General features: G+C 55.9%; 42 protein-coding genes and 1 tRNA gene. 7 read left to right on the top strand and 36 right to left on the bottom strand.

The window, feature by feature from the left end; genetic code table 11:
- From rnr to PEH01S_RS24830, 10 genes are all read right to left on the bottom strand, one after another.
- Positions 1 to 2,313: ribonuclease R (rnr, locus tag PEH01S_RS24875; protein ID WP_174807170.1), on the bottom strand; the 2,313-nt coding region annotated here is incomplete at its 3' end.
- A gap of 29 nt (positions 2,314 to 2,342) precedes the next feature.
- Positions 2,343 to 3,146 (bottom strand): alpha/beta hydrolase, encoded by an 804-nt coding sequence (locus PEH01S_RS24870; RefSeq protein ID WP_025845136.1) that lies wholly within the window; start codon positions 3,144 to 3,146, stop codon positions 2,343 to 2,345.
- A gap of 121 nt (positions 3,147 to 3,267) precedes the next feature.
- Positions 3,268 to 3,507, bottom strand: a complete 240-nt coding sequence (gene secG, locus PEH01S_RS24865; protein WP_025845137.1) for a preprotein translocase subunit SecG — start codon at positions 3,505 to 3,507, stop codon at positions 3,268 to 3,270.
- 120 nt (positions 3,508 to 3,627) lie between these two features.
- Complete coding sequence (locus PEH01S_RS24860; RefSeq protein WP_127488655.1) at positions 3,628 to 4,338, bottom strand: M50 family metallopeptidase; 711 nt, start codon at positions 4,336 to 4,338, stop codon at positions 3,628 to 3,630.
- Between the two features lie 112 nt (positions 4,339 to 4,450).
- A complete protein-coding gene (gene eno / locus PEH01S_RS24855; protein ID WP_025845140.1) occupies positions 4,451 to 5,743 on the bottom strand; it encodes a phosphopyruvate hydratase in 1,293 nt (430 codons plus the stop codon).
- A 45-nt stretch (positions 5,744 to 5,788) separates the two neighbouring features.
- Positions 5,789 to 7,333 (bottom strand): 2,3-bisphosphoglycerate-independent phosphoglycerate mutase, encoded by a 1,545-nt coding sequence (gpmI, locus tag PEH01S_RS24850; protein ID WP_127488653.1) that lies wholly within the window; start codon positions 7,331 to 7,333, stop codon positions 5,789 to 5,791.
- Between the two features lies 1 nt (position 7,334).
- Positions 7,335 to 8,087 carry a triose-phosphate isomerase gene (gene tpiA / locus PEH01S_RS24845; RefSeq protein ID WP_025845144.1) on the bottom strand — a complete coding sequence of 251 codons (753 nt, stop codon included), beginning with the start codon at positions 8,085 to 8,087 and terminating at the stop codon, positions 7,335 to 7,337.
- Between the two features lie 13 nt (positions 8,088 to 8,100).
- The gene (locus PEH01S_RS24840; RefSeq protein WP_127488651.1) at positions 8,101 to 9,282 is read right to left on the bottom strand and encodes a phosphoglycerate kinase; all 1,182 of its coding nucleotides are present in this window, start codon (positions 9,280 to 9,282) and stop codon (positions 8,101 to 8,103) included.
- A gap of 266 nt (positions 9,283 to 9,548) precedes the next feature.
- Positions 9,549 to 10,553, bottom strand: a complete 1,005-nt coding sequence (gap, locus tag PEH01S_RS24835) for a type I glyceraldehyde-3-phosphate dehydrogenase (RefSeq protein ID WP_025845147.1) — start codon at positions 10,551 to 10,553, stop codon at positions 9,549 to 9,551.
- Positions 10,554 to 10,652: 99 nt separating this feature from the next.
- Positions 10,653 to 11,681 (bottom strand): sugar-binding transcriptional regulator, encoded by a 1,029-nt coding sequence (locus PEH01S_RS24830; RefSeq protein WP_025845149.1) that lies wholly within the window; start codon positions 11,679 to 11,681, stop codon positions 10,653 to 10,655.
- 310 nt (positions 11,682 to 11,991) lie between these two features.
- On the opposite strand from PEH01S_RS24830, the gene PEH01S_RS24825 reads away from it, so the two are divergent.
- Together PEH01S_RS24825 and clpP are read left to right on the top strand one after the other, a co-directional pair.
- Positions 11,992 to 12,066: transfer RNA gene (locus PEH01S_RS24825), tRNA-Arg, on the top strand.
- A gap of 121 nt (positions 12,067 to 12,187) precedes the next feature.
- Positions 12,188 to 12,769, top strand: a complete 582-nt coding sequence (gene clpP, locus PEH01S_RS24820) for an ATP-dependent Clp endopeptidase proteolytic subunit ClpP (protein WP_025845150.1) — start codon at positions 12,188 to 12,190, stop codon at positions 12,767 to 12,769.
- Between the two features lie 171 nt (positions 12,770 to 12,940).
- Here clpP and PEH01S_RS24815 read toward each other — a convergent pair whose 3' ends face one another.
- From PEH01S_RS24815 to PEH01S_RS24695, 26 genes are all read right to left on the bottom strand, one after another.
- Complete coding sequence (locus PEH01S_RS24815) at positions 12,941 to 14,806, bottom strand: stalk domain-containing protein (protein WP_025845151.1); 1,866 nt, start codon at positions 14,804 to 14,806, stop codon at positions 12,941 to 12,943.
- Between the two features lie 187 nt (positions 14,807 to 14,993).
- Positions 14,994 to 15,263 (bottom strand): HPr family phosphocarrier protein, encoded by a 270-nt coding sequence (locus PEH01S_RS24810; protein ID WP_010500412.1) that lies wholly within the window; start codon positions 15,261 to 15,263, stop codon positions 14,994 to 14,996.
- A gap of 260 nt (positions 15,264 to 15,523) precedes the next feature.
- Complete coding sequence (gene whiA, locus PEH01S_RS24805) at positions 15,524 to 16,453, bottom strand: DNA-binding protein WhiA (RefSeq protein ID WP_127488648.1); 930 nt, start codon at positions 16,451 to 16,453, stop codon at positions 15,524 to 15,526.
- Between the two features lie 5 nt (positions 16,454 to 16,458).
- The gene (locus tag PEH01S_RS24800; protein WP_025845159.1) at positions 16,459 to 17,448 is read right to left on the bottom strand and encodes a gluconeogenesis factor YvcK family protein; all 990 of its coding nucleotides are present in this window, start codon (positions 17,446 to 17,448) and stop codon (positions 16,459 to 16,461) included.
- On the bottom strand, positions 17,445 to 18,344 hold the full coding sequence (gene rapZ / locus PEH01S_RS24795) for an RNase adapter RapZ (RefSeq protein ID WP_025845160.1): 900 nt from the start codon (positions 18,342 to 18,344) through the stop codon (positions 17,445 to 17,447). Before rapZ ends, PEH01S_RS24800 begins: the two co-directional genes overlap by 4 nt.
- A 288-nt stretch (positions 18,345 to 18,632) precedes the next feature.
- Positions 18,633 to 19,583 carry an ROK family glucokinase gene (locus PEH01S_RS24790; RefSeq protein ID WP_127488646.1) on the bottom strand — a complete coding sequence of 317 codons (951 nt, stop codon included), beginning with the start codon at positions 19,581 to 19,583 and terminating at the stop codon, positions 18,633 to 18,635.
- Between the two features lie 343 nt (positions 19,584 to 19,926).
- Positions 19,927 to 20,874, bottom strand: a complete 948-nt coding sequence (gene trxB, locus PEH01S_RS24785) for a thioredoxin-disulfide reductase (RefSeq protein ID WP_025845164.1) — start codon at positions 20,872 to 20,874, stop codon at positions 19,927 to 19,929.
- 36 nt (positions 20,875 to 20,910) lie between these two features.
- On the bottom strand, positions 20,911 to 22,659 hold the full coding sequence (locus PEH01S_RS24780; RefSeq protein WP_025845165.1) for a tetratricopeptide repeat protein: 1,749 nt from the start codon (positions 22,657 to 22,659) through the stop codon (positions 20,911 to 20,913).
- A 163-nt stretch (positions 22,660 to 22,822) separates the two neighbouring features.
- A complete protein-coding gene (locus PEH01S_RS24775) occupies positions 22,823 to 23,773 on the bottom strand; it encodes a ribose-phosphate diphosphokinase (protein ID WP_025845166.1) in 951 nt (316 codons plus the stop codon).
- Between the two features lie 110 nt (positions 23,774 to 23,883).
- On the bottom strand, positions 23,884 to 24,711 hold the full coding sequence (gene hisJ, locus PEH01S_RS24770) for a histidinol-phosphatase HisJ (RefSeq protein WP_025845168.1): 828 nt from the start codon (positions 24,709 to 24,711) through the stop codon (positions 23,884 to 23,886).
- 69 nt (positions 24,712 to 24,780) lie between these two features.
- Positions 24,781 to 25,470, bottom strand: coding sequence for a bifunctional phosphoribosyl-AMP cyclohydrolase/phosphoribosyl-ATP diphosphatase HisIE (gene hisIE, locus PEH01S_RS24765; protein ID WP_025845170.1), 690 nt, complete (start codon positions 25,468 to 25,470; stop codon positions 24,781 to 24,783).
- Positions 25,467 to 26,225 (bottom strand): imidazole glycerol phosphate synthase subunit HisF, encoded by a 759-nt coding sequence (gene hisF, locus PEH01S_RS24760; RefSeq protein ID WP_025845171.1) that lies wholly within the window; start codon positions 26,223 to 26,225, stop codon positions 25,467 to 25,469. The genes hisIE and hisF overlap by 4 nt, the downstream gene beginning before the upstream one ends.
- 21 nt (positions 26,226 to 26,246) lie before the next feature.
- Positions 26,247 to 26,975 carry a 1-(5-phosphoribosyl)-5-[(5-phosphoribosylamino)methylideneamino]imidazole-4-carboxamide isomerase gene (gene hisA / locus PEH01S_RS24755; protein ID WP_127488644.1) on the bottom strand — a complete coding sequence of 243 codons (729 nt, stop codon included), beginning with the start codon at positions 26,973 to 26,975 and terminating at the stop codon, positions 26,247 to 26,249.
- Between the two features lie 93 nt (positions 26,976 to 27,068).
- The gene (gene hisH / locus PEH01S_RS24750; RefSeq protein ID WP_025845174.1) at positions 27,069 to 27,677 is read right to left on the bottom strand and encodes an imidazole glycerol phosphate synthase subunit HisH; all 609 of its coding nucleotides are present in this window, start codon (positions 27,675 to 27,677) and stop codon (positions 27,069 to 27,071) included.
- A gap of 3 nt (positions 27,678 to 27,680) precedes the next feature.
- On the bottom strand, positions 27,681 to 28,292 hold the full coding sequence (hisB, locus tag PEH01S_RS24745) for an imidazoleglycerol-phosphate dehydratase HisB (protein ID WP_127488642.1): 612 nt from the start codon (positions 28,290 to 28,292) through the stop codon (positions 27,681 to 27,683).
- Positions 28,285 to 29,574, bottom strand: coding sequence for a histidinol dehydrogenase (hisD, locus tag PEH01S_RS24740; RefSeq protein ID WP_025845178.1), 1,290 nt, complete (start codon positions 29,572 to 29,574; stop codon positions 28,285 to 28,287). Before hisD ends, hisB begins: the two co-directional genes overlap by 8 nt.
- Positions 29,575 to 29,647: 73 nt before the next feature.
- Complete coding sequence (gene hisG / locus PEH01S_RS24735; protein ID WP_025845180.1) at positions 29,648 to 30,289, bottom strand: ATP phosphoribosyltransferase; 642 nt, start codon at positions 30,287 to 30,289, stop codon at positions 29,648 to 29,650.
- A gap of 13 nt (positions 30,290 to 30,302) precedes the next feature.
- A complete protein-coding gene (locus PEH01S_RS24730; protein ID WP_127488640.1) occupies positions 30,303 to 31,508 on the bottom strand; it encodes an ATP phosphoribosyltransferase regulatory subunit in 1,206 nt (401 codons plus the stop codon).
- Between the two features lie 273 nt (positions 31,509 to 31,781).
- A complete protein-coding gene (locus tag PEH01S_RS35560; protein WP_301292632.1) occupies positions 31,782 to 31,901 on the bottom strand; it encodes a putative holin-like toxin in 120 nt (39 codons plus the stop codon).
- Between the two features lie 127 nt (positions 31,902 to 32,028).
- Positions 32,029 to 32,535, bottom strand: coding sequence for an acyltransferase (locus PEH01S_RS24725; RefSeq protein WP_025845184.1), 507 nt, complete (start codon positions 32,533 to 32,535; stop codon positions 32,029 to 32,031).
- A 3-nt stretch (positions 32,536 to 32,538) separates the two neighbouring features.
- Positions 32,539 to 33,186 carry a pyrophosphatase PpaX gene (gene ppaX, locus PEH01S_RS24720; protein WP_127488638.1) on the bottom strand — a complete coding sequence of 216 codons (648 nt, stop codon included), beginning with the start codon at positions 33,184 to 33,186 and terminating at the stop codon, positions 32,539 to 32,541.
- A 4-nt stretch (positions 33,187 to 33,190) separates the two neighbouring features.
- A complete protein-coding gene (gene lgt, locus PEH01S_RS24715; protein WP_127488636.1) occupies positions 33,191 to 34,186 on the bottom strand; it encodes a prolipoprotein diacylglyceryl transferase in 996 nt (331 codons plus the stop codon).
- Between the two features lie 53 nt (positions 34,187 to 34,239).
- A complete protein-coding gene (gene hprK / locus PEH01S_RS24710) occupies positions 34,240 to 35,178 on the bottom strand; it encodes an HPr(Ser) kinase/phosphatase (RefSeq protein ID WP_025845189.1) in 939 nt (312 codons plus the stop codon).
- Between the two features lie 58 nt (positions 35,179 to 35,236).
- Positions 35,237 to 36,133 (bottom strand): LysR family transcriptional regulator, encoded by an 897-nt coding sequence (locus tag PEH01S_RS24705; protein WP_025845191.1) that lies wholly within the window; start codon positions 36,131 to 36,133, stop codon positions 35,237 to 35,239.
- A 160-nt stretch (positions 36,134 to 36,293) separates the two neighbouring features.
- Positions 36,294 to 37,418: an ABC transporter ATP-binding protein gene (locus tag PEH01S_RS24700; RefSeq protein WP_025845193.1), complete on the bottom strand. Its 1,125-nt coding sequence runs from the start codon at positions 37,416 to 37,418 to the stop codon at positions 36,294 to 36,296.
- 92 nt (positions 37,419 to 37,510) lie between these two features.
- Entirely contained in the window at positions 37,511 to 38,626 is a 1,116-nt protein-coding gene (locus tag PEH01S_RS24695) for a PucR family transcriptional regulator (protein WP_127488634.1), read from the bottom strand.
- Between the two features lie 185 nt (positions 38,627 to 38,811).
- Here PEH01S_RS24695 and PEH01S_RS24690 point away from each other — a divergent pair, with 185 nt between their 5' ends.
- The 5 genes from PEH01S_RS24690 to PEH01S_RS24670 all read left to right on the top strand — a co-directional run bounded on the left by PEH01S_RS24690 (position 38,812) and on the right by PEH01S_RS24670 (position 43,068).
- Positions 38,812 to 40,095: a nickel-dependent lactate racemase family protein gene (locus tag PEH01S_RS24690; RefSeq protein WP_246063058.1), complete on the top strand. Its 1,284-nt coding sequence runs from the start codon at positions 38,812 to 38,814 to the stop codon at positions 40,093 to 40,095.
- Positions 40,096 to 40,116: 21 nt separating this feature from the next.
- Positions 40,117 to 40,509 carry a hypothetical protein gene (locus tag PEH01S_RS24685; RefSeq protein ID WP_025845199.1) on the top strand — a complete coding sequence of 131 codons (393 nt, stop codon included), beginning with the start codon at positions 40,117 to 40,119 and terminating at the stop codon, positions 40,507 to 40,509.
- 4 nt (positions 40,510 to 40,513) lie between these two features.
- Complete coding sequence (locus PEH01S_RS24680; protein ID WP_127488632.1) at positions 40,514 to 41,122, top strand: gluconate 2-dehydrogenase subunit 3 family protein; 609 nt, start codon at positions 40,514 to 40,516, stop codon at positions 41,120 to 41,122.
- The gene (locus tag PEH01S_RS24675; RefSeq protein ID WP_127488630.1) at positions 41,112 to 42,686 is read left to right on the top strand and encodes a GMC family oxidoreductase; all 1,575 of its coding nucleotides are present in this window, start codon (positions 41,112 to 41,114) and stop codon (positions 42,684 to 42,686) included. Before PEH01S_RS24680 ends, PEH01S_RS24675 begins: the two co-directional genes overlap by 11 nt.
- Before the next feature lie 73 nt (positions 42,687 to 42,759).
- Positions 42,760 to 43,068 (top strand): MTH1187 family thiamine-binding protein, encoded by a 309-nt coding sequence (locus PEH01S_RS24670; protein ID WP_127488628.1) that lies wholly within the window; start codon positions 42,760 to 42,762, stop codon positions 43,066 to 43,068.
- Positions 43,069 to 43,128: the final 60 nt, after the last annotated feature.

Genomic DNA, 43,128 nt, shown 5'->3' with positions numbered 1-43,128 from the left:
GCGCGTTTTCGCGGCTGCCGGGCCCTTCCCGCGCCCGTTGCCGCCTGCGCCGCGCTTCCCGGCGCGTTCGCTCCGTCCGGCGCGCGCTCCGCCTGCGGCGGCTTTCCCTGCCCGACCCGCGCGTTTGGTCTTGCGTACGGCGTTCAGCGCGTCGACCAAGCTCATTTTCTGCGGTCGCGGCTTCATATCGACCATCTCGAAATCGATGGTATGCTCCTCCATGTTCACCCGCGAGACGCGCACCTTCACTTCATCGCCGAGGCGATAAATTTTGGACGTGCGCTCGCCGATAAGCGCGTGCTGAGCGTCGTGGAAGTGGTAGTAATCGTCCGTCAGATCGGATAGACGGATGAGTCCTTCCACAGTATTCTCCAGCTCTACGAACATCCCGAAGCTCGTCACGCTGCTGATGATGCCGTCGAACTCCTCGCCGACTTTGTCGAGCATGAACTCGGCCTTCTTCAGCGCCTCGGTCTCCCGCTCCGCATCGACGGCCACCCGCTCCCGCTCGGACGATTGCTTGGCAATATCGTCCATCCGCGAGGCCAAGTACTCGTGCCGCGCTTCGCTGAGCGTACCGCTCTCCAGCACCTCGCGAATGACGCGGTGAATGACGAGGTCGGGGTAACGGCGGATCGGCGACGTGAAGTGGGAGTAAAATTCCGCAGCCAGACCGTAATGGCCCAAACTCTGCGAATCGTACTTCGCCTGCTTCATCGAACGCAGCATCACCGTGCTGATAACCGTTTCTTCCTTCGTCCCCTTGATTTCCTCCAGCAGCGTCTGCAGCGCCCGGGGATGCACCGAATTGCCCTTGCCCCGGACAACATAACCGAAGTTCGTAATGAACTCCATAAAATGCTGCAGCTTTTCCGCGTCCGGGTCCTCGTGAATCCGGTACAGGAACGGCACTTTAAGCCAATGAAAATGCTCCGCCACCGTCTCGTTCGCCGCCAGCATGAACTCCTCGATGATCATCTCGGCGATCGTCCGGTCCCGCTTCACGATATCCGTCGGCTTGCCGTCCGCATCGACCAAAATTTTCGATTCCTGAAAATCGAAATCGATCGCACCGCGGCGCATCCGCTTCGAACGCATCTTCATCGCCAGTTCTTCCATCAGACGGAAGTCGTCCATCAGGTACGCATATTTCTCCAGCAGCTCCGGTTCCGGCGCTTCCTCGGTCAGCAGCTTGCGGACATTCGTGTACGTCATCCGCTCGCTCGTCTTGATCACACTTGTAAAAATATCGTGGCGCACCACATTCGCATCTGCGTCGAATTCCATCTCGCACGACATCGTAAGCCGATCCACCTGCGGATTCAGCGAGCAAATCCCGTTGGACAGCCGGTGCGGCAGCATCGGAATGACCCGGTCCACCAAATACACGCTGCACCCGCGGTTGTACGCTTCCTTGTCGAGCGGCGAGCCCTCGCGCACATAATAGCTGACGTCGGCGATATGCACGCCGAGCACATAATTGCCGTTCGGCAGCCGCTCCACGTTGACGGCATCGTCCAAGTCTTTGGCATCTTCCCCGTCGATGGTGACGATACGCTTACCGCGCAGATCGCGGCGGCCCTTCAGATCCTCTTCCGAGATCGCTTCCGGCACAGCCGACGCTTCTTCCATCACCTCATCCGGGAACGCTTCGGGCAGCTGGTGCTTTCGGATAATTGAGAGAATATCGACCCCGGGATCGTTTTTATGCCCCAGAATCTCCACCACTTCGCCTTGCGCCGCCGCGCGCCCTTCCGGGTACGATACGATTTTTACGACGACCTTGTGCCCGTCCATGGCGCCGCCGAACGATTCCTTCGGAATAAAAATATCCCGCACCACCCGCTTATCGTCCGGAATGACAAACGCATACTCCTCATGGGACTGGAAGAGACCGACGATCTGCGTATTGCCCCGGCTGACCACCCGGACCACTTCGCCCTCCATCCGGCCGCCGGACGGGCTCTTGGAAGTGATCCGCACGAGCACGATATCTCCGTTCATCGCCGTCGCCATATCGTTGGCATGGATGTACACGTCCGGATGATCCCGGTCGTCGGGAATGAGGAAGCCGAAGCCTTTGGCATGCGCCTGCAGCTTGCCGCGCAGCAGATTCATTCTCTCGGGCACCCCGTACCGTTCGTTGCGCGTACGAAGAATAAGTCCTTCATTTTCGAGTTCATTGAGCAGCTTAAGGAATGCTTTGAACTCCTCTGCGCTCTCCAGCACAAAGTGCTGCTCCAGCTCATGATACGTCATCGGCTTGTAGGCCGTCTCTTTCATAAAATCTAGTAAAGCTTCACGCGTTATCAATGTTCTCACCTGCCTTTTCTTTCTATAACCTATGTCTGAAGTTCCATGACCGCCTGTTTCCATGTCCCGACCTGGTCAAGCGTCGCCAAAAAACGGGATATATCTTCGTATACCCGTTCCCGCCACTCGTCAAGCAGCAGGCCATGGGAGGAATGGGGGTAATACTCGATTTGGCGGACGAGCGAGGAGACATGCCGGTAAATGTACTCTGCGCTTTTCGGAAGAACCATCCCGTCTTTCTCTCCCTGCCCGACAAATAACGGCGCCGATACTTGGCCCAAGCCCGCTTTGACAAGCTTCATCAGCTTCCGAAGATCGACCACGCACCGGACCGGCGTCTTATCATATGTACAGGCTTCCTCCGTCAGATGCGCAACCGCCGTCGGTCTCCGTTCAACGTATTTGATAAAATACTGCAGCAATAGGGCCAGCGATGTTTTCCGGCTGGACAGAAACATCGGTGCCGCCAGCGAAACCACGCCGTCAAGCCTTCGCTTCATCGCCAGCTCCAAAGCGAGCAGCCCTCCCATGGAATGACCGATCGCCACAATTTTGCCCCCATGAACCCGGCCGGCGGCCATTGTATCATAGCAGTGCAGCACATGGCCGGACCAATCGTCGAGGCCGGTTCTAATCATATCCTCCGGCGTCGTTCCATGCCCCGGCAGCAGAACCGCATTAACAGTATAGCCCAGATCGTTCAAATAATAGCCGAGCCGCCGAAGCTCCGACGGGGACCCCGTGAAGCCGTGTATGAGCAGCAGCTGCGTCGAGGCCAGCTCTCCAGCTCCTTCCAGCCGAAAAGGCTCCGTTGTTCTATATACGCGATTCAAGCGCCCCGCCTCCGTCTCACACCGTTCAGGATAGTCAAGGCCGCCTCTTCCTTCCTGCAGCATGTGAAAAGCTACAAAAAAACAGCAGGAGTAATATTCCCCTGCTGTCGCCTTTTTATGTTTACGCGCCTTTTACAAAGTACGCCACAATCAAAGATAAGACGAAGAATACAACCGCGAGACCCATAGTCAAACGGGACAAAAACAGCTCCAGCCCCCGCGCCTTCTTCTTTCCGAACAGATGCTCCGCCCCTCCGGAGATGGCACCGGACAAACCTGCGCTTTTTCCCGGCTGCAGCAATACGGCCGCAATCAAGCCAAGCGAAGCGATGACCAGGATGATCTTCAATGCTAATTCCATGATTCCACCTCCTGCAAAAATAAACGGACTTGTCCGAAAATAGACAGCATGCTTAGTATACCACAAAAAATACGCACTGACAAATCCTGTTGGATCGTCCATGCGTATTTTACAAAATCTTTACTCATCGAACGGCTGCCGGTAGGCGGGCCGAGGAGAACGTGACGCTTTGCGTCCGGTGAGAAACCATTTCAGCGCCCGCACCGCGCACCATAGGGAAAACAGCGTCAACAGCATGGCCCATCCGATGGCCGGAATCGGAGTCACCAGACTGAGGTTCGTCGCATCGCCGGCCTTCGCCGGATCGTTCCAGGCATACAGGATCAACGAGAACGGTCCGAAAACCGACTCTTCCAGCGTCAGGAACGCCAGCAGCAGGTAATACAGATCGCTGAGCCAGCGCGGCATAAACGCCAGCATCATCGTATTTAAGATAATGAAGCCCAACAGCCAGAAAATTCCGAACTCGTTGCGCACGAACAAGACAAGTGCCACGATGGCGATCGCTGTCATCACCTGCAATCCAAGCCGCTGCTTACCGCTGGCACGCATCCGGAACAGGAAGAACGCGAACAAGGAGGCCGTCGTATACCCTGCCAGCGCAATCGGTAGGAGACTCCACCGGCTCGTTACCTGCGAATACGTCACGCCGCTATGGTTCGCGAACAGCTCGATGTACATCACTTTGCCGGAAAGCGCCAACGTCACGATGGCATGGCCGAACTCGTGAATCATCGTATCAAGATTGCGAAAATAATCACTGAAGGGGATCAAATGCGTAAGAAAGGCCGATAAAATCAAGAAAAATACGGTCTTTAACAAATTACTCATGTGATCCCCTCCGGGTGAGTGTCAGTCGTCGTTGTAGGATTGACGTTCGTCAAAAACAATACCGCCTGACGGTTATTTTATTATGAAAACCGTGTACTTTACAACTGCAAACTTATTTGAAGTTTTTCAGGTTGTAAAATGCGGATTTGCCTGCGTATTGAGCGACGCTTGCCAGTTGGTCCTCGATGCGGAGCAATTGGTTGTACTTCGCCACGCGGTCGGTACGGGAAGGCGCACCGGTTTTGATTTGGCCAGCGTTCGTAGCCACTGCGATGTCGGCAATCGTGCTGTCTTCGCTCTCGCCGGAACGGTGGGAGATCACCGCCGTATAGCCGGCGCGTTTTGCCATTTCGATGGCGTCGAACGTCTCGGTCAACGTACCGATTTGGTTTACTTTAACCAGAATCGAGTTGCCGATGTCTTGCTGGATACCTTGGGACAAACGGTTCGTGTTCGTTACGAACAGGTCGTCGCCGACGAGCTGTACTTTGCCGCCAAGCTTCTCGGTAAGCAGCTTCCAGCCTTCCCAATCGTCTTCGGAGCAGCCGTCTTCGATCGTGATGATCGGGTATTTGTCTACCCAGGAAGCGAGGAAGTCCACGAATTCAGCGGAAGTGAACGACTTGCCTTCGCCTTCAAGATGGTATTTGCCGTCTTTGAAGAACTCGGTGGAGGCCACGTCCATGCCCAGGAATACGTCGACGCCCGGCTTGTAGCCTGCGCGCTCGATCGCCGTGATGATCGTTTGAATCGCCGCTTCGTTGGAGCTCAGGTTCGGCGCAAAGCCGCCCTCGTCGCCTACCGCGGTGTTGAGGCCTTGCTCTTTCAAAACGTTTTTCAAGCTGTGGAAAATTTCCGCGCCGGTACGCAGCGCTTCTTTGAAGGTCGGAGCGCCAACCGGCAATACCATAAACTCCTGCACGTCCACGTTGTTGTCCGCGTGTGCGCCGCCGTTGATGATGTTCATCATCGGAACCGGAAGCGTTTTGGAGTTGAATCCGCCGAGGTAAACGTACAGCGGAACATCCAAAGCTTCAGCCGCTGCGCGAGCTACGGCCATGGAAACAGCGAGAATCGCGTTCGCGCCAAGCTTCGCTTTGTTCGGTGTGCCGTCCAGCTCGATCATGCGCTTGTCGATGCCGACTTGATCAAGGGCGTTCATGCCGATGATTTCCGGCGCGATCACGTCGTTCACGTTCTCAACGGCTTTCAGTACGCCTTTGCCGAGGTAACGGCCTTTGTCGCCGTCGCGAAGCTCTACGGCTTCATAAGCGCCTGTCGATGCGCCGGACGGAACGATCGCGCGGCCGCGCGCTCCGGATTCCAGATACACTTCCACTTCTACGGTCGGGTTACCGCGGGAATCAAGCACTTCACGGGCGTATACATTGGAGATTACAGTCATTGCTAGAACACTCCTTCTCGTTTTTTAATCCATTTTGCAAAAGGGTTAACCGCGTGCTGCAACGATCGATTTACCGGTCATTTCTGCCGGCTGCGTCAAGCCCAGAAGCTCGAGCATCGTCGGGGCGATATCCGCCAAAATGCCATCGTTTCTTAGTGTAACACGACTGTCGGTCACAATGAAAGGGACCGGATTCGTCGTATGTGCGGTGTTGCGCGAGCCGTCCGGATTCGTCACAATATCGGCGTTGCCGTGGTCGGCCGTAATCAGTGCGACCCCGCCCTTCGCCAGAATGGCGTCGACGACTTTGCCGAGGCACTCGTCCGTCGCTTCGATGGCTTTGATCGTCGGCTCCAGCAAACCGGAGTGTCCGACCATGTCGGGGTTGGCAAAGTTCAGGATGATCACGTCCTGACGCTCGGCCTCGATCTCCTTCACCGCCGCTTCCGCCACCTCGTAAGCGCTCATCTCCGGCTTCAGGTCATACGTCGCTACCTTCGGCGAGTTGATGAGGATACGCGTTTCGCCCGGGAGCTCGACGTCGCGGCCGCCGCTGAAGAAGAACGTGACGTGCGGATACTTTTCCGTCTCCGCAATGCGAAGCTGCTTCAGATTATTCTGAACCAGCACCTCGCCGAGCGTATTGTCCAGATTCTTCGGTTTATACGCAACGTAGCCGCCCACGGTTTCGCTGAAGAGGGTCAGGCAGACGTAGTGCAGATCTTTAGGCCACTTGTCCCCACGATCGAAGCCGCGGAAGTCGCTGTTGGTGAACACCTGCGACAGCTGGATGGCCCGGTCCGGCCGGAAGTTGAAAAAGATGACCGCATCGCCGGACTCTACCAAGCCGACAGGCGTTCCGTCCTTCTTCACGATCACCGTCGGCATGACAAACTCGTCGAATACGGAACGGACGTACGATTCCTTGATGGCGTTCATCGGGTCCTCAAAGGACGGTCCATCTCCGTATACCATCGCGCGGTACGACTTCTCCGTACGCTCCCAGCGCTTGTCGCGGTCCATGGCGTAATACCGCCCTTGCACCGTTGCGATATGTCCGACGCCAAGCTCCGCAATTTTGTTTTGCAGCTGCTCCATATAGCTCACGGCGCTGTCCGGCGCCACATCGCGGCCGTCCAGGAACGCATGAATGTATACTTCGTGGAAATTTTCCTTTTTGCACGTTTCCAGAAGGGCGAACAGGTGTGCGATATGGCTATGTACGCCGCCGTCGGACAGCAGTCCGTACAAGTGGAGCTTTTTGCCGTTCTCGCGGGCATGCCGGATCGCTCCCAGAATCGTTTCGTTCTCGAAAAACTCGCCTTCGCGAATCGATTTGGAAATCCGCGTCAAGTCCTGATACACGATCCGTCCGGCGCCGATGTTGAGATGGCCCACTTCCGAGTTGCCCATCTGTCCTTCCGGCAACCCGACCGCTTCGCCGCAAGCGGTCAGTGTCGTATGCGGAAACTGGCTCCAATACCGGTCGTAATTCGGCTTTTTCGCCTGTGCTACCGCATTGCCCTGCGTTTCGCCGCGAAGGCCGAAGCCGTCCAGAATGATCAGTGCTACCGGTTTCGGTCTGGCCATGTTACTCGGCCCCCTTGATCAAATCGATGTAGGATGCCGGCTCCAGACTCGCTCCGCCTACCAGCGCGCCGTCGATGTCCGGCTGCTGCATGTACTCGGCGATATTGCTTGGCTTCACGCTGCCGCCGTATTGAATCCGCACCGCCGCTGCCGTCTCGGCTCCATACAAGCCGGCCACCAGCTCGCGGATGTAGCCGATCACGTCCTGCGCGTCCGCTGCCGTCGACGATTTGCCCGTGCCGATCGCCCAGATCGGCTCATAAGCAATGACGACTTTCGCCGCCTGTTCCGCGCTCAAGCCGGCAAACGCCGCTTCGGTCTGCACTTTGCATACGCTTTTCGTTTGGCCCGCTTCCCGCTCTTCCAGCTTCTCGCCGACGCATACGATCGGAGTCAAGCCGTGCTTGAACGCCGCATGCACTTTTTTGTTTACCGTTTCGTCCGTTTCCGCAAAATAAGCCCGGCGCTCGGAGTGCCCGATAATCACGTACTCTACGCCGAGATCTTTCAGCATCACGCCGCTGATCTCGCCCGTATACGCGCCGCTGTCTTCAAAATGCAGGTTTTGAGCGCCAACCTTCAGCGTCGTCCCCTTTACCGCTTCTACCAAGGCAGGAAGGTTCGTAAACGGCGCGCAAATAACGCTCTCAACGCCCGCTGCTTCCGCCTTGCCCTTCACCTCGCTGACGAAGGCCAGCGATTCTCCTACCGTTTTGAACATTTTCCAGTTGCCTGCAATGATCGGTTTGCGCATATGCCCCCGCCTCCTATTTATCGTTCAAAGCCACGACGCCTGGAAGCGCCTTGCCTTCCATAAATTCAAGAGAAGCTCCGCCGCCGGTGGAGATGTGATCCATTTTGTCGCCAAGATGGAATTTCTCCACGGCTGCCGCCGAGTCGCCGCCGCCGATAACCGTATAGCCGGCCGTCGCCGCGCAAGCTTCCGCTACCGCTTTCGTTCCGTCTTCGAACGGCTTCAATTCGAATACGCCCATCGGTCCGTTCCAGACGACCAGCTTGGATTCCGCAATCGTTTTGGCAAACAGCTCGCGGGTTTTCGGTCCGATATCGAAGCCTTCCCAGTCCGCAGGAATTTGATCGACGTCTACGACTTTCGTATTCGCCGAAGCGCTGAAATCGTCGCCGACAACAACGTCAACCGGCAGCAGGAAATTCACGCCTTTTGCCTTCGCTTTGCGCTCGAATTCCTGCACCAGCTCCAGACGGTCGTTGTCCACGAGGGATTTACCGATCTCGTAGCCTTTCGCTTTGAAGAAGGTGTAGGACAGCCCGCCGCCGATGATGATATTGTCCGCAATCTCGATTAGCTTCTCGATGACGGCGATCTTGTCTTTGACCTTCGCTCCGCCGACAATCGCGGTGAACGGACGGTCGGGGTTGTTGAGCGCTTTGCCGAGAACGTCGAGTTCTTTTTCCATCAGCAATCCGGATACGGCTGGCAGATGGTGCGCGATGCCTTCCGTGGAAGCATGAGCCCGGTGCGCGGCGCCGAACGCGTCGTTCACGTACAGATCGGCCAGCTCGGCAAAAGCCTTTGCCAGCTCCGGATCGTTCTTCTCTTCGCCCGCGTAGAAGCGCACGTTCTCAAGCAGCAGCACGTCGCCGTCGGTCAGCTTGGCAATCTGCGCTTTGACCGCGTCGCCAATCGCTTCGTCCGCCTTCGCAACCGGCTTGCCGAGCAGCTCGGACAAGCGTGCCGCAGCCGGAGTCAGCCGCATCTCTTCGACGACTTGTCCTTTCGGACGGCCCAAATGGCTGGCCAGAATGACTTTCGCTCCGCGATCCGTCAAGTACTTGATCGTCGGCAGCGTTTCGCGAATCCGCGTATCGTCGGTAATCTTCCCGTTCTCCAGCGGCACGTTGAAATCGACCCGGACAAATACGCGTTTACCGCTAACTTCTACGTCACGAACGCTTTTCTTATTCATCTTCCATGCCTCCCAGCGGTTTTTGTCTCTTCCTACCCACACACAAAAAATTGTGGGGACGGTCCTTCGGGCTTAGAAAAATATCTCGCGCGGCAGCAGATGGGATGTGCCGTAGAGCGTCAGCGCGGCTCCTTTGAACTCTCGTTTCCTCAACTACCCTTTAAATCAAGAAACGAGAGTTCAACAGAGCCCGGAGGTACATCCCATTTGCCCCGTCATAGCGAGATCTTTTTCAAATGCTTCAGAACATCACCACAATTTTACCATTACAGACCTTTTTTCGCGATAAAGCTTGCCAAATCGATGACACGGTTGGAATAGCCCCACTCGTTGTCGTACCAGGATACCACTTTCACCATGTTGTCGCCGACAACCATCGTGGACAGCGCGTCGATCGTGGAGGAAGCCGGGTCGCCGTTGTAGTCGCTGGATACGAGCGGCTCTTCGGAGTAGTTCAGGATGCCTTTCAGCGGGCCGTTAGCCGCTTCTTTCAGAGCGCCGTTCACTTCGTCAACCGTTACGTTTTTGCTCAGCTCAACAACGAGGTCCGTAACCGATACGTTCGGCGTAGGCACGCGCATAGCCATACCGTTCAGCTTGCCTTTCAGCTCCGGCAGTACGAGGGAAACAGCTTTCGCAGCGCCCGTCGTCGAAGGAATGATGTTTTCAGCGGCTGCACGTGCGCGGCGCAGGTCTTTATGCGGCAGGTCGAGCACTTGCTGGTCGTTCGTGTAGGAGTGAACCGTCGTCATCATGCCTTTCACGATACCGAATTTGTCGTTAATAACTTTGGCGAAAGGAGCCAAGCAGTTCGTCGTGCAGGATGCGTTGGAGATGATCGTATGTTGAGCCGGATCGTATTTATCTTCGTTAACGCCCATAACGATGGTGATATCTTCGTTCGTTGCAGGTGCGGAGATGATAACTTTTTTCGCTCCGCCTTTCAAGTGAAGCTCGGCTTTCTCTTTTGCGGTAAAGATCCCTGTGGATTCAACGACGATTTCAACGCCGTTTGCGGCCCAAGGAAGGTTTTCCGGATTGCGCTCGGCGAACACTTTAATCGTTTTGCCGTTCACGATGAGCGCGCCTTCGGTAGCTTCCACCGTAGCGTTCAGACGACCGTGAGTCGTGTCGTACTTGAGCAGGTGAGCCAACGTTTTTACATCTGTCAAGTCGTTGATAGCAACGATCTCCACCTCAGGATTGCCAAGTGCTGCGCGGAATACGTTACGACCGATACGTCCAAAACCGTTAATACCAACTTTTACCATGTTGAAAGCCTCCTAGAAATGATTTGATGTCCGCTGCTCCCGGCAAGGTTTCGTAGAATTACGACCGCGGCAGCGATATGTCAAGACAGGCAGAGCCCGTCAAGATAGCAAGCGATTGACAACTTCCAAGGCAGCCGCCTCATCGGTCACCAACACGTCCTCGTGACCGTGCTTCAGTACCGAAGCGATCGACTCGCCCTTGCTTTTGCCTCCGGCAATTCCGATCACATGGTCCATGCTGTGAATGTCTTCGATGCGCAGCCCGATGGTCGGCATTTTGTGCAAAATGTTTCCGTCCCGGTCAAAATAGTACCCGAACGCTTCCGCAAGCGCGCCGTCGCGCCGCAGGCTTTCGGTCGTTTCCGGGTCCACCTTGCGCCGTCTGGCCATGACCATAGCTTCTCCGATGCCGTGAACCACAATCCGCGCGCCGCGGATGAAGGCGATGATCTCGGCAATGTGGCTGTCCTGCATCAGCGATTGATAGGCTTCCTCGCCGAGATGGTCCGGCACGTGCAGCAGCCGGTAGCGGCCTCCCGCCTTCTTCGCCATCGTCGAGGCGATCGTGTTCGCTTGAAGCTCGACGCTTTCCCCGAGTCCGCCGCGGGCCGGTACAAACCAGCAGCCCTTCATCGGAGTCGCCGGCGTCAAATGATAGGCCACTTCAGCCATCGTGGAGCCGCCGGTTACGGCAACGGTCTCGTTCTCGCCGACCAGCTTCCGCAAGACGGAGGCGCCGGCACGGCCAAGCTCTTTCTTCGTATGCGGGGAGACGTCCGAATCGCCGGGGACGATGATCACCTGCTTCAAGCCGAAGTGCGAGCGTATGCGTTCTTCCAGCTCCGTCAGACCGAACAAGTCTTTGACAAGCGGTTCGAGCCGCTCCAGCAGTTCCCTGCCCGCGCCGCTGATCCGCATGCCGGAAGCTTCGACTTCGATCAAGCCCTGCTCCTTCAGGAAATCCACTTCCGCGCGGAGCACCCGCTCCGTCGCTCCCACCGACAGCGCCAGCGTCCGCCGGCCCACCAAGCCGGATACCATGATGTGATGCAGAATCGTATATCGCTTTTTCATGGTGTCGACCAGGTCGGGCAAAAGCTGCTTTTGAATGTCGAGGATTTCTCTCATGGATTCACACCCGCTTAAGATTGCAGCTTTGTTGGACGTTTTTTGTCCCGGTGCTGCATTTTGAGTCCCACATACTCTAAAAAAAGTACTAAGCTGTTTCACTTAGTGTCCTTATTATAACCTATTCTTTCCTTCGCATCAAGTCTCTTCGCCACCATTCGACATGCCGCCGGCTGTCCGCAGCCGCTATTCCTGCGGCAACTGTACATGGAAAATTTTTTTATCGCCAGGAGGTTGCTTTTCTTTCGCTTATGGCTTATAATAATTTTTGCTGTCAGTTATTGAAGCACAGCAAACTTAACTTTCATATGCGCCCGTGGTCCAATGGATATGACGTAGGCCTCCGGAGCCTGAGATCAAGGTTCGATTCCTTGCGGGCGCGCCATTTACACACAATCAGTTTGAGCAAAACTGGTTTTTTTATTTCCTTGGTTTGACCTTTCTTGACCTTTGTTTGTTTTTCGTTTATGATGGTTATAGTTTGAATATAAAGGAGGCTGCAGCCGATGAGTTTCATTCCAATGGTTGTCGAACCGGATGCAAGAGGAGAACGCGCTTATGACATCTATTCGCGTCTGCTCAAGGACCGGATTATTTTTCTCGGAAGTCCGATCAACGATGTTGTAGCCAATTCGATTATCGCACAAATGCTGTTCCTGGCCGCAACCGATCCGGATAAAGACATCAGCTTGTATATCAACAGCCCTGGCGGCTCCATTACGTCGGGGATGGCGATCTATGACACGATGCAGTTCATCAAGCCGGACGTGTCCACGATCTGCGTCGGCATGGCGGCATCGATGGGCGCCTTCCTGCTGGCCGCGGGAGCCAAAGGCAAGCGCTTCGCGCTGCCGAACAGCGAGGTTATGATTCACCAGCCGCTCGGAGGAGCCGAAGGCCAAGCCAGCGATATCGAGATCCGTGCGAAGCGCATCCTGAGAATGCGCGACAAGCTGAACACGATTCTCGCCGAGCGTACGGGCCAGTCGTTCGAGCGCATCGAGAAAGATACCGACCGCGACAACTTCATGTCCGCAGAGGACGCGAAAAACTACGGCTTGATCGATAAAGTTATCGAACGCGTATAACCTGATCAGGTCAGCATGAAAAGCCCGGCCATTTCACGGCGCATCTTGTATGCCTCCGTGCGAATGGCCGGGCTTTTTTGCATACAACGACTCCGCGGCCTCCATATGAAAAAAGGCCCTGCTCTGAGACCGCATTGCGGCGGCTCAAGAGCAAGGCCTTGTTTTGTATCTTTATTCGGCGCGGTCGTCCAGAGGATAGAAGATCAGTTCGATCGGCAGCGCCGAGCCGGCCGGCGGACTGAATTCAATATCGAGCGAATCTTCTTTGCCCGTCGTTTTGGCCAAAATCTGCATTCCGTCAAATGCGGTCATCACGCCGGATTCAGGCGCCAGACGGATATCGCCGTTAATTTTGAACGGCCCTTTGTACACGCCGCCTTTAGGCAAAATCATGACAGCCATCTTCCGAGGCTTGTCGGCATGAATCTTATAAATGACGCCATAATTGCCTTCGTTCTTTACTTCCATTTTGCGCATCGGATCGTATCCCGGCTGGAACGGATCGGTAATGCCGTCGCCAATCAAGAGTCGGGAAGGCTGCGTAAAAGATGAAGCATCAATGTTCCACGTCAACTCGGAAACCGGGAATGACCCTCTTACATGCCCCTCAAACGGAAGCAGCGGCAAAGTCAGTGAATTTTGGGAAATTTCGCGGTCGGCCACGAACGAGAACTGCACTTTTCCGTCCGTCTCGACATCGTAGAACAAGTTAACGCCCTGATCCGGATAGAAGTCCGGCATTTGCTTGTAAATGAACGTTTGGTGGGCCGGAATCGTAATCGTCTCGTTGATCTGGTCGTTCATCAGGAAATCGACCGTCGCTTCGCTGCCGATCAAATTGGCATACACCGAAGGCCACACTTCGCCTTTGTTCGTCGTTTTGATCGTAACCGGCTTGTCCGTCAAGTTTTTGGCGAGAATCGCCATGCTGACCTTTTCCTTCGTCCCGTTGATGTGATCGGCATATAAACGGCCTTTGCCTTCCACTTCATCCTGGTACAAAATGCCACGCTCCGTGAACGTCTCCGGGCTGTCGCTGACGAGCAGCTTGCGCGAACGATCCTCGCTCACCGTCTTCGGCAGCTGTGGCAGCTCCCAGAACGTGCCCCAGAGCATGCTCCAATCGGTCTTGATAAAGGAGCCGACCGGTTTCATAAAGATCGGATATTCAATCGCACTCAGATAAGTATCGTTGCCGATGACCAGATTGCGGGTATAGGTCTCGCTCTTATTGCCGTGAATATCCCAAACGGTCAGCGTAATCGGATACGTGCCCGGGGTGAAAAAGGCTTCTTGCTTCCCGGTCCACTCATACCGCGCAATGCCTTCCGCATCCGGGTCATAGCTCAGATCGACGTATTTGACCGGTTCCCCGATCTTGTAGCTCGGCTGGGCGAACGTAAATTTCGCTACCGGATTCGAGTTGCCCCGATTCGGATCGAAAATACCCGCAGGCGCCTTCACATGCAGCACTTCCACGCGGCGCAGCTCGTTGTTGTACGTATACTTCGCTCCCATGTAATCGGCCAGCCAAGTCAGTTTAATCATTAAGCGGCCATTCACAATCGCGGCTACGTCGTCGAACTTCATCCAGTAGCCGTTAATCCACACCGACTTGTTATCGATGTCGATCATAATGTTGTGGCTTGGTGTTACCATTTCAATTTGACGCGTCTTGTCGTTCCATTCGACCTTCATCCCGAACGCATCGCCCAAAAACTTGGCTGGCACGAACGTCTTGTCCTTCAGAATCGTCGCAGGCGCATCCAGCTTCACCTGCTTGCCGTTCAAGAAGGCCTCGGGCTTATCGATATACAGCAGCACATAGGTCGTTCCGGACGACATCGGCGCTTCTTTCTCTTGGACGGACGACATCGGCGTCTCTTTCCCTGGGGCAGACGTCGGCGGCGCTTCTTTCCCTGGGGCGGGCGACATCGGCGCTTCTTTCTCTGCGGCGGATGCCAGCGGCGCAATGCCAAACGACAGCAGCATGGCCATAACCAGCAGAACGACCCATTCTTTCTTCAACGGCTTCATTCCCTCTACTCCTCTTTCTGCGCTTCTAATGGTGCCCGATACAGAAAAAACCTTTTCCGGTTCAAAGACACGTCAATTTAGACGCATCAGCCCAAAAAAGGTTGCGCTTTATTTACGGAGATCATATGTGACAAAATAAGGAACGCCGCAAAGAAAAAAGCTTCCGGAACGGAAGCCTTGTGGCGGTTTATTGGTTTTCCAGCTCTTCCTTGCTGACCAATGTGACTAAAGCGTTTACAGCCTGTTCGGCGTCCGAACCTTCTGCACTTATGTGAACTTCGGTTCCTGTGCTGATGGCCAAACTCATGATGCCCATAATACTTTTGGCGTTGACCTTCTTCTCGTCCTTCTCCACAAAAATCTCCGAAGAAAACTTATTCGCTTCCTGCACGAAAAGCGCTGCCGGTCTGGCGTGAAGGCCTGTTTTCAACTTGACGACTACTGGGCGTCTCGACATGCAACCAATACCCCCTACAATACTTTGAATTCCTAAAAATAAGGAAGGGCATAACGCCCTCAGCGTAAACGAATACATCGTCCTGAAGAACATGGACAAACGGGTTACCAACGATTCCGGCATTGAAGCGCAATCTGGAGGCTAGTCTATCCGAAACCGATTTAAAAAAAGCGATTTTTCAAACATTATATCATTTTTCGGCAGTTTGCACTAGAATTATTGCAAATTTACACAAAAAATCTATAATTGGCCGATTCTACTCACGATTTCCGCAGCTTTTCAGCCAATTCATCGATCTTGCGCAGCCGGTGGTTTACCCCGGATTTGCTTACTTTGCCTTTCAGCAGATCACCGACTTCTTTGAGGTTCATATCCGGGTGTTTGAGCCGAATCTCCGCCACTTCCCGCAGCTTGTCGGGCAAGTTATCGAGCCCCACTTCCTTTTGCAGCAGCCGGATGTTGTCGATCTGCCGGACGGCGGCGCCGATCGTCTTGTTCAGATTGGCGGTTTCGCAGTTGACGAGGCGGTTTACGGAATTGCGCATATCCTTCATAATCCGGACGTCCTCGAACCGGAGAAGCGCTTGGTGAGCGCCGATCAGATTTAGAAACTCGATGATCCTCTCGCCTTCTTTGATGTAGAGGACGAAGCCCTTTTTCCGCTCGATGCATCTGGCGTTCAGATCGAACTCGTTGGCCAGCCGCACCAGAGCCTGGCAGTGCTCCTCGTACATCGAATAAATCTCCAGATGGTACGAGGACCCCTCCGGGTTGTTCACGGAACCGCCTGCAAGGAAAGCTCCGCGCAAATAAGCGCGCTTGCAGCAGCTGCGTTTAATAATTTCCGGCTCGATGCCCGGGGTGAACAAAAAACCTTCGGAGACGATATGCAGCTCCGACAACAGGCCCTGCACTTGATTCGGCACGCGCACGATATACACGTTGTTTTTTTTGAGCCGCATTTTTTTGCGGACAAGCAGCTCGGTATGCACCTTGAACGACTTTTTGAGCAGCGAGTAAATGCGTCTGGCAATCGCGGCGTTTTCCGTCGAAATATCAAGGACGATCTTCTGGCTGGTCAACTGCACAGCCCCGTTCATGCGGATGAGGGCGGACAGCTCCGCTTTCTCACAGCAGCGCTCCGACTCCATCATGGTCAGCTCTTTTTTCGTCTGGGCGGCGAAGGACATGGGAATCACCTCTTCTTGAACATCCAGCTCTCCACCAGTTGATAAATGTGTTGACTCAGCTTCTCGGCGTCATGACGCAGATAGGTCCGGAACAGAACAAGCTGGTCGGCAATGACCTTATAGCCCTGCCTGGTCACTTCGTCCAAATCGAGCGGAACGATCTTGGCCCCCTGCTCGGCATATTTGCTCTGCACCTGCTCCGGGATGTCCCCGTTGTTCACGATCACGTAATCGAAGAGCTCGCTGCCGACATGGTCGCGCACCGCTTTGAGATGGTCGCTGACCTTATAATCGTCGGTTTCACCCGGCTGCGTCATCACGTTGCAAATAAAAATTTTGAGCGCATTCGACTCAACGATCGTTTTCGCAATTTCCGGCACCAGCAGATTGGGCAAAATGCTCGTATACAAGCTTCCCGGACCGACCAGAATCGCGTCGGCCTCCCGCAGCGCCTCCAGCGCCTCCGGAAGCGCCCGGACGTCCTTCGGCTCGATGGACAGCCGGCGTATAACGCCTCTTGCCTTCGGGATATTGGACTCTCCCTCGACAATCGAGCCGTCCTCCATCAGCGCCCGCAGCACGATCGAGTGATCGGAAGCCGGGAGAACGCGCCCCCGCACGGCCAGCACCCGGCTCAGCTCGCGCACGCCGGTGACGAAATCGCCGGTAATGTCGCACATGGCTGCCAACATTAGGTTACCCAAACTATGGCCTGCCAATCCGTTGCCTTTATCAAAACGGTAATCGAGCAGCTGCCCGAGCAGCGGCTCCACGTCCGCCAGCGCAGACAAGACGTTGCGGATGTCGCCCGGCGGAATCATTTCCAACTCCGACCGCAAGATGCCCGAGCTCCCCCCGTCATCGGCTACCGTAACGACCGCCGTAATTTCTACGGGCTTCTGCTTAAGCCCTCGTAGCATCACCGACAGCCCGGTCCCCCCGCCGATCACGACGATGCGCGGAATGTACGTTTCCCTCTCCCGGTCAAACGTCATTTCTTCACCTCAACCCGGTCGCGCTCGGAATCGCGGTGGCTGACCCGAACGATTTCCGTTTCGCTATTGCCCATCATTTTACCGAGATATTCGGCAATCGCCACCGAACGGTGCTTCCCGCCCGTACAGCCGATACCGATAACGATTTGACTTTTGCCTTCTTTCTTGTATTGGGGAACGAGAAAGTGGAGCATGTCGAGCAGCTTCGCGAGAAACTCCTGCGTTTCGGTCCATTTCATGACATAATCGTACACATCCGGGTCCTGCCCGGTGTTGGGGCGAAGATGGTCCACATAATGCGGATTCGGCAAAAAGCGGACGTCAAAAATAAGATCGGCGTCGATCGGAATCCCGTACTTGAAACCGAACGAAATGACGTTGATCGAAATGCCGCTGTTTTCGAGGCTGGTGAACCGGGATATGATTTTTTCCTTCAGCTGCGCCGGCTTCAGGTTGGATGTATCGATCACCTGCGTTGCGTGGCCTTTGAGCTCCTCCAGCAGCTTGCGCTCCTGCTGAATCCCTTCGAGCGGGGCGCCCGTCGGGGCCAGCGGGTGCTTGCGCCGGCTTTCTTTATACCGCTGCACCAGCGTCGAATCCGTCGCGTCAAGGAACAGAATCTCGTGCGTCAGCGTATAGTTCTCGCTCAAGTAGCGCAGCGATTCGGACAGCGAAGTGAAAAACTCTCTCCCCCGCAGGTCGATAACCAGCGCAACTTTGCCGATCCGGCCTTTGGACTGCTCAATCAGCTCGGCAAATTTGGGAATCAACACCGGAGGAAGGTTATCCACGCAAAAAAAGCCCAAGTCTTCCAAGCTCTGCACCGCAATCGTCTTGCCGGCTCCGGACATGCCCGTAATGATAACCAGCTTTCCGAGGGTTTGCATTTCTTCCATGGCTGCTCCTCCTGAGGACGCTCCGTTCGGGTCTCTTCGCTGTCGCAGCAGGAAAGTACCTCCGGGTCCTGTTCAAATCGTGTTCCTGGAATAATAATAAAATGGTCGGAACACGATTTAAAAGGGACCACGTAAACTCTCCGGTATCTTTCCTGCTGCTTACGCAGACCCGACCTTCGCTATAAATATATCTGTTGGCGCTTTGGAATTGGTGGCGCCGTTTGTTTTATACGTGAAAATCCGGCCCGGGTTTCCGGGCACAAGCCATGCAGGTCCGTCAGCCTGCCTCTAGCTGTGCAGGTTGAGGCCCGCTGCGCCGACGACGCCGGCATCGTTGCCGAGAACGGCAGGAACGATGTCTACGCCTTCCTTGGCCGTTTCTTGGGCGTGCTCGTTGTAGTACTTGCGGATCGCATCAAACAGGATGTCGCCTGCCTTGGATACGCCGCCACCCACGATAAAACGCTGCGGGTTCAGAACGACGGAAATCGCCGCCATCGATTTGCCGAGATACAGCGCGGCGCGGTTAATGATCCGCAGCGCCGTTTCGTCGCCCGTTTTGGCCGCGTCAAACACATCTTTCGCCATAATATTCTCGACAAGCGCCAAGGACGTATGCTCGCCCCGTTCTACGGCTTCTTTGGCCATCCGAATAATGCCTGTCGCCGACGATACGGTCTCCAGACAGCCTTTCTTGCCGCAGCCGCATTCAATCGCTTCCAGGTCCGGTACAACAACCATGTGTCCGAGTTCCCCGGCCATGCCGTTGTAGCCCTGATAAATACGGGCGTGGATAATGACACCGCCGCCTACTCCGGTGCCCAGCGTATAGCAGACGACATTCGGAATGCCGGCGCCGGCCCCGCTCCAGGCTTCCCCGAGCGCAGCGACGTTGGCGTCGTTATCGATTTTGACCGTCTTGCCAAGCTTCTCTTCCAGAATCTTCTTGACCGGTACGTTGCGCCAGCCCAGGTTGGGCGACAGCTTGATGAAGCCTTCGGGAATATCCATGAACCCGGCGATTCCCGCACCGATGCCGGCGACCTGCTCCCACTCGTATGGGGATTCGTCAACCAGCTTACGCACATACTGCGCGATATTTTCCAGCACTACCTCTGCGCCATGTTCGGTACCGGTCGGGCCTTCGTACGTTTGCAGCAGCTTGCCCTGCCCGTCGCACAATCCGACTTTAATCGCGGTTCCTCCCAGATCGACTCCTACATAAACACGTTCTCCCATACCTGTCGAATCACCTCGTACCCTATCCGTTATCTATAAGCTCCTGTTCCAACTATAAGCCAACCTACCTAGAAGGTCAAGATTAGCCCAGGGGAAGCTCGCAGCTCTTCCGGGAGTGTGTCGAGAAAGTGTCAACCGGCTGTAAAGCCTGCAAAGCTGGGGCCGCTTCCGATTCGCCGCCCGCACGGGACCCTCGCCTTCCCTAGCTTTTTGCGCTCCCGTAATGACCGCTTTCCTACCGCTTACTCCCGGACTAACGCCCTCGCGAAGCTTAATACGGAAGGTAATTTTTGTAAGCATGAAAAAGGCGCAGAACACACGGTTCCACGCCCGAATGGCGTTGTTACAGGGACTTGCTCCAGTCATGCACCATATGCCCTTCCAGAAACTTCTCGCAGTCAAGCGCCGCCATACAGCCGCTGCCGGCCGCCGTAATCGCCTGGCGGTATTTGCTGTCCTGCACGTCGCCGCAGGCAAAGACGCCCTCGACGTTGGTCAGGGACGTCCCCGGCTTCACCTGGATGTACCCGACTTCGTCCGTGACGATTTGCCCGCCGAGGAAATCCGTGTTCGGCTTGTGGCCGATGGCCACAAAGATACCGTCGGTTTCGAGAATTTCCTCTTCGCCGGTCTCGTTGTTTTTCACCTTCAAACCGGTCACGCCCTTTTCGCCGGAAATCACTTCCAGAGGCGTACGGTTCAGGCTCCATGTAATTTTCTCGTTTTGGCGTGCGCGATCCTGCATGATTTTCGAAGCACGCAGCTCGTCTCTGCGATGTACCAGGCGCACTTCCGTCGCAAAACGGGTCAGGAAGTTCGCTTCCTCCATCGCCGAGTCGCCGCCCCCCACGACAATGATCTTCTTGCCGCGGAAAAAGAAGCCGTCGCACGTTGCGCAAGTGCTGACGCCGCGGCCGATGCTTTCCTTCTCGTTCTTAATGCCGAGCAGCTTCGCCGAAGCGCCGGTCGAGATGATGAGCGATTCGGCTTCGATATCGCCAAGGCCTTCCACATTCAGCTTGAACGGCCGCTTGGACAGATCGACCTTGTTCACCCAGCCGGTTTTGAACTCGGCGCCGAAACGCTCCGCTTGCTTCCGCATGTTGTCCATAAGCTCCGGACCCATAATCCCTTCGGGGAACCCGGGGAAGTTCTCGACTTCGGTGGTCGTCGTCAATTGTCCGCCCGGCTCCGGTCCTTCGATGACGAGCGGGTTCAGATTGGCGCGGGCCAAATAAATGGCCGCCGTCAGTCCCGCCGGGCCGGTTCCGATTACGATCGATTTGTACATAGAGGTTCCTCCTATCGTATCTGCTTAATCTCTATATTAAGATTGAGACTCCATGCCGGTCAATTTTTTGAAAATGGCGTCCATTTTCTCTTTTAAACCGCAAGCTTCGTCGATCCGCTTCGCATTCTTGCTCACCGTCGCCACCGACACCCCGTAACGCTGCGCCGCCTCGTGATAAGTAATCGGACGCCGATGCATCTTGGCCGTCAAATATTCAAGCGCGGCCGCCCAGCCTTCGACCTTGGTCATCTTGGGCACGTTCGGAAACACCCGCGATAAATATTCTACCCAAAGCGTCTGCAAATCGTACTGCTGCACCATATCGTAACGCCGGGCCATATGCCGCAGCGCCGTTTCCATAATGGCCTGCCACTTGCTCTCCCATACGGGAAGCCCCGGGGAGAATGGCGAAGGCGCGACCGTCGTCCGCTTGCCGTTCAGCACAGCCGTCAGCGGCTCCTTGATCCCGATGCTGCGCAGCACAAAGATGGCCACCTGCTTCAAGTAATCGTCCTCGTCCGGCAGCATAATAAATTCCGTGAGCGCATCCTTCACTTCGTCGTCCGCAATCAGACCGAACGCTTGGATCACCTGCAGCTTCGTGTCCCCGTCTCCATGACGCAGCGCCCAGAAGAACGACGACCTGACAAGCGGATCGCGCTTCATATGCTCCGGCAGTCCGCCCTCGGCGCGCTCCAGCCCGCGAAATTGTTCCTCAAACGGCAGGTGGTAATGATAGCTGACCGGAGGCTTTCTCGTTTCCTCCCGGTGCTTATCCAGCAAATTCAGATAGAATTTCGGAATCTCCGAGCCCGGATCGAATTTCTCCGCCTGCTTCCACTGCCGCTGGGCTTCATCGTACCGTCCCGTATTGTAAGCAGCTACGGCGGTGTAATGGAACAAACAAGGATCGAGACCTGCTTCGCCCGTTTTCAACAACCTCTTGAATAGGCGGAACGCTTTCTCATGCTCGTTTAAGATCCCCATCGTCGTGGCCAGCTTAAAGACGTGGTCCTGATGGAACGGGTACGTTTTGCGCAGCACTTCGAGCAATTCCGCCAAGCTCTCCCGGTCGCCGAAATGCTGATAAAAGATTGCCAGGTTGCAGAGCGCATGCAAATTGCCGGGCTCCATCTCCAGCACCTGCCGGATCATGTCGACCGACTTGTCGAAATGCCCCATATAATAGTAGGCCAAGGCCAAATTGTTGCGCGCGGCCATAAAATCGCTATGCTTGCTGATGATATTTTCCAAGAGACGAACCGCTTCGGAGAACTTTCCTTCCTCCAGCATCGAGCGCGCCCGGTCGTGATCGAACAAGCCTTCCCGGCTCTTGATCGTCGACAGCTTCGCAGGACGGTCCAGCTCGTAGCTGAGCAGTTCCATCATTTCCTCGGACTCCTCCAGAAACTGTCCGGTCGGATCGTTCTCAAGGTAATGAATAATCGCTTTTTCCGCCGATTCGTAGTTTTCCATGTTGGCAAAATTGTTCGCCATATAGAAGTAGCATTCCGTCATCGTCGGATCGATCCGGTCCAGCACGTGCTGCAAAATGCGGTTGGATTCCTCGTAATTTCCCATCTCGGACAGCAGCCCGGCCAAGTTGCAGTGATTTACCGGGTTTTCCGGCTCGTACTCGGCCGCACGACGAAAATATTTCAATGCCTTATCATAATGATAACGGTCCAAGGACTGAACGGCTTTTTCGAAAAAGAACGTGGCATCCATTTTCATCGGTACGACATTGGTGCTGGGTTTCGGCAGCACACGTTTTTTCTTCTCCATAATTCAGGCACCTCCGTGACCCGTCCGGAATTACATGAGAAACCCGCCTGTGCATTTCAGAGCTTCATTTCTACATTGCCGGAGTAATAATGATTCCTAAGTATAACACAATCCGGCCCAAAACCGTAAGGTTTCGACAGCCGGAGTCGTGTGGTAAAAATTATTATACGCCGCCGTATTTGAACAGCGAGCTGAGCGAGCCGCCGGACATGATGATGTTGATCGCGTCCGAAAGCAGATGGGCAACGGAGAGCACCCGGAATCGGTTCGGATGGCTGTCCGGAATGGCGATGGAGTCCGTGATGACGACTTCCTTAATGTTCGGATGATCCAGTCGCTGCAAGGCCGGGCCGGAGAATACCGGGTGCGTCGCACAGACATAAGCGTCGTGGGCCCCGCGTTCCTTCAGGCCTTCCACGACGTTGACGATGGTCGAGCCGGTATCGATCAGATCCTCGATGATGATCGGCGTGCGGCCGGCTACGTCCCCGATGACATGCGTAATGACCGCTTCGTTGTGAGCCGGTCTTTTCTTGATCATCATTGCAAACGGCGCATCGAGAATGTTCGCCATCTTCTCGGCTGTCGTCGCGCGTCCCGCGTCCGGGGAGACGATGATCGGGTTTTGGATATTAAGCTTTTTAATGTAATCGCTGACTAAATCCAGCGCCGTCAAATGATCCACAGGGATGTTGAAGAAGCCTTGAATCGCCGGGGCATGCAGATCGATCGTGATGACACGGTCCGCTCCCGCTGCCGTCAGCAGGTCCGCCACCAGCTTGGCCGAGATCGGTTCCCGAGGCGCGGCTTTACGCTCTTGGCGGGAATAACCATAGTAAGGGACGACAAGATTGATCGTTCTCGCCGAAGCCCGTTTGGCGGCATCCATCATCACGAGAAGCTCCATGAAATTCTCGTTGATCGGATGAGAGAACGTTTGCACCAGAAACACGTCGCAGTTCCGGATGCTTTCTTCGTAGAGACAATAAATTTCCCCGCTCTTGAATCGGGAAAGCTTGATTTTGCCGAGCGGCACTTTAAGCTCTTCGCATATGCGCTCCGCCAGTTTCGGGTTGGACGAACCCGAGAAAATCTTCATTTTGTCGCTGTACATGGTTACCTCCGCTTTTGCTTATGTTACAATGGGTCATTCGACGATGGATGGACCTTCAAAAAGGCTCCGGTTGGCCGGTTTACACAATATTTAAAATGCCCACGTCCCCATTATACATGAAATGAAGCGAATCCAATAGGCACCATGGCGCGTTTCCTGCTTTTAAATGTGGCTAATTCGTTAAATCCTGCCTGCCGCAGCAGATCGGTTGCCTGATCAAGGTACTGTGCGAGCCGGTCCGGCTGGTGCGCGTCCGATCCGAGCGTTACAGGAATTCCCAGCTCGCGGGCGTACTCCAGCATGCGTCGGCTTGGGAACATTTCCCCTGCAGGCATACGCAAGCCCGATGCATTCAGCTCGATGGCCATGCCTGCCTCCCGGACGGCTTCCAGCGCCTGACGCTCCAAGTGCTCCACGCTCTGCTCCGGCTTGAACCCGAACCGCTTGATCACGTCGATATGCCCGATGTAGTCGTAGAAGCCGGTCTGGCACGCTTTGCAGACGGCGTCGTAATATTGAACGTAGACCTCGTAGGCGTCCCGCTCCTTCCAGCCGTCCGTCTGCCGGTGATCCGTAATGTCCCATTCGCCTAGAAAATGAACGGACCCGATCACATAATCCCACGGATAGGCTTTGAGGATCCGCTCGATCTCCGCTTCGTACCCTTCGATATAATCGCCTTCGAGTCCGACCCGGATGTCGATCCGATCTTTGTATTTATGCTGCAAGCGCAGCGCTTCTTCCACATAATTCGGCAGTTCGTCCATCGGCATGGCCATGCCCGGATAATAGGAAGCCGGGTCTACATGCAGCAAGGGCATGTGATCGGAAAGCCCCAGTTGGTCCAGTCCGATCTCAATGCCCTTCAGTACATATTCCTCCAGCTCTCCCGACGCATGTCCGCACCGCACATGGTGCGTATGATAATCGATGCGCATTCGAGTGAATTCCCCTTTTCGGCGGAGGAGAGCGGCATGGCGAGTCGCCTGCCCCTCCCTTCGTCGCCGTTATTTTTTGTTATTGTGCCGGCGGTCCAATTCGCGCATAACCTCGTCGAGAGGCAGCTTTGCTTCGCGGAGCAGCACCATTAAGTGGAAAATAAGGTCGCTCGCTTCGTACCGCAGCTCGTCGTTGTCGCGGTTTTTCGCCGCGATAATCACCTCGGCCGTTTCCTCGCCGACTTTTTTCAATATTTTATCGATGCCTTTTTCAAACAAATACGTCGTATACGCGCCTTCCGGCCGTTCCGCGTCGCGCTGCGCGATCACCGACTCCAGCCGGCCGAGCATGGCAAAACGGTCGTTAGACGGCGGCTCTGCCGCGGCTTCCCCGCCGTCCGCCAAAGCCCCAAGCTTCACTTCGTTGTAGAAGCAGCTGTAGCGTCCGGTATGACAAGCCGGTCCCGCTTGGTCCACCAGCACGAGCAGCGTGTCGCCGTCGCAATCGTATTTCAAAGCTTTGACCTTCTGCACGTGGCCGGATGTCGCGCCCTTGTGCCACAGCTCGCCGCGCGAACGGCTCCAAAACCACGTTTCGCCCGATTCCAGCGTCAGCTTCAGCGACTCCTGATTCATGTAGGCCATCATCAGCACGTCCTTGCTTGCCGCATCCTGCACGATGGCCGGCACAAGGCCATTCGCGTCCCATTTGATGGCCGCCGTGATCTCCTCTAAGGTTCCTGCCGTTTGCCCGCTCACCGGACCTCCACTCCTTTATGCCTGAGGTCGTCCTTAACCTCTTCGATGGTCATTTCTTTATAGTGAAAAATGGTGGCGGCCAGCCCCGCGTCCGCCTTGCCCTCCGCAAACACGTCGTAGAAGTGCTCCTTCTTGCCCGCTCCGCCGGAGGCGATAACCGGAATCGATACGAGCTCCGAAACCGCCCGCGTGAGCCGCAGGTCAAATCCGTCCTTCGTGCCGTCCGCATCCATGCTCGTCAGCAAAATTTCGCCGGCGCCGAGCTCTTCGATCCGCTTGGCCCATTCCAGCGCCCGGATGCCCGTGCCGTTGCGTCCGCCGTGGGTGAATACTTCCCATTCGTTCCACTCCGGATTGTACCGGGCGTCGATCGCCACGACGATACATTGCGAGCCGAAGCGCCGCGCTCCGTCGGACACGAGCTGAGGAATGCGCACCGCGGCCGTGTTGATGCCGATTTTGTCCGCGCCCGCCCGCAGCAGCCGTTTCATGTCGTCCACGCTCGAGATTCCGCCGCCGACCGTGAACGGGATCGTGATTTGGCCGGCCGTCTGCTGCACGACGTTGACCATCGTCGCCCGTCCCTCGTGGGATGCGGAGATGTCCAGGAACACCAGTTCGTCGGCTCCTTCCCGGTCGTAGATCGATGCGAGCTCGACCGGATCTCCGGCATCGCGCAAATTGACAAAATTGACTCCCTTGACGACCCGCCCGTCCTTCACGTCAAGACAAGGGATGATCCGTTTGGCCAGCATATGCCGTCCTCCTTTCTGTCGTTATACCCGTCCGTGCGCTTCCTCCAGCTTGATGCTGCCGGTATAGAGCGCTTTGCCGACGATCGCGCCGCCTACGCCGTCCGCCGCATGCTGCGCCAGCCGCTCCAGATCCTCGTAACGGCTTACGCCGCCGGAAGCGATCACGGACTGCCCCGATACCTTCGCCAAATGGACGATCGCTTCCACGTTCGGACCGCCCATCATGCCGTCGCGCGAAATGTCGGTGAAAATAAACGTTTTCGCGCCTTCCTTCGCCAGCTCTGCGGCAAGCTCATCCGCTTTGACCGCAGACGTTTCGAGCCAGCCGCGGGTCGCCACATACCCGTCTCGGGCGTCGATGCCGATAGCGACTTTGTCCCCGTGCTTTTGGAGCACCCGGTTGACGAAATCGCGGTTTTCGATGGCCGCCGTGCCGAGAATAATACGCGACACGCCGAGCGACAAAATATGATCCACGTCCGCTTCGGTGCGCAAGCCGCCCCCGAGCTGTACCGGAACGTTAACGGCCTTGGCGATATCGCCGACCAGCTTGTCGTTAACCGGATAGCCCGCCTTCGCTCCGTCCAGATCGACGAGATGAATCCATTTGGCTCCTTGCGCTTCCCAAGCTTTGGCGACCTCCAGCGGATTTTCGTTATATACGGTTTCCTGATTGTAATCGCCTTGGATCAATCGCACGCACTTGCCCCCGCGAATGTCGATGGCGGGATAAATGATGAATGAAGACATGAAAACGTTCCTCCAACCTTGGAAATATGAATCGCACCGACCCGTTTAGATGCCCGGCAAACCGGAACCAAGCGCACGGCTGGCGAAGCCTGTCTACTTACGCGTACACAACGCAAGAAAATTGCCGAGCAGCTTCATGCCGACGCTGCCGCTTTTCTCGGGGTGAAACTGCATCCCGAATACGTTATTGCGGCCAACAATGGCCGTTACCTGCTGATAATAATCCGTCACCGCCAGCAGATCGCCCGGCTGCTCCGGCTTCACATGAAACGAGTGTACGAAGTACACATGCCCCTCTTCTACCGTTTCAAACAACGGGCTTGCCTGTCGGAATTCCAGTTTGTTCCATCCCATATGAGGCACCTTATAATCGCCTTGGAAACGGACGACGTCTCCGGGCAGCAGGTTCAGCCCCTCATGCAGGCCATGCTCCTCGCTGCGGGCAAACAAAAGCTGCATGCCCAAGCAGATGCCAAGCAGCGGCTTGCCGCTTGCCGCAAAACGCTGCACGGCCGCATCCAGCTTCGATTCGCGCAGGTGATCCATCGCATCGCCGAACGCCCCGACACCGGGAAGAATAGCTCCTTCCGCCTGAAGCAGCTCCTGCTCGTCCGAAACGATCACGCCGCGGTAACCGAGCCGCTCCACCGCCGAAGCGACGCTGTGCAGATTGCCCATGCCGTAATCGATGATGGCGATCATGGATTACAGGACCCCTTTCGTCGACGGCACGCCCTGTACGCGGGGATCGATGCTCGTCGCTTCGTCGAGCGCCCGTCCGAGCGCCTTGAATACCGCTTCGACCATATGGTGCGTGTTATGCCCGTAGTGCACGATCACATGCAGCGTAATCCGCGCTTCCAGCGCAAACTTCCACAAAAACTCGTGCACCAGCTCCGTCGTAAAGCTGCCGACCGTCGCCGACGGATATTGGGCCCGGTACTCCAAATGCGGCCGGTTGCTGATATCGATCGCCACCTGCGCCAGCGCTTCGTCCATCGGGATGAATACGTTGGCGTAGCGCTTGATTCCCTTCTTGTCGCCAAGCGCCTCGCGCAGCGTCTGTCCGAGGCAAATGCCGATATCCTCGACCGTATGGTGATCGTCGATCTCGACGTCGCCTTTGGCGTCCACCTTCAAATCGAACTGTCCATGCTTCGTGAACAGATCGAGCATATGATTCAAGAACGGCACATCCGTTTCGATCTCGGATACGCCGGTACCGTCTACGTTGAATGCGAGCCGGATGTCCGTCTCGTTCGTTTTGCGCGCGATTTCGGCCTGGCGCCCGGCCCCCTGTTGGTTTTGCTCAGCCACGCTGGTCCCCTTCTTTCCTCAAGCGAATTTCGATTGCCCGCGCATGCGCGTCCAGCCCTTCGTGACGGGCCAGCGTTATAATCTTCTCCCCATCGCGCAGCAGCGCTTCCTTGCTGTAATAAATGACGCTCGACTTTTTCAGAAAATCGTCTACGTTCAGCGGCGACGAGAACCGTGCCGTGCCGTTCGTCGGCAGCACGTGGTTCGGTCCCGCAAAATAGTCTCCCACCGGCTCCGAGCTGTAAGGCCCGAGGAAAATCGCCCCGGCATTCTCGATCCGGCTCAAATAATCGAACGGGTCGCGCACGATGATTTCCAGATGCTCCGGCGCCAGCCGGTTCACGACGCGGACGCCTTCCGCGAGGCTGTCCACGGTCAGAATCGCGCCGTAATCGCGAATCGATTGCTCGGCAATACCGCGCCGCGGCAGCTCGCTCAGCTGACGGTCCACCTCCAGGCGGACCGCTTCGGCCAGCTCCTGCGACGGCGTGACGAGAATGGCCGAGGCCATCTCGTCGTGCTCGGCCTGCGACAGCAGGTCCGCCGCTACATAAGCGGCGTCCGCCGTCTCGTCCGCCAAGACGACGATCTCGCTCGGCCCGGCGATGCTGTCGATGTCCACGGCGCCGAACACGCTGCGCTTCGCCAGCGCGACGTAGATGTTGCCGGGGCCGACGATTTTGTCCGCCGCCGGAATCGACTCCGTCCCGTACGCCAGCGCAGCTACCGCCTGCGCGCCGCCGACGCGGTAGATTTCGCGCACGCCCGCTTCCGCAGCCGCGACAAGGATGTGCGGGTTGATGCCTTCCACCCCGGCCGTGGCCGGAGGCGTCACCATCACGATTTCGGGCACGCCCGCGACCTGCGCCGGGATCGCATTCATCAGCACCGACGACGGATACGCCGCCTTGCCGCCGGGCACATACAGCCCGACCCGGCGCAGCGGGCGGATCACTTGGCCGAGAATACTGCCGTCGGCTTGCAGATCCATCCAAGAGTTGCGCATTTGCTTCTCATGAAAGCGGCGCACGTTCGCGGCCGCTTCACGCAGCGCCGCCAGGAAGCTCTCGTCCACCTGCGCATAGGCGGCTTCAATCTCCTCCTGCGCCACGCGCAGCTCCTCTATCTTGACGCCGTCAAACTGCTGTGCGAACTTGCGCAGCGCGGCATCCCCGTCCCGGCGCACCTCTTCGATGATGCGCTGTACGCGCTCGTTTTGCTCGGGCGTGCCATATTCGACCTCCCGCTGCAGCGAAAATTCCGATGCGGGCATTACTCTCATGGCCGCAGCCTCCTTTGATCTATGCGAATTCTGTTCTCTCTCCGGCAATGTAACCGGCCTATAAAGGCTATGCCTATGCCTTTGCCGTCACAGCGGCAATGACCGGCTGCAGCCGGTCGCAGAGCGCCTGGATGGCGTCGTTCTTCATCCGGTAGCTGACGCGGTTGGCAATGAGCCGGCTTGTAATCGCAAAAATCTGCTCATGCTCCGCGAGCCCGTTTTCCCGGATCGTGCTGCCCGTCTCCACCATATCGACGATCCGGTCCGCCAGACCGATCAGCGGGGCCAGCTCGATCGAGCCGTTGAGCTTGATGACCTCCACCTGCTGCCCCTGCTCCCGAAAATATTGCGAAGCCACGTTCGGATATTTTGTCGCCACCCGCGGGTTCAACACCGGCTGCCAATCCGGCAGCCCGATGACGGACATGCGGCAGCGCGCAATCCCGAGATCCAGCAGCTCGTATACGTCCCGGTTCTCCTCCATCAGCACGTCTTTGCCGACGACGCCGATATCCGCCACGCCGTATTCGACGTAGGTCGGCACATCGACCGGCTTCGCCATAATGAATTCCATCCGCGCCTCCGGAACGGCGATAATCAGCTTGCGCGAATCGTCCGTCTCCTCGGGGATGGCGAGCCCCGCTTCGCGGAACAGCTTGGAAGCCTGTTTATAAATACGCCCTTTGGGCATTGCCACCTTCAATAAATCCTGCATGCGCTGCCCCTCCTTACTCCGTAAACGATATAATGTCGCAATAGCGGGAGCCGTGCACGTGCAGCACGCCGTCTGCTTGCCGAACCGCATGCAGCCCTTGTTGTCCGTCCGCCAGAAGACGCGTCTCCGCGATAAAGCCTTCCCGGGAGCGGTACTCCCTTGCCTTAGCCAGCGCGGCCGCCCGATGGGGCTCCGTGTAAACGATCAGTACGCGCTGCGGGGCGTCTTCCGTTTTGCTTTTGCCGATTACTTCCAGTATCCGGTTTGTTTTCAAAGCGAAGCCCGTCGCCGGCGCCGGACGCCCGAACTGCGCCAGCAGGTTGTCGTACCGTCCTCCGCTGCATACGGGAAAGCCCAAGTCCGCGGCGTAGCCTTCGAACGTCATCCCCGTATAATACGAGAAATCGCCGATCATCGTCAGATCGATCAGCACATGCTCGCTGACGCCGTACGCTTCCAGCACGTCCCAGATTTCGCACAGATGCGCAATCGCATGCTGGGCGACGGGGTCCTTCGTTACCTGCCGCGCCTGACGGCAAATTTCCTGGCCGCCGCGCAGCCGGAGAATACCTTCCAGCTCCTGCTGCACTTCCCGAGGAAGGCCTAGAGACTTGATCGTCTCCCGGTAGCCGACGTGATCGCGGCTAAGCAGGCACGCTTTCAGCGCGGTCTGTGCGTCTTGACGCTGCCGGAGCGTCTCCTGGAACAAGCCGTTGAGAAAGCCCACGTGGCCGAGGGCGATCTTGAACTCCTGCACACCGGCCGCTTGCAAGCAAGCGATCGCCAAGGCAATCACCTCGGCATCGGCTTCACTGGAAGCATCGCCTATGAGCTCCACGCCCGTCTGAAAAAACTCCGCATCCCGGCCCGCCTCGGCTTCGAACGCCCGAAACACGTTCGCTTGATACGAGAGCCGCAGCGGAAACGGATGCTCCTTGAGCAGCGAGGACGCGACCCGGGCGATCGGGGCCGTCATATCGGAACGCATCACAAGCGTCGTGCCGTTCCGGTCCAGCAGCTTGAACAGCTTTTTATCCTCCGTCGAGCTGGCCACCCCAACGGTATCGTAATACTCCAGAGTAGGAGTAATAATTTCTCTATAGCCCCAGCGCTCCATGCATTGCATGACTTTATATTCGATGCTGCGGAGCTTGGCCGCCGCTTCGGGGAGGTAATCTTTTACGCCTGTCGGCTTTTCAAACACCTTCGGTTTGGACACCGTCTTCACCCTGCTATCTCTAATTTTGCTTTAGTGCGCTACCATACTACCAAAATAAAGAATGTAATCGTAAGTTTATCACGGGAACGCTTGATTCGTCAATGATCCGATTGCATGGAGCCTGTTGCGCGAATAAAGACAAGAGCATATAATAACAATACAAGGGAGCAACGGCTGCCACCGTGCTCCCGAGGTACAATAACCGCTTCAAAGGCGGTCGGCTGAATAAGGAATGATCGTGAAATAGACCGTATTCCCTGTGTGATGGGCGGTCTATTTCTTTTTGTTTTGGATAAGGGCGACGATGATGTTAACTACCAGCGTGAGCAGCGCAACAAGCAGCATCCCGAAGCCGATCATTAAAGTCAGCGTGTCCTTAACCTCCACAGGCATCACCTCCCTTCCGGGAGATTAGCCGACCGCCCTTGCAAGCCTTTTTATTGTACAAGCCGTATTATAGAACATAATGTTAACTTTTGCAAAATATTAAATTCGCTATTTGTAAAAAAAACCTGCCGACTCATCGTTCCGGCTCCGCCCTGCGCACATCCTCCCGGATCACCCGAAGCGGATTCCCCGCCACAAAGCTGTACGGCGCCACATCCTTATGCACGACCGAGCCCGCGCCCACGACCGCATGATCGCCAATCGTCACTCCGGGCAAAATCGTCGTATTCGCTCCGATCATCACATGGGAGCCGATCTTCACCCGCCCGAGCCGATATTCCTTGATCAAATACTCATGCGTCAGAATCGTTGAATTGTAGCCGATGATCGTATTGTCTCCAACCTCGATCTTCTCCGGAAAAAACACATCCACCATCACCATCAACGCAAAGGAGGCATGCTCCCCTACCTTCATCCCGAGCACATGGCGGTAAATCCACCGTTTCAGCGGCAAGGAGGGGGCATACCTGGAAATCTGGATAAAAATGAAATTACGGACCGCCTTGAAACGGCTGATCGTCTTATATACCTGCCACAGCGAGTTCGGTCCTTCCACCGGATATTTGTCCGTGTTTCTCAAGCGCTATTTCCCCTCGATCCCGACAATCGGCACAATATCGCGCATATCCTGTATAATATGGGTCGGCTTGTACTGCTTCAAATATTCGGTCCCTTTCAGCGACCATGCGACCGCCACCGACGGAATGCCCGCATTGTGCGCCGCTTCGATATCATAGTGGCTGTCGCCGACCATCAGCGTGGACGAGAGGTCGCCGCCGAGCTCCCGGACCGCTTTGTGAATCCCTTCCGGGTCCGGCTTCGCTTTCCCGACGTCGTCCACCGTTACGATCGTGCCGAAGTAGTCGTACAGTCCCGTCAGCTTCAGCCCCATTTCCGTCGTCTGCCGGATTTTGCTTGTCACCACGCCCAGCTTGACGCCGGCGGCATGGAGCTTCGCCAGCGTCTCGCGCACATGGGGAAATTCCCGCACCAGCTCGTCATGATGGGCAATATTAAACGTCCGGTACTTTTGCACCAAATCATCCACCTGCTCCCGCCCGGAGAAGAACATCATCTGCTCAATCAAAGGCCGTCCCATGTTCGGAACAATATGCTCCCGGGTGACCGGCTCCGCGGTGATTCCCTCGAACGTATGCAAGAACGACTGAATAATCAGCTCGTTCGTATCGACAATCGTTCCGTCCAGATCAAATAACACAGTTTGTATCATGCTGCTACTCCTTTGCCTTTACGTCTGCTTCCTTACCGCTTTCCGGCCGATTGCCTGCATCCGCGGCGTCAGCCGTTCCCTCCGCCGCTTGTCCGATCCGTACAATCGGATCGCTGTATCGCTCCGAAGCTGCCCCCGTCCGGCGGCGAACGATGATCAGCGCAATCGCGGCCAGCACGATCAGCACCGCCAGAAGCTGCGAAATCCGCACATTCCCTCCGTAGGTCATAAACCCAGGCTCAAAGCCAAGGGCTCTCATCGGTGCCCACATGCCGTTCATCAGCGCAGCCAGCCAGCCTGGCCCCGTAAAATCGAGACTGTCCGTCCGCAGACCCTCTACGAAAAACCGCCCGATCGAATACCAGATGAAATAACTGAAAAAGAGCTCCCCCGCCCGCAAAAACGAACGCCGCCGCAGCACGAACAGCAGGAGGAGTCCTACGACGTTCCAAAGCGACTCGTATAAAAACGTCGGATGATAATACTGACCTTCAATCAGCATTTGATTGACGATCCAATCCGGCAGATGCAGGTTGTTCCTGAGGAACGATTCCGCCACCGGCCCGCCGTGCGCTTCCTGATTGATGAAGTTGCCCCAACGCCCGATCGCTTGTCCAATGATTAAGCCCGGCGCGCAAATATCGGCAATACGCCAGAACGAATAGCCTTTCCGCCGCACGTAAATAACCGCCGCGATAATGGCGCCGATCAGCGCCCCGTAAATGGCAATACCGCCTTCCCAAACGGCAAAAACTTTCCATAGATTATCCTGATAATCTTCCCATTTGAAAGCGACATAGTAAATTCTTGCGCCAACGATCGCCGATGGTACCCCAATCAACACCAAATCCATGAAGAAGTCCGGGGATATGCGGAACCTTTTCCCTTCTCGAATCGCGAGCAGCAAACCGACCAACGCTGCCGTCCCTAAGATGATGCCGTACCAACGGACGCTCAACGGACCGATGGAAAAAGCAATCGGATTAATCGCGAGAAACATGCTTGTGACTCCTTCCTTACGTCAAAAGTTGTCCGCCCTCATGCGGGCTTCCCTTACAAATCGTCCATGTCCTCGGCCAGCGACTCGGTCAGCTTATTCGTAAACTGCAGGGCAGCGTTATAGCCCATCCGTTTCAAACGGTAATTCATCGCCGCAACCTCAATAATAACCGCCAGGTTTCGTCCCGGCCGCACCGGAATCGTCACGAGCGGTATATTCGTATCGATAATCTGGGTCGTTTCCTCGTCCAGGCCGAGCCGGTCGTATTGTTTATCCTGCTGCCATGTCTCCAGTTTGACGACCACCGATATTTTCTTCTCCGTCCGCACCGCACCGGCGCCGAACAGCGTCATGACGTTAATAATCCCGATGCCGCGGATTTCAAGCAGGTGCCGGATTAATTCGGGCGCATTGCCGATCAGCTGATGGTCGGCCGTTTGACGGATTTCCACCGCATCGTCCGCGATCAGCCGGTGTCCCCGCTTCACCAGCTCCAAAGCCGTTTCGCTTTTGCCGATCCCGCTGGAACCGGAAATCAGCATGCCGATACCGTATACGTCGACCAGCACCCCATGAATCGTCGTCGTAGGGGCGAGCCGGTTTTCCAGAAAGTTCGTTAAGCGGCTGGCCAAAATCGTCGTCGCCATCGCCGTCCGAACGACCGTGATCTGATGCTCGTTAGCCGCGGCAAGCAATTCGATCGGCGCGTCCATACCGCGACTGATAATAATGCAGGGTGTCTCCTCTGGCGCGCACAGCCGGTGCATCCGGTCCATCCGCTCCTCCGACGACAACCCATCGAAGAACGTCAGCTCCGTTTTGCCGAGAATTTGGACCCGGTCCGTCGGATGGAATTCGTAATAACCGGCCATCTCGAGTCCGGGACGGTACAAATCCGCCGTGACGATCGGACGCTTCAGTCCCTCTTCGCCGCAAATAATTTCCAGATGGAACTCTCTCACCAAATCCGATACTTTCACTTTTTTCGGCATCGTGATCTTTCTCCTTTTTATCCCAATATCCTCATCCTAAAGGAATCAGCCGCATAAATCAACCGGAAGCGGCCGTGCGAAGCCCTCTCACCTGCTGGACGAAACGGTCCAGCGCAAGCGTTCCCGCCCGCTCCTCGCCTTGAATCAGCGACAACAAACGGGTGAGCCGCTGGCCGCGAATCCGCAGCTCCTTCAGTTCCTCCGTCGCAAGCATCCGTCCTACGGTCCAACGCGATAGTACGGCAATACCCAGTCCGGCTGCAACCGTCTCCTTGACGCCTTGCGTACTGCTCAGCACGTAAGCCCGCTGCACCCGCAGTCCCCACTCGCGGATCAGCCGGTCGCTGTAGGCCCGGGTACCGGAGCCGACCTCGCGGAAGATCCAAACTTGGTCCTGCAAAGCCTCCGGCGTCACTTCCCTGTACGCCGCAAGCGGATGGCCTGCCGGAACGGCTACGATCATCTCGTCCTCCATGAACGTCTCCGAGCGGATCCCCGACCGCTGCAGCTCCCCTTCGACCAGCCCGACCTCCAGCTCGTGCGCTTGCACAAGCCGCTCGATTTCATCCGTATTGCCGACGGTGACCTGTACCTCCACCCCCGGATATAGACGTGCATAGCTGGCCAGCAGCTTGGGCAGAAGAAACTCTCCGATCGTGAAGCTCGCTCCTACGCTCAAACTGCCGGAGACAACCTGGTTCAGTCGGTCGATCTCATGCTTCGCCGTTTCGTATTGCAGCAGTATCGCCTTCGCTTGACGATACAGGATTTCCCCGGCCTCCGTCAGCTTCACCCGTTTGGACGAACGATGAAGCAGCTTCGTCCCGAATTCGTTCTCCAAGCTGCGGATATGCATGCTGACCCCCGGCTGAGACAAATGCAGCAGCTCCGCCGCTCGCGAAAAATGCTGCAGCTCCGCCACCGTCACAAACACTTTCAATTGCTCGATGCTCATGAATCTCCCCGCTCCCTAGTTCTTCGTACAGCCGCGCTGTCCGGACGAACCCTTCATTCGTAGAGGCTACGCCTAGCATATCGCGATTTCCCTTCCAATACCACCCGCAGCAAAAAAGGCCAGCCCGTCAGGACTGACCTTTTATTCCGTACGATACGCATTAAGCGTTCAGCAAAATGGAATTCGTCGTATCTTTATCGAAGAAGTGAACTTTGTTCATGTCCACAGCAAGCTTCACATTGGAGCCTTCCTTGGCGTTCGAGCGGCCGTCTACACGAACGACGACCATTTGGCTGCCGAGTCCGCTGAGGTGCAAGAGCATTTCATGACCGAGGTTCTCCGCCACTTCCACGTGTGCGTTGACGATGGTGTTCGGAGAAGCTTCCATAAAGATCGCTTCTTCGTGGAAATCTTCCGGACGCACGCCCAGCACGACTTCCTTGCCGGCGTAGCCTTTTTCGCGGAGGATTTTGGCTTTGCCTTCCGGTACTTCGACATTAAAGCCCGATGCTTTAAAGTACAAGCTGCCGCCTTGCTCAGCGAATCCGCCGTGAATGAAGTTCATGGACGGGGAACCGATAAAACCGGCTACGAACATGTTCACCGGATAGTTGTAGATGTCCTCCGGAGATGCCGCTTGTTGGATAATGCCTTTATCCATAACGACGATCCGGTCGCCCATCGTCATCGCTTCCGTCTGGTCATGCGTTACGTAGATGGTTGTCGTTTCAAGACGTTTCACGAGCTTCGTGATTTCGGCGCGCATTTGGACGCGCAGCTTCGCGTCCAAGTTGGACAGCGGTTCGTCCATCAGGAACACTTGCGGCTCGCGGACGATCGCCCGGCCCAAGGCCACGCGCTGACGCTGACCGCCGGAGAGCGCCTTCGGCTTACGGTCGAGCAAGTGTTCGATATCGAGAATTTTGGCCGCTTCGCGCACGCGGGCGTCGATGTCGGCTTTTTTGAATTTGCGCAGCTTCAAACCGAATGCCATGTTTTGATATACGTTCATATGGGGATACAAAGCGTAGGATTGGAATACCATCGCAATATCGCGGTCTTTCGGAGCGACGTCGTTCACGAGACGGTCGCCGATATACAGTTCGCCTTCCGTGATTTCCTCCAAGCCGGCGATCATCCGCAGCGTCGTGGATTTACCGCAACCGGAAGCGCCTACCAGAACCAAAAATTCCTTGTCCTGAATATCGAGATGGAAGTCTTTCACCGTTGCTTCTTCTGCGCCCGGATATTTTTTGACGACATGGTTCAAACGTACACCTGCCATGATTGATTCCCCCTACGAATTGGTATCGTGTTATTGCTTAAATCATACCGTAACAAGGCGTATCATGACTATGCACAATCTTCACAAAAAAATTACTTTCTTTTCGTTACTTTGTACAATAGCATGGCAATCTTCACAAGCACGGCGTTGTTGAACGTCCGCACGTCCAATCCCGTCTCCTGCTTGAATTTGTCCAAGCGGTAGAGCAGCGTATTCCGGTGAATATACAGCTTTTTGGCTGTCTCGCTGACATTGCAGTCCAGCTGGAAAAACTGTTCGAGCGTCGTCATCGTCTCCGCATCGAACGCCACATCGAGCCGCTTCAGCACTTGCTCCAGAAAGCTCGCCTTCTCCGCTTCCGGCACCAAATGCACCAGCCTTTCCAGCTGAAGCTCCCATGGCATATGCATATTGCTGCCCACATGATACGTGCGCCCCAGCAACATCGTCTCCCTGAGCTGAAGCACCGCGGCATATAGCGATTTCGCCGGCAGGATCGGGTAGTGGATGGCCAGATGGCATTCGCCTACCCATTCGTTCTCAAGCATTTCGTGCAAGCCATGGCCGATGGCCGCGAGCCGGTCTTCCAGCGTTTCGCCGTCCGAGTCTTCCTTATCGTCGCCGGTGTCCATCGACAATATTTTCTCCGAGCCGAGAATGAGCCATTCTTTATCCGTCAGAGGAATCAAGGTCATGTCCGCATCGAAGAACGATTCCAGCAGCTTCTTCAGCTCCCGGTCATGCGCCCGCCGCGAGGTTGTGTAGTCCCCATACAACAACAGCGGAATTTTCTTGGAGTACAGCGACAGCTGCGACACAAGAGCATCGGGCATCTCGGCCTGCGTCAAGCCGAGCTCCTGCTGCGTGCGAAGCCAATCGCGCACCATCCCCGCTTTGCGCTCCTCCTCGTTGGCGAGCGCCGGAGGCTTTTTATCCTGCGTTTTGCGGCTTTCCAGCGTAAGCTCCACAAGACGCCGTTCCACAGGCGATACGGCATCAGCCTGGATGGCCAGAAGCAGCGCATCCTGCCCTTCTTTTTGCGCCAAAAAAAGAAGCCTGCCTTCTCTAATCAAGCTTCCGTCCCCGGACCCCGGCTCCGCCTCATGCTTCTTCACTTCGCGCCGCCACGCTTCCCAGGCCCATCTGGTGGTTTGGACCGGAGTATTCAATATGGCTTCAAGCTGCTCCTTGACTTGTTCCCAATCCATCTCCTCGCTCCCAACCCCTTATGTCTGTAATAAATAACTGATTACCATCTATTGTAACACAACCTGGCCCAGGAACAGCAAGAAAAGGAACTGCCTTAGGACGTAAATCATTAACCAGGTTTAGCTGCGGATAAGAACACAAGATACGGTCATACTAAATGTAAATTTTTCATCTTTATCCATTGTTGATCTCCAAGAAAAAGGAGGCCTGTGCCATTCCCGAGCTGCATTATGGCTGCACCACCGTCTCGCTGAACCTGCCTTCGGGCAGGGCCTACGATACATTGACGTACGGGCTCGAAGCTTTAGAGACGTCTCCCGAGTTATCTCAAAACCGGATTCGCGAAGCATTGGCGGCGCCGATCGGAGCAAAGAGGCTCCGCGAGCTTGCCAAGGGCAGAAGCCGGGCCGTCATTCTGATCAGCGACGGTACCCGTCTGTGTCCTACCAGGCTGCTTTTGCCTCCGCTACTGGAAGAGCTTCACGCGGCTGGCCTGGGTGACGATCAAATCGATATTGTCGTAGCCCTCGGCGCCCATCGCAAGCACACGCCCGACGAATTGAAACGGCTGGTCGGCGCCGAAGTCTACGCGAGAATTCGCGTGCATAATCATTCGGCCGCATCGGAGGATTGCGTGTATATGGGGACGACCTCGCTCGGCACCCCGGTCGAAATCAACCGTATGGTCGCCGACACGCCGCTGCGCATAGCGACGGGCAATATCGAGCCTCATGCTATGGTAGGTATTTCCGGAGGCGTCAAAGCGCTCGTCCCCGGGGTCGCTTCCAAGCGAACCATTGAATGCCATCATGCGTTGTCGTTAACCTACAAGGCCGTGCCCGGCATCCCATATAATCCGTTGCACCTCGATTTAGAGGAAGCCGAGCGGTTCGTCCCTATTCAGTTCCTGCTCAATGTGATCGTCGACCACGATCGTCAGGTGCTGAAAGCCGTAGCCGGACATATCGCGGAAGCCCATCGGAAAGGAACCGAGTTTGCCGCCGGCTGGTTTACCCGGCAGGTAACTGAACTGTACGATGTCGTCGTCGTTTCGGCTGGAGGAGCTCCGAAAGATTTGCAGATGTATCAAGCTTTAAAAGCGCTCCGCAATGCCGCGGCCTTCGTAAAGCCGGGAGGCTCCCTGCTTCTTGTGGCGGAGTGTCCCGAAGGAATGGGAAACGGCTTGTTTCAGCATTGGATCGAGACCATGGGCGACCGCCGAAAAATGACGGACAAGCTTCGGGAGCGGTTCGTCCTCGGCGCCCACAAAATTTTGCATGTGGAAGAAGTGCTGCACCGCGCCAGGGTGTTTGTCCGTTCCTCGTTGCCTCGTCACCTGATCGAATTACTGGGCTTTTATCCGGCCGACGATTTAAGCGCTACGACCCAAGCTCTGCTGCAGAACCCCGGGGCGAAGCTGGCTGTCATGCCGTTCGGGTCGCTAACCTATCCGCGTCATCACCGCTAACAGAAACGGAGGAAGATTCATATGCACTGGATCGGATGGCCCCTGGCACGCGTCGTGTTTTTGTTCGTGGGCATCGCTTTTTTTGCCATTTGGATACAAGTGACCATCTCGCATTACCGGCAAAATTTTCACCATAAAGCCATGTGGGTTCCCGTCGTCTCTGCGCCTGTATTCAGCGTGCTAGCTGTATCGCTCGCCTATTACCGGCTGGACTGGCTGCTCTACCTTTTTTCCTATCTTATGTGGTTTGGCGTTATTGCAGGCGGCATCGGGTTTTACTTTCATTTCCACGGGGTAGGCGTTCGCGTCGGCGGGTATACGATGCGCAACTTTCTTGTCGGTCCTCCTGTCGTGCTTCCGGTTATGTTCAGCGCTTTGAGCGTCCTTGGACTTCTCGCCTATTATTGGAGGTAAAACGATGAAAAAGCTTACACGGTACCCTTCCTACGATGTCATGCACGAAAAAGACGCTTGGGACGATCATACCCAGCAAATCGTGCTTTCCCGGCTGCACACTACCGGCGATTATGTTTTCCTGACGACTGTCGAGGCCGAGAATTTGCGGGCCTGGTGCTCTCTCTTGGTCGATGACGAACGCCCGGATATCCTTCAGTTCGTATTGGATCATATCGACCGGACGCTGGCGGGCGGACAAGAAGGGCAGCGGAAAACCGGCGAGCCCGAAGCAGCCGTTCTGGTGCGTGAGGGGCTTCATGCTCTGGATATCGCATGTCAATCGATCCATACCGAGCGCTTCTTTCACCTTCAACCGAAGCAGAAAAAACAGCTCATGCTCGATGTCAGCCGGAATCAAGCGGTTCCTCTCGAAGTGTGGCAGCACGTGCCGCAGGCCGCGTTGTTCAAGAAATTGTTGAACCTGACGGTTGAGGCTTATTATTCTCATCCTGAAATATGGTCGGAGATCGGATACGCAGGTCCCGCTTATCCCCGCGGTTATGTACGTATGCATCCGGGGCAGCTCGATCCATGGGAGCCTAAGGAGGAGAGAAAGCAGCATGAAGCGTAAATATGAAGGCGAGACGGTCGATGTCGTCATTGTTGGAGCGGGGGCTGCCGGCGGCGTGCTGGCTAAAGAGCTGAGTGAAGCCGGAATGAGCGTCGTCGTGCTGGAGGCCGGACCGTTTCGGGATCCGCAGCACGATTTTGCCAGCGATGAGCTGGCCATGCAGAGCTTGGGCTGGCAGGAAGCACGCATCGTAGACGGCCGCGATCCGCTGCAAATGGGCCATAACAATTCCGGCTGGGGCGTTGGCGGGGGAACGACGCATTTTACCGGAGTCTTTTTGCGTTTTCATGAAAGCGATTTTCGAACCAAAACGCTTGACGGCGTCGGAGAGGATTGGCCGATCACATATTCCGATCTGGAGCCTTACTATACGAAGATCGAGAAGGAAATCGCCGTCTCGGGCCCAAAATATTTCCCCTGGGGCGAGTTTCATGGCCCCTATCCTTATCCCGAACGCGATCCGATCAGCCCGAACGCACAGGTATTTGCCAGAGGCTGCGAAAAGCTCGGCATTCGCTGGGTCGTCAGTCCGCTTGCCATTTTGTCCGCGCCCTTCGAAGGCCGCCCGCCTTGCATCAACCGCGGATTTTGCAACCAAGGCTGCATGCCGGACGCGAAATTCAGCACCTTGATCGTCCATATTCCCAAAGCGATGAAAGCCGGCGCGGAAGTGCTTGCCGATTGCAGGGTTACCCAAGTGAATACGGACGAGAGCGGACGGGCCACCGGAGTGACGTTTGTTCATAACGATGTAACCTATGAGCAGCGGGCGCGGCTGGTCATCGTGTCCGCCTATGTCGTAGAGACTCCGAGGCTGCTCCTGAATTCAGCGAACAGCCGTTTCCCGGACGGGCTTGCCAACAGCAGCGGATGGGTCGGCAAGGCATTCATGACCCACAGCAGCCACGACGTCTATGCGCGATTCGAAGAGGAGGTCCGCTTGTATAAAGGAACGCCGGTGCTTGCAACGACGCAAGACTTTTACAGCACTTCCCCCGAACGCGATTTCGCCCGCGGCTATACGCTGCACGCCCATGGGGTCCGCCCGGTGAGCTTTGCCAGTGGAATTACCCAATCGGATGAGGATGGCCCAGTTTGGGGGAAACGTTTGCGGGAAACGATACTCGACTACAATTACTTTGGAAGAGTGACCTTAGTCGGTGAAGTGCTCCCGAATCCGGACAACGCCATTACCTTGAGCGATGAAAAGGATGCTTTCGGCATGCCTCGCGCCAAAGTCACCTTCAGCTATGGCGAAAACGACAGACGGCTCATCCAGCATGCCATCGGAACGATGAGCGAAATTTTAAGCGCCGCCGGAGGCAAACCGGAGTTCGTCGTCCCCGATACCGCTCATTTGATGGGAGGCTGCCGCATGGGCAACGATCCCGATACGTCTGTCGTAAACTCCTACGGGCAAACGCACGATATTCCGAATCTGTTTATATGCGACGCCAGTATTTTCGTGACGTCCGGAGGCGGCAATCCGACCAATACGGTGATGGCATTGGCTGCCCGTACGGCCGATTATATCAAGGCGACCATGAAACGACTGGACCTGTAGACTATACCCCGTCCTATCCTTTGCGGTAAAATAAATACATGCCGTCTTACAAGCGAAGAAGGAGGGAGAACCAATGGCTATAGTCGAAGTAACCGTTATTCCCATCGGAACCGAAACGACCAGTTTAAGCGGATATGTCGCCGATCTGCACCGCCTGCTGGAGCAAGCTCCGGAGCCGATTCAATTCCAAATGACGCCGATGAGCACCATCATCGAAGGAGAGCTGCAAGATTTATTTCAAGTGCTTCAGCGGCTGCACGAAGCCCCATTCCAGCATGGAGCCAAACGCGTATCCACATCGATCAAAATCGACGACCGCCGGGACAAGATCGCTTCCATGGAGCAAAAGCTTCGCTCCGTCCGCAACAAACTTCAATCGTAAGACTTAAGTACAACGCAAAAAAGAGACCCTTTGAGGTCTCTTTGCTTGTCACCTGAATGG

Origin of the sequence: Paenibacillus ehimensis NBRC 15659 (assembly GCF_004000785.1) — a bacterium.
GTDB lineage: Bacteria > Bacillota > Bacilli > Paenibacillales > NBRC-103111 > Paenibacillus_G > Paenibacillus_G ehimensis.
Note: the sequence above shows the minus strand (reverse complement) of the source record. Positions and strands in the feature narration are given on the sequence as shown.

What these genes read in the sequence shown, in the direction of transcription:
- secG (WP_025845137.1), bottom strand. Translation starts at nt 3,507, where the DNA reads ATGGAATTAGCATTGAAGATCATCCTGGTCATCGCTTCGCTTGGCTTG.
- PEH01S_RS24860 (WP_127488655.1), bottom strand. Translation starts at nt 4,338, where the DNA reads ATGAGTAATTTGTTAAAGACCGTATTTTTCTTGATTTTATCGGCCTTT.
- eno (WP_025845140.1), bottom strand. Translation starts at nt 5,743, where the DNA reads ATGACTGTAATCTCCAATGTATACGCCCGTGAAGTGCTTGATTCCCGC.
- gpmI (WP_127488653.1), bottom strand. Translation starts at nt 7,333, where the DNA reads ATGGCCAGACCGAAACCGGTAGCACTGATCATTCTGGACGGCTTCGGC.
- tpiA (WP_025845144.1), bottom strand. Translation starts at nt 8,087, where the DNA reads ATGCGCAAACCGATCATTGCAGGCAACTGGAAAATGTTCAAAACGGTA.
- PEH01S_RS24840 (WP_127488651.1), bottom strand. Translation starts at nt 9,282, where the DNA reads ATGAATAAGAAAAGCGTTCGTGACGTAGAAGTTAGCGGTAAACGCGTA.
- gap (WP_025845147.1), bottom strand. Translation starts at nt 10,553, where the DNA reads ATGGTAAAAGTTGGTATTAACGGTTTTGGACGTATCGGTCGTAACGTA.
- PEH01S_RS24830 (WP_025845149.1), bottom strand. Translation starts at nt 11,681, where the DNA reads ATGAGAGAAATCCTCGACATTCAAAAGCAGCTTTTGCCCGACCTGGTC.
- clpP (WP_025845150.1), top strand. Translation starts at nt 12,188, where the DNA reads ATGAGTTTCATTCCAATGGTTGTCGAACCGGATGCAAGAGGAGAACGC.
- PEH01S_RS24815 (WP_025845151.1), bottom strand. Translation starts at nt 14,806, where the DNA reads ATGAAGCCGTTGAAGAAAGAATGGGTCGTTCTGCTGGTTATGGCCATG.
- PEH01S_RS24810 (WP_010500412.1), bottom strand. Translation starts at nt 15,263, where the DNA reads ATGTCGAGACGCCCAGTAGTCGTCAAGTTGAAAACAGGCCTTCACGCC.
- whiA (WP_127488648.1), bottom strand. Translation starts at nt 16,453, where the DNA reads ATGTCCTTCGCCGCCCAGACGAAAAAAGAGCTGACCATGATGGAGTCG.
- PEH01S_RS24800 (WP_025845159.1), bottom strand. Translation starts at nt 17,448, where the DNA reads ATGACGTTTGACCGGGAGAGGGAAACGTACATTCCGCGCATCGTCGTG.
- rapZ (WP_025845160.1), bottom strand. Translation starts at nt 18,344, where the DNA reads ATGGAAGAAATGCAAACCCTCGGAAAGCTGGTTATCATTACGGGCATG.
- PEH01S_RS24790 (WP_127488646.1), bottom strand. Translation starts at nt 19,583, where the DNA reads ATGGGAGAACGTGTTTATGTAGGAGTCGATCTGGGAGGAACCGCGATT.
- trxB (WP_025845164.1), bottom strand. Translation starts at nt 20,874, where the DNA reads ATGTACAAATCGATCGTAATCGGAACCGGCCCGGCGGGACTGACGGCG.
- PEH01S_RS24780 (WP_025845165.1), bottom strand. Translation starts at nt 22,659, where the DNA reads ATGGAGAAGAAAAAACGTGTGCTGCCGAAACCCAGCACCAATGTCGTA.
- PEH01S_RS24775 (WP_025845166.1), bottom strand. Translation starts at nt 23,773, where the DNA reads ATGTACAGCGACAAAATGAAGATTTTCTCGGGTTCGTCCAACCCGAAA.
- hisJ (WP_025845168.1), bottom strand. Translation starts at nt 24,711, where the DNA reads ATGCGCATCGATTATCATACGCACCATGTGCGGTGCGGACATGCGTCG.
- hisF (WP_025845171.1), bottom strand. Translation starts at nt 26,225, where the DNA reads ATGCTGGCCAAACGGATCATCCCTTGTCTTGACGTGAAGGACGGGCGG.
- hisA (WP_127488644.1), bottom strand. Translation starts at nt 26,975, where the DNA reads ATGTCTTCATTCATCATTTATCCCGCCATCGACATTCGCGGGGGCAAG.
- hisH (WP_025845174.1), bottom strand. Translation starts at nt 27,677, where the DNA reads ATGATCGCCATCATCGATTACGGCATGGGCAATCTGCACAGCGTCGCT.
- hisD (WP_025845178.1), bottom strand. Translation starts at nt 29,574, where the DNA reads ATGAGAGTAATGCCCGCATCGGAATTTTCGCTGCAGCGGGAGGTCGAA.
- hisG (WP_025845180.1), bottom strand. Translation starts at nt 30,289, where the DNA reads ATGCAGGATTTATTGAAGGTGGCAATGCCCAAAGGGCGTATTTATAAA.
- PEH01S_RS35560 (WP_301292632.1), bottom strand. Translation starts at nt 31,901, where the DNA reads ATGCCTGTGGAGGTTAAGGACACGCTGACTTTAATGATCGGCTTCGGG.
- ppaX (WP_127488638.1), bottom strand. Translation starts at nt 33,186, where the DNA reads ATGATACAAACTGTGTTATTTGATCTGGACGGAACGATTGTCGATACG.
- lgt (WP_127488636.1), bottom strand. Translation starts at nt 34,186, where the DNA reads ATGTTTCTCGCGATTAATCCGATTGCTTTTTCCATCGGTCCGTTGAGC.
- hprK (WP_025845189.1), bottom strand. Translation starts at nt 35,178, where the DNA reads ATGCCGAAAAAAGTGAAAGTATCGGATTTGGTGAGAGAGTTCCATCTG.
- PEH01S_RS24705 (WP_025845191.1), bottom strand. Translation starts at nt 36,133, where the DNA reads ATGAGCATCGAGCAATTGAAAGTGTTTGTGACGGTGGCGGAGCTGCAG.
- PEH01S_RS24700 (WP_025845193.1), bottom strand. Translation starts at nt 37,418, where the DNA reads ATGGCAGGTGTACGTTTGAACCATGTCGTCAAAAAATATCCGGGCGCA.
- PEH01S_RS24695 (WP_127488634.1), bottom strand. Translation starts at nt 38,626, where the DNA reads ATGGATTGGGAACAAGTCAAGGAGCAGCTTGAAGCCATATTGAATACT.
- PEH01S_RS24685 (WP_025845199.1), top strand. Translation starts at nt 40,117, where the DNA reads ATGCACTGGATCGGATGGCCCCTGGCACGCGTCGTGTTTTTGTTCGTG.
- PEH01S_RS24680 (WP_127488632.1), top strand. Translation starts at nt 40,514, where the DNA reads ATGAAAAAGCTTACACGGTACCCTTCCTACGATGTCATGCACGAAAAA.
- PEH01S_RS24675 (WP_127488630.1), top strand. Translation starts at nt 41,112, where the DNA reads ATGAAGCGTAAATATGAAGGCGAGACGGTCGATGTCGTCATTGTTGGA.
- PEH01S_RS24670 (WP_127488628.1), top strand. Translation starts at nt 42,760, where the DNA reads ATGGCTATAGTCGAAGTAACCGTTATTCCCATCGGAACCGAAACGACC.